This is a genomic window from Yersinia aldovae 670-83, from assembly GCF_000834395.1.
Classification (GTDB): Bacteria; Pseudomonadota; Gammaproteobacteria; order Enterobacterales; family Enterobacteriaceae; genus Yersinia; species Yersinia aldovae.
The window spans coordinates 4,379,667-4,437,337 of the sequence record NZ_CP009781.1; the positions used below are offsets into that span (position 1 = coordinate 4,379,667).

A 57,671-nucleotide genomic window follows, 5' to 3' on the forward strand; every position below is an offset into this window, starting at 1 on the left:
TCTTGCACTTTTTCTGCATTAAGCGCTTCGCGACGATGCTCTAACCAGCGCTGTTGTTCACTGTCAGTCAACGTATTTGGATAATTACGTGCGCGGAAGCGAAATAACAATGCTTCCAACCGTGGATCTTGGAAGGTCAGATCAAGTGCTGGCAGATTTTTTGGCTCAGTTTGTAAAATGATTTTCATGGTGGCGCGGTCTGCATCACTGAAAAAACCGTTATACAACTGGGCGTCCACATCATCAGAAACGGCAAAAGGCTCGGCCTCTGCAAACAGGGCAACCACTTTTTCACGCACTTGTGGATTTTGCCGTAATAATTGCAAATTTTGCAGACAACGTTGGCGATCAATGCCCAAACGCTCGGCATTTTCCGGTAACAGGGTTTTCGCAGGCGCTAGCACTGGGCATTTATTGATATGCACCAGTTTCAGGGGCACGGCGGCATCTTGGGCACCGAGTTTATCGCGACGAGTATAGAGCCGCTCACGCAGTGTATCGCTATCCAACTCTAGCAGGGGTGACATATCACCCGCCAGATCGCACATAATCACCGCATTTTTATTTTCAGGATGCCATGCCAACGGCGCAACCCAACTGGTGTTACCCCGAGCTGCACCAAACATGCCAGATACATGAACCAGAGGTGTCATATCTGCAATATCAATCAATGCGTTTATTTTGTGTTTACTGCGGTGCTGATAGAGATAATCAAACAGCCGCGGTTGTGCCTGTTTTACCCGCTTTGCCATAGCGATAGTGGCATACACATCGGACATCGCATCATGGGCGTGTAAATGCTCGACGCCATTGGCTTTGGTCAAATGCTCTAATTTGAAGCTGGGCAAGCCCTCTTCGTTTTCCGGCCAGACAATACCCTCGGGGCGCAGGGCGTAACAGGCGCGCATCACATCGAGTAAGTCCCAGCGAGAATTCCCCCCTTGCCAACTGTAGGCATAAGGGTCATAAAAATTGCGGTAGAAAATATTGCGACTAACTTCATCATCAAAACGAATATTGTTGTAACCAAGAATACAGGTACCGGGCACATTGAAAGCTTGATGGATTTGACGGGCAAACTCGGCTTCATTCACCCCATTGGCTAAGGCATGTTGCGGGGTGATGCCGGTTATCATCACGGCTTCCGGCTGCGGTAGGTAGTCATCTGCGGGGGCGCAGTAAACCACCAGCGGTTCTTCGATGATATTGAAATCCAAATCGGTACGTACCCCAGCAAACTGTGCCGGGCGGTCTAATGCAGGGCGCTGACCGAAGGTTTCATAATCGTGAATATAGAATGTTGGTGATTTATTTTTATCTGACATTATGCGGTTTAACCCTTAATTCTTATGGCCATTCTTTATAATGGGCCGCTGTTTGCGGTAAGTCGCAGTAACCCATGACATTAGCGCTAGAATATCATTTCAGGCGGGTTGGTGCGTCAGGATTTATTTTGAAATAATTATATTTTAGTCTAAATGTGCCGATCTAACTCATATTTACCTGCCGTTTACTTAGCTATTCATATAATCCGCCTACTGAATATAATAAGTAGGACTCATAGTGAAAACACTTCTGTTAACCGGCGCAACCGGCTTTCTGGGCGGAGCTGTGCTCGAAAAACTATTATTGGAAAACTCAGATTTTAATTATTTATTATTGGTTAGAGCCAATACACCGGAACAGGGATTAGCGCGTATACGCGAGAATATGGCGAAGTTTTATCTTCCTAATGGGCTGCTGAATAAAATTGATGTTAGTCATATTTTATTAGGAGATTTAGCTGAACCGAACAGTTTTATTAATGATTCGCGTATTGATGGGGTGACGCATGTTATTAATTGTGCTGCTATCGCGTCATTTGGTAATAACCCGCTAATCTGGAAAGTGAATGTTGATGGCACATTAGCCTTTGGCAAAAGAATGTCGCAGGTTGCCGGTTTACAACGATTCATCCATGTGGGAACGGCTATGTCTTGTACACCTGATGCCGATACTGTAGTGAGCGAGCAGGTATTATCCGCAGAGGATGACGCGCATTTGGTGGAATACACTAAATCTAAATCAGCCATTGAGCGCTTATTGGCGGAAGAATGCCCTGGGCTACCTTTGGTATTTGCCCGGCCATCAATTGTAGTCGGACATACCCGGCTGGGCTGCCAGCCATCCAGCAGCATCTTTTGGGTATTTCGCATGGCATTAATACTGCGCAAGTTCATGTGCTCTCTTGATGACTATATCGATGTTATTCCAGTCGATTATTGCGCAGATGCTTTAGTGTGTATTTTACTGCATCCAAACTTACCCGATAATATCTATCATATTTCTGCCGGCGAGAAGAACAGTGTTAGTTTTGCCCAGATTGATCAGGCGATGTCAACCGCTGCCCGGCAAAAGCCTGTGGGAGCTGATTATCGTCAGGTGGAGTATGGTGTTTTGGTGCAAATGCGTAATCAACTGGAAGGGATTTTCGGCCCCTGTAATGAGCGTTTAATGCTAAAAGCCATGCGCTTATATGGTGCATTTGCCATGCTGAACGTGCGGTTCAGTAATGAACGTTTACTCAGCTTGGGAATGCCACCGTCGCCACGGTTCACCGATTATATTGCTTGTTGTGTCGAGTCCAGTGTTGGCGTGTCTATTGTGCAACAGATGGCGGTTGACTTTAAATAAGCGTATTTCCCGGCTGGCAATACCTGACCGGGAATACTTATTCCCCCCATTTATTCCTGCTACTTTTGGTAACGGTTAATCCGATGCCAGCGCGTAATAACTCAGCTAGACTTAGGTTTTGGTATTTTATTGAGAGTAGGTATGTGTGCGCCTGAATAAAAAAATATCGCCATTGGATAACCTGATCTACACCCATTACCGCATTACGCACGCTTTACGTATTACGTTAGCGTTTATCTTAACATTTCTGATTATTCGCTTACTGGCTATTCCGGAAGGCACCTGGCCGTTGATCACATTAGTGGTGGTGATGGGGCCGATATCTTATTGGGGCAATGTGCTGTCCAGAGCCATGCAACGTATTGGTGGGACTGTCTTTGGTGCGATATCCGGCTTGATTGCCCTGTATCTGGAGTCTTATTCCTTAACACTTATGCTGGCCTGGTGTGGGGTTGTGATGTTCCTGTGCGGCTACCTAACGTTGGGCAAACGCCCCTACATGGCTTTGCTAATTGGCATCACTCTGGCGGTAGTGTGTGGGTCAGCGCCGGGCGATATGACCACCGCCTTGTGGCGCAGCGGCGATGTTATTTTTGGTTCATTATTGGCATTGGTCTTTACCAGTGTCTATCCACAACGCGCTTTCACCCATTGGCGTATGCAGATGAGTGATAATCTGCGGGCCATCAGCCAAATCTATGCGGCTTATTTATCGCCCAATGTTATCGAGCGCCCACGGTTAGAGCTTAAATTAAAAGCTGCACTCAGTCAGTCGGTTAAAATGCGTACTTTTATTGCGCCTGCCAGTAAAGAATCTCATATTAATAAAGACGTTTTTGAGGCAATTCAGACACTGAGCCGCAACCTGATTTGCACGCTAGAATTGCTGGTGGATGCTTATTGGTCGTCGCGGGAAAGCCATTTTATTATGCTCAATGCCAAAGGCTTGCGTAGTACTCAGTTGATGACAATCCGCACTTTGAATACATTAAGTGACAGCCTGCGCGATGGATCTCCTGCCCGTGAGCGGGAGGTGGCCGGTGAGCTGAATGAAATCTCTACTGAGTTGAAATCATTGATGTTGGCCGTGACACAAGAGCAGCAGATAGAAACGCCGATTTATGGCTATGTTTGGCTGAGTATGGAGTTAACCAAACAGCTTGAGGAATTGGATGATCTGATTAATATGACCTTAAGCAGGTAATCAGTCGGGTCTTAAGGCGGATGAAATTTCTGTCTGGCGGGTAAAGCAGGTAAGATAACGCAATGAATCTTGTCATCAGGTGCGGCAAAGCGGTATGGTGCAGGTAGCCTGGTCACCAGCAATTGAATTTGTGTAAAACTTAAGTGAAGGTGTGAAAATGGATAATGCAAGTAAGCCAACTTTCCAGGACGTTTTGGAGTTTGTGCGTATGTTCCGTCGCAAAAACAAGTTGCAGCGTGAAATCGTTGATAACGAAAAGAAAATTCGTGATAACCAAAAACGCGTTCTGTTGCTTGATAACCTGAATGAATACATTAAGCCAGGGATGAGCATCGAAGAGGTTCAGGCCATTATCGCTAACATGCGTGGTGACTATGAAGATCGTGTCGATGATTACATTATCAAAAACGCTGATCTGTCTAAAGAACGCCGTGAATTGTCGAAAAAACTGAAAGCGATGGGCGAAGTTAAGTAATATTCACCTAACGTATGGCCGCTGTCTTCAGACAGATGACAAACCCCAACAACTCGATCTTGCAAGGTGAAGACAGGTAGAAGAGTAAAGCGTCCGCGCCAGGGAAGGCGCGGCTCGAGCCCCCAGGGAAGGGTTTACGGCGTCTTTACGATCTGCCTGTTTTCACCGTACGGGCACTTTGTCATTAACCTCAAGGCTGGTATGAATCGCCAGCCTTTTCTTTTGGCTAAATTGTGTTTAGTTTGACGGTTTATTTTGCCGTAAGAAACGAAACGCTGAGATCTTCGCACCGTTGACAAAGATAAATGCCAACAGTAATGAACCCCACAGGGCCATGGTGATATAACTGCTCACACCCATGATATTCAGCCCGCTCTCCAGCATTTGTAGCAGGAACAGCGCTAACACAATGCCGACAATCTTACCAAACCCGCCATCAGGATTAACCCCACCTAACACCGTCGCCAGGATAGTGATAAGTAACAGTGATTCGCCATAGGAGGCTTTGGCCGAGTTTAACTTGGACATCATCAACAAGGCCGCGACCGCGCACAATAACGATGAAATCACATACACCCAAATCAACGTGCGGCGAGTATTAATTCCGGAGAAGAAAGTGGCTTTCTCATTGGAACCAGACAGGTATATCTGGCGGCCAAGCGGGGTCTTGGCCAAAATAAGCCAAATAACCAACGCCACCGCAGCAAACAGATAAAGTGGTACCGGAACCCCGAGAAAATAGCTGCGATCCAACGCCAGCACATAGTTAGGAAAATTAGAAATCGCCGATCCTTTGGAGATAAGCACATTCACGCCTTTGAGCAAGGTCATGATACCCAGTGTCGCCAAAATCGGGGAGACACGCACCACCGAGATAAGCACCCCATTGATAAGCCCCACCACCAAAGCGACCGAAGCTCCTGCCAGCAACATCAATACCATAGAGCTGAATGTGGGTTCCAGATGGGTACACACCCAGGCCATTACCAGTGCACTGGCATTCGCAGTAGCAATAATTGACAGGTTGATACCGCCGGTCAGCATGGTGATCGCCATCGCCAGTGTTAATACTCCGGCGACCGGGATTTGTGATGCAATAGATTGAAAGTTAGCCGTCGACCAGAACACGTAAGGAATAAACAGGCTAAACCCGATAGAAACCAACACCAGCAAAGCCAGTAACCAGTGCTCGGTATGATCACGTTGAGTAGTTTTCGACATGGTTATATCCCTACCTTATGACGTTGGCCCCAGGCGGTCACACTGATACTGATGACAATCACCAAACCGATAACCACGGTATGCCAGTACGACGAAATACCCAGTAAATTCAAACCATTTTGTAATATTGCCAACAAAATTACCCCCAGCAGAGTGCCGGTTAGGGTGCCGCGCCCGCCAACAATACTGGTGCCACCCAGCACCACGGCTGCCAGCACGGTGAGTTCATAACCGAGCAATGAGTCGGGCGCTACCGTCAAGACGGTATAGGACTGCACCACACCGGCGATGCCGGATAAAAAGCCCATATAGCCATAAACAAACAGTTGCAGCTTGAGGATACTGAATCCCATGCGGGAGGCTGCTTCCTGATTACCGCCCAATGCATAAATTTGCCGACCAATACTGGTGCGTGTCATCAGCAGAGCTGTGACAATAATAGTCGCCAGCAATGTCAATATGGGTAACGAAAGACCATAGTCATAGCCATCGGCGGCGGTGAAGGAGAGCAGCATTGGCCCATGTTCGAACCATTCCGGATAGGTATATAGCCAAACACCACGACTGAGATACAGCAGCAATCCGTAGAATATATTCAGCGTGGAAATGGTGATAATGATAGACGGCACGCGCAGGCGATTAACTAACAGCGCATTAATTAACCCCAATAATAAGCCGATACCACCGGCTAGTGCGAAAGCCACCGGGAAGTTGCCACCAAACTTCACAATTAATGTCACCATGACATATTGCGAGATAATGGTCATCGCCGGGAATGAAATATCAATACCGCCAGAAATCAATACGATAAATAAGCCACAGGCCAAGATGGTCAACATGGCATAGTTATTTATCAAGTCATAAATATTGGCGAGCGTCAGAAAATCTGGGCTGGTGAAAGCAAGATAAGTCGAAATAATCAATATGGTGAAAGCCAACATCACTTCATGGCGTTTCAGATGTTCTTTATTAAATAGACCTGTTTTACCAACATCAGGTTTATTAAGTGCATGGGGATTAGCCATTTACTACCTCCGCAATGGCTGCTTCGCTGCTGTTACCTGGCAAGAACTCCTGCACCAGCCGCCCAGACCGCATCACTAAAATACGGTGGCTATTAAAGTAGGCTTCATCAATCTCATCACAAACCATTAATACCGCAATCCCCCGCGCTGCCAGTGCGTTGATAATATTATAAATACCGGCTTTATTGGCGATATCTACCCCAACGGTTGGTGAGTCGAGAATCAATATTTGTGGGTCAGTTGCCAGCCATTTGGCAATGGCAATACGCTGCGCATTACCGCCAGATAAGGTATTGACCGGTAAATCGCTATTACCAATTTTGATAGACAGGTGCTTAACCATGTCTTCGACCAATGTATCGACTCGCTCGGTACGCATCAGGTGGAAAGTGTTTTTAAGCCGGTGTAAAACGGTGGCGCTGATATTGTCGCGAATTGATTGTTCCATGATCAGTCCGGTACTCATGCGATCTTCCGAGACATAACCCACGCCAGCGGCAATAGCATCGCGGTTGCTGGTAAAATACATCGGCTTATCATTGATACGAATGGTGCCTGACTCTGGTGCAGTTAAACCAAATAGACTGAGGCACAATTCTGTGCGGCCAGAACCCAATAAGCCGACCAGTGAGACAATTTCACCCGGATGCAATGTCAGTGAGATATCGTGATATTCGTTGCCACGGGAAAGCTCTTCCACTGCCAGCACTGGCGCAAGCGAAGCGCTATAGGGTGGCAGCACCTGAAAATCAAACTTCATACCGGTCATCAGCCAGGCCAGCCGTGCATTATCAACTTCAGCGGCAGGGTAGGTTCCGACCCAGTTACCATCTTTGAGCACGGTAATACGGTCTGAAATTTCCAACACTTCGCTTAACCGGTGGCTGACAAATACCACGCAGATATTGCGTGATTTCAGTTCATGCACCACCCGCAGCAAGCCGTTAACCTCTTGCCGGGTCAGAGATGCGGTCGGTTCATCCATCACAATTAGCCGGGCATCCTGCGCCAAGGCACGGCAGATGGCGACTAACTGTTTCTGGGCGATGGGGAGGTCTTCAACCAATTCATCCAGATTAAGATGGGCATCAATGCTCTTGATGACACGCTCGGCGGTTTCCCGCATCTGACGTTTGTTCACCCACAGATGATGGTGATAATGGTTCATGGCGATATTCTCAGCCACGGTCAAGTTGGGGAATAATGATAAATCTTGATAAATCACCTGAATCCCCAGACGGACAGATTCTATGGGAGTCAGGGTTGAATAGGTTTTGCCATCAATAGTCATCGTGGCGTCGGTGTCGGGTTGATAAACACCGGAGATAATCTTGATCAGTGTGGATTTGCCGCAACCGTTTTGCCCTGCAAGGCAATGTACCTCACCGGGTAACAGGGTCATAGCCACCTTATCCAGCGCTTTGACGCCATAAAAGGTTTTACTGATATTTTCCAGGGTAATAAATGGCTGCATAGATCCTCTGGATACAAATAGATACTACCTAAACCATAAAAAACCAGATAAGGCACTGCAGCAATGAGGCTGTAGCAATATTAATTGAAGGGGAAGCGTTCCGTTGGGGTCGTAGCGGCGTAAGCCGCCGGAGTGCCCCTAGGAGCGTTAACCCCTTCTATCTTCTAAACTTATTGGCTGGTTTTTTTATTAATTGCAGAGCCAAACTGGAGTTCGGCTCTGCAATAACTCAGTGAATCAATACAGCGAATCCACGTTATCTTTGGTAACTCGCAACACATTGTGGAACTGAATCAGGTGTTTAGCTTGATCAACTTCCGCTTTACCTACTCCTGGGATCTCCATGCCTGTTTCGATTTTCTCACCTTTCAGCACTTTATCAGCTACCGCTGTCATGGCATAACCAGCAGAACCTGGGTCATAAGTCACGCCCATGGCGATATCGCCACTTTTAACCAGCGATGCAGCCTGAGATGGGATCATCATGCCGAACACATGGACATTGTTTTTCGCCCGTTTTTCTTTCACTGCACGGCCTGCACCAATCGGGCCTTGTGAACCGAAAGCAACAATACCTTTCAAATCACTATGCGCTTTCATCAAATCCAGTGTGGTACGGCGTGAGTCATCAATGCTTTCAGCGACAGGCATACGGCTGGTCACTTCAAACATTTCCGGGTAATGCTCTTTCTGGTATTTAACAAACAAATCGGCCCACAGGTTATGTTGTGGCACGGTCAGGCTACCCACATAAATCACATAGCCGCCTTTGCCGCCCATAGCTTTTGCCATTTCTTCCACGTTGTCGGCAGCGAATTTGGCGTTATCGATGATTTCGATATCCCAGTTAGCGCTAGGCTGCCCCGGAGATTCATTGGTTAGAATCACGATGCCAGCATCGCGCGCTTTCTTGAATACCGGTTCCAGCACATCGGCATCGTTCGGCACGATACTGATGGCACTGACTTTCTTGGCGATTAAATCTTCAATGATTTTAACTTGTTGTGGGGCGTCAGTGCTGGATGGGCCGACTTGGTAGGCTTTGATCCCAAGATCTTTACCGGCGCGTTCCACCCCTTCGCCCATGCGGTTGAACCAAGGCATTCCAGCGATTTTCGAAATATTGACGACTTCGACTTCTTGCGCCAAAGCACTGCCTGAGCACACCATCATGCTAAACAGACTGGCCGCCAATAACGTTTTTACACTCAGTTTTTTCATCTCAAGCTCCCGGAGTTAATGTAGGTTGAGGCTATCGTAGTTAGGTGTTGGCGTAATATTCTGTATATACCCGTCGCCCTTCAAGATGCAGGGGTGTTGGCTGCCCTAACTCACCCCAGTTACTTAGTTATCTAAGCTCCTGGGGATTTGCGCGGTTGCCGCCTACCTGCATCTCGAAGTAACTTGGCTATGACTTAAGTTTTATTTATGTTTTTAAAAAAATGAAGATTTATCAGGAAGCAGATTTTACATCTGCACTACATTTCCTGTAGGTGGACTCTACTGCCCCAGTAGCCATTTTCCCCATATCTATAAATGCTATTTACATGGACAAAATAGCTGCTTTCCCTGTTTGTGACTGGCGTCATGATTCTGAGGGGGAGAACAAAGAGAGTTGCATAAAAATGGTAGGCGGAAGGGTAATAACAATGCTTTCTACATGGACATTATGGTTTGATGAGTTTTCATCTGGCGTGAGTTTATGATATTCCCCGCCAGTGAACTCTTTTCTCAATTCACAATAGAAAAAATACAAGTATTATCGAGGCTACCATCGGGATTAATTCTGTCACAGCAAAGCTGCGCTTCAAGCTGAAAGCCACCGCGTATAGCGACATTTCTGCTTTTTGAATGACTACCAGACATCCTGATTTCCAGACGTTTAGCGTTCAATGTTGTGAATGCGAAGGTTTTCAATTGATTGACAGCCTCAGTGGCAAAACCTTTACCTATTGACGCTGAAGTTAGCCAATAACCAATCTCATAAAAAGGGATTTTGCGTTGCGGATAAAAAGCCCCGCACAACCAACAAGTGAATCAGTGTGAGTATCGATAATTAAAAAGCGGTATTCCTCTTTATCATTTACATAGTTATCAATGGCTTCTTGCATATTGCTATAAACTATTTCCCGGGAAATTTCATCCTGCGCCCAAGGTAAATATCGGAAATGGTTTTTATCACAGGTCGTTAGGGCCAGGTAAAGTTCATCCACCCGCGCCAGGGTAGGGGGAATTAAATGGACAAAATGGGAATGACTGAGTTCACATGGGGAATAGATCAGGTTCAAAATAACAATACTCCTGTAGATATAAGAGTTTGGATTTTTTGTTCAATGGTGAGACATTTCCACATCTTAGGTAACGCACGAGCAGAAAACAATAAAATCACCCAGAGAAAAACCATAACCATAAGGTAGCAGACTTTAACTAGCGCACCCCGCCGGGCACCATAGTTAATAAGTGTTGGTTCGGGTAGTTTTGCGTGATATTGCGCTGTTGTAATTGCCAATAAAGCTGTTCCACATCATGGCGTTGACGGTCTAATAATAACCCCACCACACTGCCGCTGTGTGCCACATTCAGTCCATATAAATCCAGTTCTTCGACTAATTCCAGCAGAGCGCAGAAATCGGGTTTAACCAGTAGGTGCTGGCTGGCCTGTGCGCTAAGTGTGGTGGACTGGCCTAGCAGGGCGCAATCATGGCGCTCAGCGGCCTGCGTAAACAGTTGCCATGCTTGTTCTAACGATGGGGCGCTTGCCAGTAGGGCTGTCTGGCGATGCCGACGATGATAATCCTCGGTATTAAGGCATTGTGGGCTTTCCAGTAGCAGAATATCCACGCAGGGTTGCCAATCATAAGCAATCTGTGTGGCGGCGGTTTGATGATCAAACAGGGTCAGCCGTTGAAACAAGGTGCTGTCAGTGGGTTCAAGGCTAACACACAAGGCAGCCAGTGTGGCTTCATCCAGAGTTTCCCCCAAGTGACGTGCGGTTGCCACAGCAGTGGCGGCAATATCTGCGGTGCTGCTGGCTAACCCTTTTGCCACCGGAATGGTGGAATCAAAATTGATATGCAGGCCACGGGCCATCTCTGCTGGTTGGTCAAAATAAGCCAATACTGCCTTCAGCATTTGGCGCATCCGTGGCCGTTCGTGGCTGCCCGCCACACCGTCGGTCACTGATACCGTGCTAAACCAGTTTATCGGGCAAGAAATGAGCTTCTCCCCACCCAGTATCCAGCCCTGAATCAACTCACCACAGGAGGCGGGGCAACGGGCCTCAGCCACGGCTGAAAACCTGTTGTAACGCGGTGGCCAGTCGTTGATTGTCCGTTGCACTTTTGATGGCCACACGATAGTGGTCGCGGGTCAGTCCGGGGTAATTGGCGCAATGGCGAATCAGAATATGGTGCTGTAATAATGCCGGTTGTAGCGCTATTTCCGGCCTTAAACAGCGCAGGAAAAGATAGTTGGCGCAACCTTGCCACACCTGCAATGCGGGAATGGCGCACAATTGCTGATATAGCCAGTGCTGCTGCTGTGCCAACCATTCATGAGTGGCTTGAATATAAGGCTGGTCATCGAGAATAATCTCACCTGCCAATGCGGCGAAGGCATTGACGGTCCAGGGTTCGCGCTGCTGTTTCATCTGCTCGATACCCTTCAAATCACCGCTAAGCAAGTATCCCAACCGCAACCCCGGAATCGCGAAAAACTTGGTCAGTGAGCGCAATACATAAAGGTGCGGGAAATCAGCTAATTGTGGGATAAGTCCCGGCGCATCAGGGAGAAAATCAATAAAGGCTTCATCAACAATTAACGTAATTTGGTATTGATGACAGCAGCGTACAATAGCTTGCAGCAGGTCAGCATCTGGCATTAATCCGGTCGGGTTATTGGGGGTTGCCAGAAACAGGCAGTCAGGGCGCTGCTGTTCTAATACCGCCAGCAGCCGCTCATCGGGCTGATAGCCATCAGCGTCACTCATCTGATAATCATCAATCTGGCAACCGACCCGTTGCAGGGCGCGACGGTATTCAGCAAAACCCGGTGTCAGCAGCAGGGCAGTGCGAGGTTGCAGGTAATGCACTACGGCATAAATGAGTTCGGTTGCACCATTGCCTGCCATGATATTTTCTGGCAAACAATGGTGAGCGCGGGCCAGTGCACTGTGCAGTTGGCGATACTCAACATCAGGGTAGTGTTCCGCGCGTGCTAACTGTTCAACAATGGCGGTTTTTAGGGAGTCTGGCATTCCCAACGGATTAATATTGGCACTGAAATCAATAATGTTCTCGGCGTTTGTCCCGATTTTCAGTGCCATTTCCAGCACATTCCCGCCATGTTCGCTCATTGCCGCGTTATTCCCCTATTTAGCATGTGTGTTCAGAGTACCATACCCTTCGCCCTTGATGCTGTAGGGTTGTTCGCTACACTCACTCACCCGAATCACTTACTTGTAGTTGACCCTATATGAATAAGCTCATCGGGATGTGCTCACTTGCTGCCTACCTACAACACCAATGACTATGGGTATATCAGCGAGGGAATTGAGTTTAGCGACAACACTTCTGGCGTGAATGCCAGTATGTCGCGCAAGCGCACCACATCACCGATAACAATCAGTGCCGGGGCTGATAATCCTTGCGCCGCAACTTGATCAGCTAACGTGGTCAGAGTGCCACTGGCCACTTGCTGTTGCTGATGGCTGGCATACATCACCACCGCCGCAGGTGTGGTGGGCGCTTTGCCTCCAGCAATCAGTTGCTGACAAAGGGTGGCCAGTTGCGTCATGCCCATCAGGATAATCAATGTACCTTCCAGTTTTGCCAGTGTTGCCCAATCCTGTGGCTCATTGCCCTGACGTAGATGGCCGGTAACCACATGAAAACCGGAGGCATAATCACGATGGGTCACCGGGATACCCGCATAGGCCAATCCACCGATGGCGGAGCTGATCCCCGGTACCACTTCAAACGGAATATCCGCCAGAGCCAGTGCTTCGGCTTCTTCTCCGCCACGGCCGAAGACATAAGGGTCGCCGCCTTTTAGTCGCACCACATTCAAGCCGCGTTGAGCACAATCCACCAGAATTTCATTGATTTGCGGTTGTGGCACCAAATGATGGTTGGGTGTTTTGCCCACATTAATCATTTCACAACCGTCTGGTGCTTCAGCTAATAATTCCGCGCAGACTAACCGGTCATAGACCAGCGCTTCAGCACGACGAATGGCATGTAAGCCTTTTACTGTAATCAGTGCTGCATCCCCCGGCCCGGCACCGACTAGCCAAACTTTTCCACTTTTCATATTGCCTCTCATTGTGTGGCGAGAGCCGGTGGTACCGGCAGGTTCAGTGCCACGCGCAGAACATCACGGGCAATCATTAATTCTTCATTGGTATTGACGATGGCGATGTGTACCGGGGCATTGGTTTGTTGAATAAAGAACTGATTTTTGAGGTTTTTCTCTTTATCCAGTTCAATACCCAGAAACTCTAGCTCGCGGCATATCTGTTGGCGGGCGCTGCGCGAGTTTTCACCAATGCCGCCGGTAAAGATAAGCGCGTCAATCCCGCCCAATTGCACGATATAGCTGCCAATCACGGCGCGGATCCGCTCAGCGAACAGTTCAAGAGCTAATGCTGCACGGCGGTTGCCGTTATCGGCCGCTTGTTCCACATCACGATAATCATGAGAAATGCCGGAGATACCCAGCAAACCGGATTGGTTATTGATCAGATGGTTAATTTCAGCCGCACTTTTGCCTTCTGTTTGCTGAATAAAAGGCAGGATGGACGGATCAATATCGCCGCTACGGGTGCCCATCATTACCCCTGCCTGGGGGGTAAATCCCATCGAGGTATTGACGGACTTCCCGTGGCCGATAGCGCAAATACTGGAACCATTACCGAGATGGCAGGAGACAATACGTAGCGCTGCCAATGGCTGGCCCATACGCTCAGCACAGACCGCACTGACATATTTATGACTGGTGCCGTGGAAGCCGTAACGACGAATTCCCAATTCTTCGTAATAGCGCCACGGCAGCGGGTATAGGTATGAGGTCTGACTCAATGTTTGATGGAATGCGGTATCAAATACTGCCACGGCGCTGGCATGGGGCAGGGCAAGCTGGAACACGCGAATACCTAATGCATTCACCGGGTTATGCAGCGGCGCTAATGTACCAAGCTGTTCAATTTTATCCAGTACTTGCGGGGTAATCAGTACCGAATCGGCAAAGGTTTCACCGCCGTGGGCAACACGATGACCGACGCCAATGATTTCGTCTAATGAGTCAATAATATTGTGCTCAATCAGCGCCCTAAGCAGGTGTTCAGCGCCTTGACGGCAATCCGCGATGGGTAAGGTTTCTCGCCATTGCACATCACCGACTCGCAGGTTAAATATCGCATCATCCATCCCAATGCGTTCAATTAATCCCTGACATAACACCTGCTCGTGATGTTGGCCGGTCTGTTCATTTAACATGGAAAACAGTTGAAATTTCAACGAAGAACTGCCGGCGTTAATCGCCATAATCTTACCGGACATGCGACTCTCCACAATGTTTTAAATAAGTCATAAGGGATTCAAATAAGTCATAAGGTCAGTTAACCCCTCGCCGGTTTGCGCCGAGGTGATAAAAATATGTTGTGCGCCCGCTTGGGTCAGGCAATCCGCCGCCCAGCCCAGTTGGTCGGTGTGGCTGACGGTATCGGCTTTACTGATGATGCCAATTACCGGTTTGTTGAAAACCTGCGCCAGCATTGGCGCAAACCAGCTCTGCGTGGCATCGGCATTTTGTACCAACCCCACCACATCGGCTTCACAAGCACTGGCTAATAACGCACTGTATAAACAGCGGTTTTCCAGATATTCACCCGGCGTATCTATGGCATTGTCCTGCCAGATAATGGACTGGGTTTTCTGGTAATTCAGCGCCTCGCCGCGTAAGCGCTGAATCAGCGAGGTTTTGCCGCACTGACTGGGGCCAATCAACATGATGCGTTGCATGGCATCAGGTCCGGGTCATCGGGCAGGCAGTGAATTTCATCATGTCGCCCAAGGTGTGAATCACCTGTTTCAATGCGTATTCCACCGCGGAAACATCGCCGGTAAACACCACGGCACCGGTAAATCGGTCAATAAAACCAATCTCGACTGCGCCGGATTTGGTGGCGATATCACTGGCAATAATCGAGGCTTCACTGGGGGTAATGGTCAAAATGCCAATGGCGCTGCTGACATCGTTTAGCCCCAGTTTTTTATAAAGCGCCTTGTTAGGGTTAGCGATCAGGTGCGCCAGGGTTATCTGTTTACCGGGAACATATTCCTGGATCACGCGCTCGGGGGTGCTATTTGCTTCCATCATGCCTCCTGAACTAACTGACGCCACAGCGCCTCATGGGGCCGTGGGATAACTGAGCTGTATATCAATAATCCCTTTTCACCGGCACACTGGCTGGCGACCTCGACGGCAGTTTGCACATCGGCAATGTCACCGCTAAGCACCTGATAACATTTGCCACCGATACCAAAAGCCATATGAATACGTACCAGAGTGACATTGGCGGCTTTCACTGCACGGTCGGCGGCGGTAATGCAGGCCACAACACTCCAGGTCTCCACCACACCTGCCGCCTGACGGTTTTCCACCGGGTTCAGGCCGCTGATGGCGGGTAATACTGATGGATGAAGATTGGGCAAAACGATGCTGTCGACCAATAAGTGACCGCTGTGCCGTTCACCATTTTGTACCGACTGAGTCACCGCCCCGATATCACCTCCCACCATCAGCAAATACTTGCCGGGGCACAGGGTTTTGCTGACCAACAGGTCGACGTTGGCACTTTTTAGCATCAGGTCGCAGACTTCCATCCCTTTGGCAATACTGCTTAATTCAACAATTCCAATGGCTTGTGACATGCCGATTCCTCTTTAAAAAACACGGTCAGCCGCGACTTATCGTGATAGCACTGCCATCGATGGCGGTAACCACGCCGCTGATACTGGCGTGCAGTGGTGCACCCAAGACGTTATGCGGGATTTGCCCAATTAATTGGCCCTGTTCTATCCGCTCCCCCACTGCGACGATGGCCTCTGCGGCAGCACCGATATGCTGGCGTAATGGCAATATCACCTGTTGCGGCTGATACGGCTCCTCACTAAACGGTGCAGCCCGATACCAGTCGGTTAAGTCCAGGCGGGCGATCAGCCGTGCTGTTGGCACCATGCGGTATTTCGCCATCGGGTCAGCTTCGCGCAGCTCCCCTTGATAGCGGGCACCCTGCGCACGTAACTGAGTTTTCAGCAGGCGGTTAATGCGCATCGGCGAGATATCCACCGGGCAGGCATAGCTTTCACACAGACTGCATTCCGAGCAGGTCAGGGCGCTGAGCAAAATATCTGGCGTGGCGACTTGCTGGTAGATAATCGCCCGTACCAACAGGTGCGGCGGTAATTCATGGCCGATAAGGTGGCGCGGGCAGAGTTCGGTACACATACGGCACTGTTCGCAGACGGTGCGAGCGATGGCAAGCACATCCTTATCACTGCGGGCACGGCGGGTCATCAGCAAATGATCAGCAGGCAATACCAGCAGGCCGCCAGTGGTTTTGGTGACCGGCTGATCAAGGTCATGCAGGGCATGGCCCATCATCGGGCCACCATTAATATAAGCTGGGTTATTAATGGTCGCGCCACCCGCCAAAGCCAACACTTCCCGCAGTGACGTGCCCAGTGGCACCGTCAAGGTCAATGGCCGAGCTACGGCACCATTCACTGTGAGGGTTCGGCGGGTGACCGGCCACTGCTGTTCAACGGCGCGGGCCACGTTGAGCAGGGTTTGCACGTTATTCACCACCACCCCAATGCTGATCGGCAGTGCCGCAGGTGGAACCCGGCGGCCGGTTGCCAACCAGATGGTGATCACTTCATCTCCGGCGGGGTAAACATCGGGTAAAATATGCAACCGAATCTGCGGTGGCAGCAGTGGTGTCAGCGCTGCGATGGCCTCCTCATATTTAGCTTTCAGCGCAATGATGCCTTCGCATGCGCCGGTGGCTTTCATGCCATACAGTACGCCGCGCATCAGCCGCGCCGCCTGACGTGGGATCAATTGCTGATCCACTTTCAACATCGGTTCACACTCAGCGGCATTGACCAGGAAAATCTCGGCCTGTGCCTGTAACTTCACCGCTGTGGGGAACCCGGCACCACCGGCTCCGACCACACCGGCGTCACGTACCCGCTGTTGGATAGTCGCTGCATCACAGGGTGTCAGTTCGCCATAAGCGGGCGGCGAGTGCAGCACGTTGGCCTCAGGCATCTGCATGTCACTCATAAAGCGCCTCGATAATCCCACGGATATCCTGGTCGCTAGCTGGGCGCGGGTTGGTGCGCAATGTGATGTCGGCAAGGGCTGCTGCAATCATGTCGGGGAGATGTTGCTGCAATTGGCGCTCATTAACTTTCATTGCCGCCAACGGCTGAGGTAGCCCGCACTGGCGTTTTAGCAGCTCAATGTGGTGAACCAGCTGATTGACCGCACCGCGATCGTCACCATTGGCCGGGCTGAAATGGCACAGCTTCGCCAGCCGTGCATAGCGCTTACGCGCTCGCGCATCTGCGGCGTTAAAGCGAATTACCGGCACCAGCAACAGGGCATTCGCTAAGCCGTGAGCAATGTGGAATTGCCCCCCCAATTGGTGGGCGATGGCATGATTGATACCCAGTCCCGCCTGACTGAATGCTATGCCGGCCAGCGTCGAGGCGTTGTGCATTTTGCCGCGGGTTATCAGGCAGTCACCTTTACGGCAGGCGGTTGCCAAATGGCGAAATACCAGTTGCACCGCTTTTTCTGCCAGTGCATCGGTAAAATCACTGGCGCGCGGTGATACATAGGCTTCCAGCGCATGAGTCAACACGTCCAATCCGGTATTGGCGGTAATGACGGGGGGCACGCTCGCCACCAGTGTGGCATCCAAAATGGCGATATCAGGATAAATCTCATCGTCAAAGATGGGATATTTAATGCTTTTCTCTGGATCACTTATCACACAAGCACTGGTGACCTCAGAGCCAGTGCCGCTGGTGGTCGGGATGGCGATACAGATTTCTATCTCCAGCCCTTGTTTACGGCTAAACCAGACAATGGCTTTGGCGGCATCCAGTGCCGAACCACCGCCAAAACCGATCACTATGTCGGGACGCAGCGCTTGCATCTGCTCAATCCCCTTCACCACGGTGGCGATATTCGGATCCGGCGTGATATCGCTGAACAGGGTAATTTGGTTGTCGGCGGGCAAAGCTTGTCTCAGTTTATCCAGCAGCGGAGAGGTGGCTAAAAAGCCATCGCAAACTATCCAGATTTTGCGCTGATGAAAGCGTTGCAGCACCTTGAGGCTGCCTTCCCCGCTATAAATGCGTGTTTGCAGGAAAAAAGTTTTCATACATCCTCGCTCAGCGAATAGAGAAACCATTAGTCAGTACACAGCGGCGTTGACGTGCAAAGGTACGCGCCGAGGTAGTACCCTCACCCGTCGGGGTGGCAATAGTAAAGGTGGTAAAGCCTTCACCGCCGACACCTATCCCGGCATAGGACGGGCCATTTTTGACAAAAATGGAGGTTTGCAACAAACGTGCAGCCAGATTCAAGCGCGAGACATTTTGCGAGTGCATGGTTGCGGTATGATGCAGGCCGCCCTCGACGTGCAATGCCAATGTCAGGGCCGCATCAAAATCCTTTACCCGCACCACCGGTAACAGCGGCATCAATTGTTCGGTGGTGACCAGTGGATCGTCACCAGCCACTTCGACCAATAACAGACGCGGGGCTTTAGCCGGGCAGGTGATGCCGGCGGCTTTCAGCAGTTCAACCGGGCTTTTACCCACCAGATTTTTATTGGCATGGCCCTGCGGCGTCAGGCAGGCGTTGCGTAAGCTGTCGACCTGTTGCGGATTGCTTATCAGTAATGCATCGAAGGCCTGCATCTGTTGCAATAAACGGTCGGCAACACTTTCCACCACGATCAGGCTTTTCTCGGCAATGCACGGCAGGTTGTAGTCAAATGAAGCGCCCGCCACGATATCCTGCGCCGCTTTGACTAACTCAGCGGTTTCATCCACCAGACAAGGTGGGTTACCGGCACCGGCACCAATCACTTTCTTGCCGCTTTTCATGCCCATCGCCACAATGGCCGGGCCACCAGTAATAGCCAGCAAGGCAATTTTGTCGTGTGCCATCATCTGTTGGGTGGCTTCGAAACTCGGTTCTTTTACTGTCACCACCAGATTGCGAATGCCGCAACTGTTGAAAATGATCTCTTCAATTTGGGCGATGAGATCCAATGACACGGCTTTAGCACCAGGGTGGGGGCTGAAATAGACGGCATTACCCGCTGCCAACATACTGATGCTGTTATTAATAATGGTTTCGGTCGGGTTAGTGCTGGGGGCGACTGAACCAATAACGCCGAAGGGTGAATACTCGAATAACACCATGCCGCCATCACCGGTCAGGGCGGTGGTAGACAGGTCTTCAATACCCGGTGTGTTTTCCAGTGCAGCTTTATTTTTCAGGAATTTATCTTCTTTATTACCCATGCCGGTTTCACTGGCACCGCGCTCGGACAGAGAGATAAGTTGTGGCTTTAATTGCTCACGGATAGCGCGGATAATGGCGCTGCGAGTTTTCATCGGGCTTTGCTGATAGCGCAAAAATGCGCTGTGAGCAGCATTAATGGCTTCATCCACGCTGGCAAAAATGGCGCTGGAGGCAGGGGCCGTGACCGGCGTCAGTTGCTCGGTGAGGATAGTGCGAATCAGCGATTCAAGGTCATTGGTATTCATTATTCATTCCTCAGATGTAAAGCCGATATGGCCGCTTCTGCTATGTGCATATCTTGTTCGACGCTACCGCCGCTTATCCCTAAACCTCCTACCAATTGGCCGTCACGCCACAGTGGGTAGCCCCCGCCAAAACTCACCACTTTGCCGCCAGTGCTGGCTTCTAGTTGGAACAGGCTGGCACCCGGTTGAATGGCTGCACTGAGTTGGTGGGTAGCGGTTTTCATGGCGACAGCGGTCCAGGCCTTTTTCGGTGCCAGCTCGCTGCTGACCAGCAAAGTATCGGGCATGCGGTAGGTCATAATCATGTTGCCGTGGCGGTCGGCCAGTGCCACAACTACGGAAATTTGTAATTTCATGGCGGCTGCAACCGCTAACTTAACCAGCTGGTGAACATCAGAAAATCCGAGTCCAGCGCTCGCGGGCTGAGTGGTCGCAACGGGTTTCTCAGTGGTTGCGGCTAAATAGCGCGCTACCACGGTTTGTACTGTTTGTTGCAATGTCTGGCGCTGGTCTTCATCGCGGGCCAGGGCATACAAGCAGTCCGATAGCCGGTTGAGATACTGCAATAACACCGGACGCACCGGCACTTGCTCGGCCAGTTCGATTAACCGCCGTTCGCAGCGCCGCGCCAAGGTGCGGGCAAAATGTAAGCGGCTCCCTGCTTCAGTGTTACCGGGCAGGATAAAACCGTGCACCGGTGGCAGTTGTGCCATGCAGCGGTCCACCGCGTGTTCCAGCGCTTGGATATCTTTTTCGCTAATACTTTTTCGCCCGCTGGGTGGGGTTTCGATACCCTCACTGGCCAGTTCAGCGCTGAAATAAAACAATTGATGTTGTACGGCATCGAGTAACTGAAGGTTTTCTTCACCTTGTGTCACGCGGGCACACAGGCTGAGTGCCGCATTCAGTTCATCCAAGGTGCCGTAGGTTTCCACCCGAGGATGACTTTTTTTGACGCGTTGACCGGTGAACAGGGCGGTAGTGCCCGCATCACCTGTTTTGGTATAGATGCTCATAAAATCACCGCTTAATCAGTAAGAGCATTCATCGACGATGGCGACAATCGCCAGGTCGATGGCATCATTCGGTTCGGCAAAAACGCGCCGGGCACTGGAACCCCCGGACAGCAGCACCAGTTCACCTTGACCTGCGCCAACAGAGTCGACCGCCACTTCATCCGGCGTGTTGCTATCCGGAGGCAGCGAGCCATCACCGGCGACACGGCGCACCAACAGTAGTTTCTTACCGATCAGCGTCGGCGACTTTTGTGTTGAAACCACCGAACCTACCACTCGGGCCAGTTGCATGATTTACTCCTGCCTTAACAGTTGAATGTGACGGGCTGACAGTGTTTCCTGCGCCAGCGGTGTAACCAACGTGGAGCTGGCAATCAGCAACCAGCCGGGGTCAAGTGTGGCAATATCGCGATAACTCAACACCTTGCCTGCATGTAGCCGTACCGCCAGACCTTGGTTGTCACTGAAAGTTAGCGGCAACGGGCGCAGTGCCGTCATGGGCAGGGCGGGTAACAGTTGACGGTGCAGGCTGATATGCACTTTCATGCCCCACGACCAGGCCTCGTTCAAGGCCACCACCGCTGGACAGTTGGTATCGAACTGCGCCAACTGATGGATAAACGCCAAATCCGGCAACATTAAATGCAGCGTGGCATGGTGCAGGAATACCGATGTATCCAGCCCGGCGCGTAGCTGAGGCAATAGCAGGGTGTGAACCCGGCGTTCGCGCTCAGCCAACCGCGTGACAATCTGGCTGACCAGTTGTTCGGTTTGCGCCTGAGTCAGATTCATGGCTGCGTTGTCCGTGCAGGGGGGAGCAAAGTTGCAAAAGCTGCCGGGTCATCGGCTCCGGCGGCATTGGCCTCGTCGGTATCAATGTGCATTTCCAGTTTCATTTGGGGTGAAACGCGGATAGCAACATCATCCATGATCAACCGGCGGCCACTGCCGTGGATGGCCACTTGCACCCGGTCACCGTGTTTGACCCGATAGATAAGGGCATCCAGTGGCGACATATGGATATGGCGCAATGCCACAATCACACCCTTTGGCAATTCCAGCTCGCCATAGGGGCTGACCAGCCGGATAGCCGGCGTGTCGTCCAGATTGCCCGACATCCGCAGAGGGGCATTGATACCCAGTGTGCGGGCGTCGGTACGAGAGATCTCAACCTGACTGTCGCTGCGCAGTGGCCCCAGAATACGGACATTCTTCAAGCTGCCTTTCGGCCCGACCAAGGTCACCGTCTGAGCAGCGGCGAACTGGCCTGGCTGGAGCAGGGCTTTTTTCTCAATCAGCGGCTGATCGGGGAACAATTGTTGGTAATCCTGCACCGAAAGGTGCAGGTGTCGATTGGAAACCCCAAGCGGGATCGGACGAAGACGCATTTCGTCGAGGATCTTACTGACAACGGGTTCCAGTAACGCTTTTTCCATCAGACTTTTCCTCGTTTACCCAAGTGAATACAGCGAAAGCGAGGCTCACCTTTATGGCGTCGGCAAGCCGGGTCGAGGCAGAGATTGCAGCTCGCACGAGGAGCTGGCGGGGCCTCACTTTCTGCACTTTGTCTTGTGACATCCAAATCCATTATTGCCACACCCAAGGCAATTTCTGGTTCATCGTCGGTGGCGCTATCGGCAGGTCGTGGGGCTTGTGCTTCATCGCACTCGTCGATGGTGGGGCTTTCTGTCATAACCCTTTCGGCGACAACCTGTTGCGTAGGTTCGCTTAAGGTGGTGGTTTCAGTGGCGACTGGCTCAATGTGTGGCGCTTGCCAATACGCCATTAGGGGATCTGCCGGACGGGCCAGCACCGCACTTGAGACCAGCCCTTGATGCAGTTGGGCAAAGGCGGCTCCGGTACTGATTGCCGCCTGAACGGAAGCCACATCACCGGTCAGACGGATTAACATCCAGCCGGAGCCGTTGGTTTTTTCTATTCCAATCAGGGTGACGGATGCCGCTTTTGCCATGACATCCGCTGCACCAATCGCCAGCGCCAGACCGCTAACTTCAAGTAAACCCAGTGACGTTTTCACGCGGTGCTCCTCTTCTTACCCTTAGGCAGAGGTCGGTAAAATGGCTTCTACATCGCTGTGTGGGCGTGGGATCACATGGCAAGATTTCACTTCACCCACTGCGCTGGCCGCCGCAGAACCGGCATCAACCGCCGCTTTAACTGCGCCGACATCGCCGCGAACCATGACAGTCACCAAGCCGGAGCCGATTTTTTCGTATCCCACGAGCTGTACGTTGGCAGACTTGACCATGGCATCAGCCGCTTCGATGGCAGCGACCAGCCCTTTGGTTTCGATGAGTCCCAGTGCGTTGTTCATAGATATGAGTTCCTTGTTAATTTGAGTGTGATTATTTAAACGGTAAACCTTTGACTAATCGGGCGGCGTTGTTGCCTAGCCGCCGTAACGGGTCTTCGTCTTGTGCCAGTGGCTGCCGGAACAGCGGGCTGGCGGGGGGTAAATGACGAAAATGCACGATAACTTCGTCGGCAGAACATGCCAGCCCTACCAATAGTGGTGAGCGGGTCGCCGCCTGCCAGGCGCGGAGAATGGCATCCGTGTCATCGTCTTGCTGCCACTGCCAGGGAATGCCTTCTTCCTCAATCCCTAGTAACACTTGGTGCCAGACCGCCTCGGGTGTTGGCGAGGTCAGGCTGATAACAATTGCGGGTGCATCTTGGGTAAAGTTCATGTGTGATTCTCCCGTTGCCAGGATAGAATCAATCCGGTGGCAACCGCATTACGCGGGCCTTCGCTGGCGCGGATATTGCCGCGACCGGCCACCAGCTTGTAGTGAGAAAGGGCGTCGGTGACCAATTGCGGGATTTCGAAGTCCAGCGACGAGCCGCCAACCAGCACCACGAAGGGGATATCGCGGATATTGCCGGTCGGACTGACTTGACGTAGCGCGCGAAGCGCATTGGTGACAAACACCCGCTCTTTAGCGCTGCGGCGGATATTGCGTACTTTTTCCAGTGCGTAATCTCCCGGCAGTGGCACCAACCCTTCCGGTTTAACCACCACTAATCGGGCAAAAACTTCGGGTGGTAGCGGTTGTGGGAAGAACTGAACGCTGCCGTCTTCGTGGCGCAGGTGGAACAGACTTTCCACTTTTGCCAAGGGATATTTTTTGATGTCTTCGGCCAAATAGCGGTCTTGGAGATCCAGCTCAGAGGCGATTATCATCGTGACCATATCGCCAGCACCCGCCAGATGGGTGGCAACAATTTGACCTTGCGCATTGATGATTGAGGCATCGGTAGATCCTGCCCCTAAATCGAGGATGGCGAGTGGCCGTCGCGTCCCTGGTGTGGTCAGCGCGCCGAGTATCGCCGCTTCGGCTTCCGCCCCCCCGACCTGTACATCAATATTCAGTGTCTTTTCGATTTCACTGGCGATATGTGCCATTTGTAAGCGGTCAGATTTCACCATAGAGGCAATACCCACCGCCTGTTCGAGCGAGAATTCACCCGCCAGACCACCAATGACGTTGACCGGCACCGCAGTATCAACTGCCAGCAAATCCTGAATGAAGATCTCATTGGTCGGTTTGTTGGTCAGTTCCGCCATAGTTTGACGAACGTGTTCGAGCATGCCGCCGATATTAGTGCCCGCCTCGCCACTGACATTATCCAGATGTCGGAAGCTGTTGACGGCGGTCATGATGGCTTCAGCACCGGTTGCGACATCCACCCGTACTGTGCGGCCATTAGCAAATAGCTCCAGATGCCCAGCGGGAATGGCGCGGGCTTTAACATCACCCTCCGGGGTTTTCACCACCACTGCGGAGCGCGTACCAATCAAAGCCCGCGCCACCGGAACGATGTTTTTGGTTTCTTCAGCACTCAATCCGAACACCGTGGCAATGCCATAAGGGTTAGAGAGGGTTTCAATCACCTGACCCGGCATAGCGACTTCAACCGCCGCCAACATCCCCATTGGGATACGGTCAATATGCAGCACCTCATCCACGATGGGCAGGGTGTGTGTGAGACGGTTGCTGACCAGTACACCATCATCCCGTTGCAGGATAATCGCGGTAATGCGGTATCCAGCGTTGTTAGCAGCATTGACCACGGCCGCCACATCGGCAAAATCAACCGCAGAGGGCACCACCAGAATATAAGGCTGGTTAGGGTCTCGCGTGACCAACTCATCAATCGTGATGGTCAGCCCAACGCCTAACCCCAGTCCACCGGGTGTTTTAGGGTTGTGACCGATCATGGTGGATTCAGTGATAATGGTTTCAGTTATGGTTTCCATCGCCACATCACCAATGACCGGGGTCGCCTCGTTGATGCGGATAAGATTGATATCGCTTAGTGCGATACCGGCCTTTTCCACCAACATATTCAGCGCCTTAGTGATGCCAAAAATGTTGCGTTGCGTCCCTTTGATACCCGTGGTTTCGGTTAGGGTACTGGTAACAAAGTGCAACTGACCATCAGCCGCACATTGTGCCAATGCGACTTCTGTTGATGAGTTACCGATGTCAATGCCTGCTATATACCGCATATCCGTTCCTAAGATGGCTGACCATTGATTAATCCATACTGCTGACATATCCCGAGGCTTCGATCTGGAGCAGAGAGGATAGGCAGAAGAGTAAAGCGTCCGCGCCAGGACGGCGCGGCTCGAGCCCCCAAGGAAGGGTTTACGGCGTCTTTACGATCTGCCTGTTCTCTCTGCCATGGGCACATTGTTATAACCCTCTGAGAAATTGATTAATCGTCGCCTTTTAGCTTTTTGCGCTGGACATACAAAACGGCGGCTTCGCGCACGAAGGCGGCGCAGATAGTCGCTTTGTAGGTTTTTTCCAGATCATCGGCGATGGCATTCAGCTCTTCTTTACTCGAGCGGAATGGGCGCAAGGCGTTATAGATATCCAGTACCTTGTCATCCGGCACAGCGGTCAGTTCCGCTGCGCGTTCGAAGTTCATTGCCAGCAGCGGGCGGCCAGCGTCTTTGGCAATGGATGCCTGAATACGCAGGATTTCTGGGGTAATACGTAAATCTTGTGAGGTGACAGTGCCGTTTAAAACGTTCGCCAGCGTCAGATCATCCAGTGTTTTATTGGTGGCGGTTTTCACCCAGTCAGGGTGTTTATTCGCCAATGGATAATCAGAGACTTTGGCATCACTGCGCGAGCTGGCCGCTGGAGCACAAGCGGCAGTTGGCGTTTGGCCTTGCAAGCTGTTCATCTTGCTCAGCACATCGCGAACCATGGATTCAATAGCTTCGGAATTCATTGTGTTTTCCTTTGTTAAAGCGCCACCCGGAGTTCCTGAGGATTCTTGCCGGTCACCACATATTTGGTTTCTTTAATGTGCAGAATCGCCGATTTGGCCTGATATTTTGGCCGTGCCATTTGGTCATTCAGGGTCGGAACCGGTTGTGGTGATTCCCGTTTGGCATAACGCGCGGCGTTTTTACCAATTTGGCGATAAGTTTCCAGCGTCAGCAGCGGGGCCTGCGGGAACAACTCCAGATTGGACAGCGGCGGTAAGCCTTGCTGATGAATCACCGTAGTGCCTTTGGATTGAATACCGATAGAGATACCGGATCCACTCAGGCGGTTACCCTCGACGGCAACAAAAGCCACATCGGAGGATTTAAAGCAGCGGATAACCCGCGCTTTTATCCCTTCCTCTTCGATACCAGCAATCAGTTCGCGCAAAATATTCTTGTGCGGAATGCCAACGATATTGGCTGTTTGCGACAAGCCAAATGCCGGGCCGACCGCAATAATCACTTCATCTTGATGGGTACCGGGGCGGGCTTCACCCACTTCAGTGAGAAAATCTCCTGACGCCACAGCAGCCGTTGCCGTAGGTTGGGTATCTTGCTTAAAGGAGACGGTATTGTTATCTCCCTGCATTTCCTGCAATACGCCTTCAATAATTTGGCGTAACAGTTTTTCGTTAATATCCACCATCTCGTGAACCCCTTAGCCAAGCTCATTCGGATCAAGCGCGTTTGGAATATTTTTAATTTCTTCCCAACGTGCACCTTCCAGCCGGTAACCGGTAGCTGGCCCCGCGTAGTCATTGACGTCATTCACCGCTGACAGCACCTGGTTATTACCTTTGATGATTGCCGAGGTATGCAGGTAGTCGCCGGCGATTTTGGCTTTCTGGATGTTGAGCATGTCCTGCGCCACATCTTCAAAGCCGCCTTGCGCCAAGGCTTTCACCACTTCCAGACCGGTGCGATTTTTGCTGATAATTTCCTGAGCGAACTTGATGTCTTCAACGATGTTGCGTTCCGGCATATCTTTCGAGCCGTGGGCGTAGGTCGCCGCAATCACTTCTTCGTCGGTAATTGGCGGTAAACCCATCCCGGCGAATACCGCTTGCAGAGCGCGCGCAGCTTTATTGCGGATAGCCACGACGTCGGCTTCCAACACCGGACGCAGGCCGCCATCGACTTTCAGGTCACGCTGCAACACGTTGTAATCGTCAAAGTCTTCGGCATCTTCGTTGGAACCGGCAAACATGTTGTCGTAGTTCGGCACCGCAGAGAAACCTGAGGAGATAAAGTCAGTACCCGGCAGGAACTGCATCAGCAGGCGAGCGGTACGGCGCATATCCGAGTGGGTAAAGGTTTGGTCGTTACTGGATGCACATTCCAAATCCAGCGCTGAGCAAATCAGGTTTTCGGCCAAAATGGCGCGAATACCCGATGGCACCGCAGACGGCACGCCGACACAACTGACGGAGCCGTTTTGCAGCCCCTGAACCCCGGCGGCTTTGGTGATATAAATACAGCGCGCTTCGAGATACAGCATGGATTTGCCTTCGGCATAGCCCATTTGTACTTCGGAGCCAGAACCGGAGGTGAAGCGCATTTTCAAACCGCGTGATGCATAAGACGAAGCGAGAAAACCTTTTGACCACGGAGTGTCATCACCGTCGGTAAACACCGGTTCAGTGCCATAAACCGAGATGGTTTCGGCATAACAGGTGTGGCCCAGCATCCCCAGTTTCAGTTCAGTGGCTTCTTCCAGAGAACATTGAGTCAGCACCCCTGGACGGCCAACTTGCGAACCGACCAACAGTGCAATGGCGTTGAATGGCGCATAACGGGCCACCGCCACCGTAGTTTCTTGCTCATCGAAACCACGGAATGCGCCTTCCGCCGCATCGGCGGCAATTTGCACCGGGTTATCTTTCACGTTGGTGACGTGAGCTTGTTGTGATGGTGTCCGACGAGCGCGCATTTTCTGCATCGACATCATCATTTCCACCACGTTCATGTGCGACACCACCTCGACGATTTTGGCTGGTGTCATGGCGGTCGTCAGCGGAACAATGGTGCGGCGTGACACATTTGGATCACACAACATATTGGCCAGCTTGATGGAATCCATCTTCATCACTTCTTCCGCATGGGCCAGATTGATACCGTAGCGGGCGATAAAGTGGTCGATCAGGTCGAAACTGCTTTGTGGTTTACCGTCGAGTTCAGTCACCACACCATTAACAATCTTGATGGAAGGTTTTGGATCATTCGGGCTTTCCATGGCAATAAAGCCTTCCTCGATCCACTCTTTGACAAAGCCGTCCTGATTAACCGGGCGTTTCGCCAACGCTTCAAATCTTTTCGATTTCATGAAACAGCCTCACTGTGGCGTCAGATATAAGAAGGGCGGTCGTTTTTCGGTTCAGCACCTAAAGTTGCTAATACCGTTTTGCCGATCTCACGAGCAGAAATCACTGCCTGACGGACTGCGCCAGAATCGCCGGAGATAACCAGAATCACTTCGTTACTAAAGCTGGTACCGTGGGCTGGGGAGCTGTAAGCCACCACATCAACATTGGCTGATTTCACTGCGGTATCCGCCATTAGCACCCCAATCGACGCCGGTGCGCCGACAATCACGCCGCAAGAACGGCCCAACGGTGCGCCGAATGCTTTTTCCAGTGCATGGCTGGCACGCGCGCTGTATTGCAATTCGATATGACCGGCTTCATTGGCGTAAACATCCCCAAATGTGCGGTCTAACTCTTTCAGCGCCACTTCAACCGCACGTTTCACGTCGGAAACATCATCACCACCGAAGATGATCAGCGAGCCATGACCGGCACCGCCTTTGGTATCGCGTGGTAATTCAATGCTGACCACTTCGGTATTGGTGGCTTTTACTGCTTCATCGGCGGCCATAATGTGCGGGCCAGCACCGGTGCGAGCGCCCAAAATACCAATGGAGCGATAGCGTTTTTCCAGCTTCATTGCGTCCAACAGGGCGCTGTCGACGTTGGCGATCACCAGTCCGACCGTGTCACCGATCGCGGTTCCAACAAATTCCGTTAAACTGCAAGTTTTCTCAGCCATAGCCGTATCTCGTTGTTTATAGGATGGTTGTTTATAGGATGATTGTGCATGGGATGGTTGTGCAGAAGACGCCGGAGCGTGTTCACTGACTTTTGCTATCACCTGCGCCATGATTTGGTCGACCAGGTCATTGCTTTTCATTAGCTATTTCCCTTTGGCAAGTTTCCCTTGGGAAGAAAGGCCTCAACATCGGTATGTGGCCGTGGGATCACATGGGTTGATTTCACTTCACCTACGTTGGCAGCCGCGATAGCGCCTGCATCAGTCGCCGCCTTAACCGCTCCCACATCACCACGGACGATGACAGTGACCAGACCGGAGCCAATTTTTTCATAGCCTACCAACGTCACATTGGCCGATTTCACCATGGTGTCAGCAGCCTCGATGGCCGCAACTAACCCTTTGGTTTCCACCATTCCTAGTGCTTCTTGTTGCATAAGTACCTCGACAAATAGCATGTTCAAAAATAATGTTGTTATATTCAGTAATAACGTTGTCAGGTTCGTGCTGAGATTGAATATACAAACAAGCAATGAAAAAGAATGGCTGTATTGAATTTACTGGCGGGAATGGTTAGTGACGAAATAACAAATTATTGTCATGACTTAACTTAACTGATTATTTTATAAGTCTATTTATTAATGGTTAGGTGATAATAATTGGTTTTTGCATATTCATAATTACAATTAAGTCAGTGACAATTCCTATTTTATTTGGTAATAGCGCATGCGAATATAAAGATGGAGGCTGGCTCACATTAAAATAGAAATTGCGAGCTTGCTAACAATAATAGAAAGAATAAATGACAAGAAATTCACATTATTGAATTAGACGATAAGTTGCTTATTTGCCGGGTTTTGAGGGGGTTCTGGGCCAGGTAATAGCAATAATTTGCTATAGGAACTCTATTTTTTGTTTAATTAATGGCTAATCACGACAACACTTTCATTTTCCGTCTCTTTATAGTGATCAGGTCAAGGGCCGTGCAATACCATACCCGTCATACTTCGAGCTGCATATGCGTTGGCTGCTTTCGTTCACCCCAGTCACTTACTTGTGTAAGCTCCTGGGGATTTACTCAATTGCCGCCTTCCTGCAACTCGAATTATTTAGGGTATATAACGTATTAATTTAACCGCAAGCAGGGTAACCCTATGAACGACTCGCTTAAAGCTCAGTGTGTGGCAGAATTTCTTGGCACCGGGCTGTTTTTGTTTTTTGGTATTAGTTGCCTGGCGGCGATGAAAGTGGCCGGTGCCAGTTTTGGTTTGTGGGAAATCTGTATTGTGTGGGGGCTGGGGATTTCACTGGCGGTTTATCTGACCGCGGGTATTTCCGGTGCTCACCTCAATCCCGCGATTACCATTGCTTTATGGCTGTTTGCCTGTTTCCCCGCACGCAAAGTCATTCCCTACAGCGTTGCACAGATTGCCGGTGCTTTTGGTGGTGCGGCGCTGTCTTATATGCTGTATCACAACTTATTTACTGATTTTGAAACCGCCCATCAGATAGTACGTGGCAGTCTGGAAAGTCTGCAACTGGCCAGTATTTTCAGTACCTTCCCCTCACCGGCTATCAGTGTATGGCAAGCCGCATTTGTTGAAATCATTATTACCTCCATTTTGATGGGGCTGATTATGGCGTTGACGGATGATGGTAATGGGGTACCGCGTGGTGCATTAGGGCCGCTATTGATTGGTATCCTGGTGGCGGTGATAGGGGCTTCAACCGGGCCATTAACCGGTTTTGCCATGAACCCCGCGCGTGATTTTGGCCCCAAATTATTTACCTTCTTTGCCGGCTGGGGAAAAATCTCAATGACTGGCGGGCGTGATATCCCTTATTTCATTATCCCGATTGTCGCCCCTATTATTGGTGCTTGCCTCGGTGCGGCGGTTTATCGCTTCTTCATTGGCAAAAACCTGCCTTGCAATACGTGTAAATTAGAGGATGAGAAAGCCAGTTTATAAATCAACGTAAGTTTCCTCATCTTGAATCTATGAACCGGGATGAGGAAATTTCGTGATCTATTCTGGTTAATGGACTGATTATAGTCCCCTGTTGATTATGACTCTGGTAAGGTGAATTGTTATTTTCCTTCATTTTACCAGAGGCTAAACCTTCACAGGGAAATAGGTTTTCCACTTGCTGATAGGAATGTAAATATAACAAATTAGTAACACATGGTTTATTACAGGGATGATTGATAGCAACAAACGAAACTTAATAACAATAAATTAAAATTAACTGAGAGGTTTTATCATGATTTCTGCCAGTTCTCTTAACTCAGAGCTCATAAATAAAATCGCGCAGGATTTTGCTCAGGCCACAGGGCTGGCCGTGGTGGTAGTGAATATTCACGGCGAAGAGATTTCTGATCTTTTTAACTTTACGCCATTTTGTCAGTTGATGCGCCAGGACCCGGTGAACCATCTCCGTTGCCGAATGAGTGATCGTTGCGGGGGTCTTGAAGCTTCAAAGTCCAATGAGCCTTGTATTTATCGCTGCCACGCTGGGTTAACTGATTTCTCTATTCCGCTGGTTATTGCCGGTCATTTAGTGGGTTTTGTGTTATGCGGCCAGGTGCGGTTGCACTCAGATGTTTATCTGATTGATATACTTAATGTCGATAATCACTGGCAGCAGAATCCGGCACTGATGGATGAGTTCCAAAATGTGCCTGTTATGGATTTTTCACGGGTGATTGCATCGGCAGATTTATTGAAGTTGATTGTTGAGAATTGCCTCAAAAAACATCTCAATTTTGTGGTGATCAACGACAACATGGGTAGCAAAGAACCGGGCAGAATACGACCGGTTCCCCCCCATGACAGCAAAATGAAGAAAGCACTGCGTTATATTGATACACATTTATCGGAAGAACTACGGCTGGAAGAAGTGGCGGCTAAGGTGTATCTCAGCCCGTACTACTTCAGCAAATTGTTTAAAAAGTATCAGGGCATCGGATTTAATGCCTGGGTCAATCAGCAGCGGATGGCCAATGCCAGAGAGATGTTACAACACAGCGATTGGAGCATTGCCAGCATTGCCAAAAATCTGGGTTTTTCCCAGACCAGCTATTTCTGCAAAGTGTTCCGTCAGACCTACAACGTGACGCCGCAGGTATTTCGCTCACTTTCTTCTGAACGCAGAGAAATGGAATGACAGTTATTGTTCTAATATCAATTGGTCATGCTGTTCATTCAAGTTTGTCTATTTGAATATCCAGTGTGATATTAAAAATACAAAATAAATAATGGCAATTTTTTGCTATTTTTTTAAACGATATTTTTTCATTTAACTTGTTGTTTTTCAGTGGTTATTTTGCATTTTTATGGCAATTATTTGTTGTGGAGATACAAAAAAATCACTCGCAAAAAATGAAATTAACCATTTTTTATGAACAGAAGAGCGTATATTAATTTCAAGAAAGTCTACCAGGCTACTAATTAATAAACGCTCTGTTATAACAGTGTAAATAAAGAGATAAATTAAATAACGAAATAAGAAATTAAATAACAGAATCTACTGTACTTAAATACTGAAACAGGTATGTCGTGGATAACACGATTGGGAAGGGGGTGTAAATCCCCCGCAGCCCCCGCTGCTGTGATGCTGACGAACCCGCTGAGACCACTGATCCATAGGATTGGGAAGGTAGCGGGGGAGAGTGACGCTAAGCCAGAAGACCAGCCAAATCAGTAAAGAGTTTCAACTCCTTCGGTGGGAAGCGGGTTGTCATCAGATGCGCGCAGCGGTGACGTTGCGCAAATGCACCTTTTTGACACTGCATATCCCGCTTGAAATGGCGGGATTTTTTTATGCAATGCTCAGGTAAACAAGCATTTATCATCGCAGGAACCGGCAGCGGCTGTGGTAAAACCACTGTGACGCTGGGTATTTTGCGGGCGCTGATGGCGCGTGGATTGTCGGTGCAGCCGTTCAAAGTTGGGCCGGACTATCTGGATACTGGCTGGCATACCGCCGTCAGTGGTGTGACGTCACGTAATCTTGATGCTTTTATGTTGCCGCCCGCCACCCTTAATGGGTTGTATAACCAGCATATGCGCCATGCCGATGTAGCGGTGATTGAAGGTGTCATGGGGTTGTATGACGGCTACGGTACTGACCCCGATTATTGCAGCAGTGCAGCGATGGCCAAGCAATTAGGCTGCCCGGTTATCTTGCTGGTGGATGGTAAAGCGGTTTCGACATCCGTTGCCGCAACCGTGCTGGGCTTTAGCCAATTTGACCCCAAGCTGACGATTGCCGGGGTGATTGTTAACCGCGTCAATTCAGAAAATCACTATCAACTTATTCGCCATGCTATCGAACGTTATTGCGGCATTCCGGTTTTGGGCCGTTTGCCGGTCATGGACGATGTTGCCTTGCCATCACGCCATTTGGGGCTGATCCCGGCACAAGAGCGAGGCGGTACACTATCCAAACAGCCTGATAACTCGCCACGCTGGCAACAATTGGCCCAGCAGGTTGAAGCCTTTATCGATCTGGACCGCTTGTTGACCCTGACTTCAAGCACCCAACGCCCTGTTGGAACCCCACCCGCATTGCCTTCTCAAGCTTTGGCCGACGGGCTGATATTGGCCTTAGCCGAAGATGAAGCTTTTAATTTTTACTACCCCGATAACCTTGATTTGCTGGAGCAAGCTGGCGTGCGCATCCAGCGTTTCAGCCCACTGCATGACCGCCATCTGCCGGCTTGTCAGATGATTTATCTGGGCGGAGGGTATCCGGAGATCCACAGCCGCGCATTAGCAGAGAATACCGCGATGCATACGGCGTTACAGCAAGCCCACCGGCAGCAAATTCCGATGTATGCCGAATGTGGCGGCTTGATGTATTTGGGGGATGCTCTGACGGATGAAAGCGGACAGCGCCATCGGATGGTGGGCGTTTTGGCCGGAGAAAGCCGGATGGGAAAACGCCTGACTCGCTTTGGTTACTGTCAGGCAGAGGCCCGCAGCGACACATTACTAGCCGCGTCTGGCGAAATTCTACGCGGTCATGAGTTCCATTACTCCGATTTTACCAGCCCACTGACACCCGTTTTTGATAGCAGTAAATGGCGCGATGGTGAAGTTATTCAGCGCTGGCACAGTGGCTATCAAGTGCAACGGACTCAGGCCAGTTATCTGCATATTCACTTTGCTCAGCGCCCCGGATTATTGGATGGCTGGCTGACTGCTGCCCGGAGTGTGCTATGACCCTGAGCGCATGGTTTGTTGCTTTCCTGTTGGACCATTGGCTCGGCGACCCGCCACGTTGGCCGCATCCGGTGCGCTGGATGGGTAATCTGATCACGCGGTTGCAGAGAGCCATTCGCGGCGTGTGTCATAGCGAGCGGGCACTCAAATGGGGTGGTGCGGTGCTGTGGTTACTGGTGGTGGGGATCACCTGGCTCGTCAGCTGGGGGTTTTTATGGCTGATGACAGAGATTAATCCGTGGCTCGGCTGGTTAGCACAAGTGTGGATGATTTACACCTTACTGGCCGGACGCTGCCTGAGTGACGCGGCATTAGCGGTTTTTGATGCGCTACAACACGGAACCCTGGCGCAAAGTCGCGAAAAGCTGTCATGGATTGTTGGGCGTGATACTTCGCAATTGGAGAAACCACAAATCACCCGTGCGGTGGTAGAGACCGTGGCCGAGAACAGTGTCGATGGCGTGATTGCTCCGCTATTTTTCCTGACGCTGGGGGGCGCGCCGCTGGCAATGGCTTATAAAGCGGTAAATACCCTTGATTCGATGGTGGGATATAAAACGCCGAAATATCGTGCAATTGGCTATGTCTCTGCCCGTATGGATGATGTCGCCAATTGGCTTCCTGCACGCCTCAGTTGGCTGTTACTCAGTATCGCAGCCTGGTTGATTCAGGCTGATTACCGTCAGGCGTTGCGCATTGGTTGGCGCGACCGTTATCAACACTCCAGCCCGAACTGCGCCTGGTCGGAAGGCACGGTGGCGGGAGCGCTGGGCATCCGCTTGGGTGGCCCGAATGATTACTTTGGTGAGCGGGTGGAGAAGCCGTGGATCGGCGATGAGCGGCGTGAAATCGCTCTGAGTGATATTCCACGCAGTATTCATTTGATGATGATGGCGTCGCTATTGGCCCTGTTATTGTTCGCTCTGACCCATCTGCTGTTGGTCGGTATTTAACAAGGATAACCCCATGAACTATATAAAAAACCCGCAGGAAATCGAGAAAAATAGCTTCGTTATCATTGGCGATATTATCGCCGCTGAGCGGCCAGAGACTCGGTTTGCCAGTGCGATGCATGAAGCGGTTGTCAAGCGGGTTATCCACACCACAGCGGATTTTGACTGGCTGGATATTCTGCATTTCTCGCCGGATGTGCTGACCCGTATTGCTGAGGGTTTACGTCGAGGATGCACGCTGTATACCGACACGACGATGGCGATGTCGGGCATTAACAAAACACTGTTAAAGCAGATGGGATGCGAGTGTCGCTGCTATATCAGTGATCCGCGCGTGGTAGAGAGTGCGCCGGTACAGGGAATTACCCGCTCGATGGCCGCGGTAGATGTAGCTTTGGCGGAGCCGGGCGAAAAACTGTTTGTGTTCGGCAATGCACCGACGGCGTTATTCCGTTTGTTAGAACGGCAAGCGTCCCCGGTGGCGGTCATCGGCGTGCCGGTGGGGTTTGTTGGTGCGGCGGAATCCAAAGATGCGTTGGTGGCAAGTGGTTTGCCATGTATTGCCGCGCTGGGGCGCAAAGGGGGCAGTAACGTGGCGGCAGCCATTATCAACGCCATCCTCTATCAGTTACGGGGGGCGCTATGAGCGACGGTCTGGCCAGTGATAGCCCTATAAATGATGATATTGCGCTGCAAAACCAGCAATTAGACAGCATTTGGCACAACGGCAAGCAATACCGTAAAGGCTATACCACCGGTTCCTGTGCCACGGCGGCGGCCAAAGTGGCGGCGCTGATGGTGTTGCGTCAGCAAGTGATTGATCAAATTTCTATTGTGACGCCTTCCGGCATCACCTTGTGTCTGAATGTTGAGCAGCCGTTGATTGAAGGTCAGCAAGCCACCGCCGCAATCCGCAAAGATGGCGGCGATGATGTTGATGCTACCCACGGCATGCTGATTTTTGCCCGCGTGACCCTCACCGAACAGACCGACATTATTCTGCGAGGCGGCGAAGGCGTGGGAACTGTTACCCGCAAAGGAATTGGCTTGCCGGTCGGCAGCAGCGCTATTAACCGCACTCCGCGCCAAACCATCGAAGCCGCAGTGCGTGAAGTCATCGGCCCATTGCGTGGCGCAGAAGTCGAAATCTTCGCACCAGAAGGCGAGGAGCGAGCGAAGAAAACCTACAACGGGCGGCTAGGGATTCTGGGCGGGATTTCCATCATCGGTACCACCGGTATTGTGACGCCGATGTCAGAAGAGAGCTGGAAACGTTCATTGGCGCTGGAGCTGGAAATGAAGCGGGCAGCAGGTGTTGATCGCGTCATTTTGGTGCCGGGTAATCACGGCGAACGCTTTGTTCGCGACCACCTAGGGCTGGATAGCCAGCGGGTGGTCACCATGAGTAATTTTGTCGGCTATATGCTGCAAGAAACCGTGCGCTTGGGGTTCCGCCGCGTTTTATTAGTGGGGCATCCGGGCAAATTGGTCAAAGTGGCCGCCGGTATCTTCCATACCCACAGCCATATTGCTGATGGACGTATGGAGACGCTGGTGGCGCATTTGGCCTTAATGGGTGCACCCCATGCGCTATTACTTGAAGTTAATCAGTGTGATACCACGGAAGCGGCAATGGAGCTAATTGCCGAGCAGGGTTGGCAGGGGGTGTATTCGCGTATCTGCGAGCGTATCTGCGAGCGTATCGCTGAGATGATGCGTTTCTCGGTTAATCCACCACAGTGCGACGCTATTTTATTCTCTTTTGATAATCAGGTGCTGGGTAGCAACCGGCCACTGGATGAGATTGTGGAGGCGTTACGATGATTACGGTGGTGGGGATTGGCCCTGGTGATGTTGATTATCTGACACCCGCAGCTCGACGGGCTATCGAACGCGCCGAAGTTCTGGTTGGCGGTAAGCGCCATCTGGCGACATTGAGCTGCGATAGTAAAGAGTCGCGCTTGTTAGATGCTGATCTATTAGGGCTATTGGCGTGGCTGGATAGCCATAAGCATCGCGCCATTGTGGTGCTGGCCTCGGGAGATCCTTTGCTGTATGGCATCGGCAAATTGCTGGCAGCAAACTTCAGCGCTGAGGAGTTGCATATCGTTCCCGGCATTAGCGCGATTCAATATTTGTGCGCCAAAGCTGCACTGGATATGAACGACCTCTTTCTTACCAGCAGTCATGGTCGTGAACCCGATTTTGACTGGATCTTCCAGCACGACAAAGTGGCGATGGTGACCGACGGCATGATTGGCCCAAGAGCTATTGCTGATGCGCTACAGCAACGTGGTCTGTCTCGTACCTTGATTATTGGTGAAAACCTCTCGCAACCCAACGAACGAATTTATCGCCTGCCAGCAGCGCAAGTGGCGGCCCGCTATGACATGAATGTGGTGGTGATCCTCAATGAAAGATGAGCTGTTCCTACGTGGGCAAAAAGTCCCGATGACCAAAGAAGTGGTGCGAGTATTGGCACTGGAACGGCTGAGTTTGTCAGATGCGACTCACTTGATTGATGTGGGGGCGGGTACTGGCAGTGTGGCCTTGGAAGCGGCTTTGCGTTTTCCTGATTTACGGGTGACGGCGATTGAACGGAATCCGGTAGCACTTGAGTTGATTAATGAAAATCGCCAGCGGCTAGGGTGTCGCAAGGTAGACATTATTGCCGGAGTCGCTCCTTTACCTTTATCCGATAAAGCCGATGCCATTTTTATTGGTGGCAGTGGCGGTCATCTGACCGACCTTATCGACTGGTCACTGATGATGTTAAATCCCGGTGGCCGCCTGGTATTGACCTTTATTTTGCTCAATAACCTCAATGAAGCATTAAGCCATTTACAGACCTGCGTTGTTAGCGAGCTGGATTGTGTGCAATTGCAACTCTCCACTCTGACCCCTCTGGGTAGCGGGCACTATTTTAAACCGAATAATCCTACTTATCTTATTTCCTGCCACAAGGAGGCGAGCCATGTCTGAGCATTCTAATGCCGTATCAGCATCTGTTACTCACTCACCTGTTACACCAACATGGGATACGCAAAAAGTCTGGTTTGTGGGTGCCGGGCCGGGTGACAAAGAGCTGATCACGCTAAAAGGCTACCGCTTGCTGCAACAGGCACAGGTGGTTATCTATGCCGGATCACTTATCAATACTGAGCTGTTGGAATATTGCTCTGCCGAGGCTGAATGTCACGACAGCGCGGGATTAAATTTGGCACAAATCATCACGCTGATGGTGGAGGGTGTGCGTGCGGGCAAGCTGGTGGTGCGGTTGCAAACCGGTGATCTCTCTTTGTATGGCTCTATTCGTGAACAGGGCGAAGTCTTGGGTGAACACGGCATCGGCTTTGTGTCAGTACCCGGTGTCAGTGCTTTCTTGGGCGCAGCGGCACAACTGGGGGTGGAATACACCGTGCCAGAAGTGGCGCAAAGCTTAATTATCACCCGTATCGAGGGGCGCACGCCGATGCCGCCACTGGAACAACTGGAAGCTTTTGCCGCTCATCAAACTTCAATGGCTATTTTCTTGTCGGTACAGGAAATGGACCGAGTGGCCGATCGCTTAATCGCCGGTGGTTATCCCGCGCATACGCCAGTGGCAGTGGTATACAAAGCGACTTGGGCTGAAAGCCGTACAGTTCGCGGCACACTGGCGGATATCGCCGAGTTGGTTCGCGCGGCAGCCATTCATAAAACTGCTCTGATTTTGGTGGGGGCATTCCTCGGTGATGAATACCACTATTCCAAACTCTATGACGCGGGGTTTAGCCATGAATATCGTCAAGCCTGAATCAATCGCGGTATTTTGCCTGACACCCGGTGGTGTGCGGCTGGCGCGACGCTTGCAAACCCACTTGCCACTGACCTGTTTTACCAGTGACAAGTTGCTGGAATCGGGCTTTTTGCCCTTCAACGGCAGTTTTGGCAATACGATCCGTGAGGCATTTAAACAGTATTCAGCACTGGTGGTCGTCGGGGCGATTGGCCTAACGGTGCGGGTTATCGCGCCGCTGGTAAACGACAAAATGACCGACCCTGCGGTGGTGGTGATTGATGAGCGCGGGCAACACGTCATCAGTTTGCTGTCGGGGCATGTGGGAGGGGCGAATACCCTAACCCGTTATCTTGCTGGCATTTTGGGGGCTGACCCGGTGATAACCACCGCCACCGATGTTAACGAGATGGCGGCGCTGGACACACTGGCAACCCAGTTGGATGCCGAAATGCAAGATTTCCGCCACGCGGTCAAAGTGGTCAATCAAATGTTGGTCAGTAACCAGAAAGTCGGGCTGTGGTGGGACACGCCGCTGTTGGCGGAACGTGAGCGCTGCGACACGCGGGGGTTCGTGCCGGTTGATTGTTTGGATCAACTTAGATTGGATCAACTTAGTTTGGAGCAACGCCCCCCATTAGACGCCTTAGTGTGCATCACGTTGCGCGACACTCTGCCGCTGCCTGCTGATCAACTGGCGACGTTGCCCGTTTATAAGCTGGTGCCGCGCCGGGTAGTGGCGGGAATTGGTTGCCGCCGTGCCACCTCGCTGCAAACGCTGGTTGAATTGCTGCAACAGCAAATGGCCGAAAATCATTTTGACATCATGGCATTGCGAGCGATTGGCAGCGTCACTATCAAAAAAGATGAACCGGCGCTGCACCAATTGGCTCAATGCTGGCGAGTCCCGTTCGAACTGTTCAGCGTCGGCGAACTGAGCCGCCATGAACAACGTTTCCCTGCTTCTGATTTTGTCCGCCAAACGGTGGGTGTCGGTAGCGTTTCACAACCGGTCGCCTGGCTGATGAGCGACGGTAAATTGGTTGGCAATACTCTGCGTCAGCAGGGCGTCACCATCACTCTGGGAGTATCGCATTAATGTTAACCGTAATTGGCATTGGGCCAGGCAGTGAATCAATGATGACGCAGGACGCTATCGCCGCTATTCGCGAAGCAGAAATTATTGTCGGTTACAAAACCTATACCCATCTGGTCAAATCCATGACCCTGGATAAACAGGTGATCAAAACTGGCATGTGTAAAGAGATTGAGCGCTGTCAGGCGGCGATTGACCTGGCACTGGCCGGTCATAACGTGGCGCTTATCAGCAGTGGCGATGCCGGTATTTACGGCATGGCGGGCTTGGTGTTAGAGCTGGTCACGCAGCAACAATTGGAACTGGAAGTGCGGCTGGTAGCCGGTATCACCGCCAGTATCGCGGCGGCCTCACTGCTCGGCGCACCGCTGATGCATGACTTTTGTCATATCAGCCTGAGTGATTTGATGACGCCGTGGGAAGTGATTGAGAAACGCATTATCGCGGCGGCACAAGCCGATTTTGTTATCTGCTTCTATAACCCGCGCAGCCGTGGCCGCGAAGGGCATTTAGCACGGGCGTTCGAGCTGATGCAGCCGTGGAAGAAAGCCGCAACGCCAGTGGGTGTGGTGAAGGCGGCAGGGCGTAAAAAACAGGAGAAATGGCTAACCACAATAGGCGAAATGGATTTTGAACCGGTGGATATGACCAGCTTGGTGATTGTTGGCAATCAGGCCACTTATTGCCGCAATGGACTGATGATCACGCCACGGGGCTATTTATTATAAAGGGACATTCATTATGACGGACTATTCATTATGACCCATGACCATCCGCCGATTCATATATTTGGCGGCACCAGTGATGCCCGGCTAATTTGCCAACGGCTGGACGAGTTTGGCGAGCGCTACAGCCTGTCGGTCGCGACCGATGCGGGCAAACAACTGGCGGGCGATATTGGCGGCGAGGTATTGGTCGGGCGGATGGATGCAGCGCAAATGGCCGATTTTCTTATCACCAGACAGGTGCAGTGGGTAGTTGATGCTTCGCACCCCTACGCCGACCTGCTCAGTGACAATGTGGCCACCGCTTGCGGGCAATCAAATGTGGTACTGACACGTTATCAGCGCCCGAGTGAAATTGACGCTATTCATCATCCGCAGCTCTACAAAGTAGACAGTGCAGCGGCAGCGTGCGCCGTGGCGCAAGGTTTAGGGCCGCGAGTGCTGTTGACCACCGGCAGCAAGCAGTTGGCGGAGTATCAACAGCGGCTGAGCGGTAAAACCTTGTTAGCGCGCGTGCTGCCAACGGCTGAAGTGCTGAGCCAATGTGAGGCTCTGGGGTTGGGGGTAGACAATATTATCGCGCTGCGTGGGCCATTCAGCGCGCAATTCAATCATGCGCTGTATGCGTTTTGCCAGCCAGATGTGGTTATCACCAAGGAGTCTGGCGCACAAGGTGGCTACCAGGAAAAAGTGGCTCCCTGTCTGGCACTGAATATTCCCTGCATTGTGGTGCGCCGTCCGGCCGCCGTGGTGTTGGGCAGTCTTGGGCAACAAGTGACTTCATTGGATGAATTTACCCGACATCTGATGCACTGGCAGCAATCTGGCCCACTGGCAAGAACAACGAGGACAACAAAATGAAAAAAGCATTGTTGGTGATCAGTTTCGGCACCAGTTATGAACACACCCGCCAAAAGAATATTGAAACTTGTGAGCAACAGCTATCGGCGGCTTATCGCGATCGCGATGTGTTCCGCGCCTTTACCTCAGAAATGATCATTCGCAAGCTACGTAAACGCGATGGTTTGTTGATCAATAACCCGCGAGAAGCGCTGAAACACCTGGCTGAACAGGGGTATCAAGATGTGGCTATTCAATCACTGCATGTCATTAATGGCGATGAATACGAAAAAATCGCTACTGAAGTGCGCGGTTTTAGCGACTGTTTTCATCATCTGGTATTGGGCACACCCCTGTTAAGCAGCTTTGCCGATTACCAGCAATTATTAGTGGCACTGCAAGCACAAATGCCTCCGTTGGCGGCGGATGAGCGGGTGGTATTTATGGGCCACGGGGCCAGTCACTTCGCCTTTTCTGCTTATGCCTGCCTTGACCATTTAATGACTTCTCTCAACTTCCCTGCTTTGGTGGGGGCGGTGGAAAGTTATCCGGAAATCGGCCACATCATTAGCCGCTTACAGCAGCAGGGGGTGCGCAAAGTGCATCTGATGCCATTGATGCTGGTGGCCGGTGATCACGCCATCAATGACATGGCTTCTGAAGAGCCGGATTCATGGCGCTCACAACTGGAAGCTGCGGGTATCAGTGCGCAATCATGGCTGCAAGGATTGGGAGAGAATCCATTGATTCGCCAGATGTTTGTTCAGCATCTGGCGAGTGCATTGCAGCAAAAACAGCAGGAGGCAGCGTAATGAGCGGCAGACTTTATGCATTGGGTGTTGGCCCCGGAGCCAGCGATTTAATCACCGTGCGGGCGGCACGGCTGATAGCCAGACTGGATGTGTTGTATGCCCCGGCAGGGCGTAAAGGCGGTGACAGTCTGGCGTTGTCAATTGTGCGCGAATATTTATCACCTAACACCGAAATCCGCACCTGCCATTTCCCGATGAGCGCCGATGACAGCGAAAAGCAGGCGGTGTGGGATGAGGTGGCACAACAACTGCAAGCGGAAGTTGCGCAGGGCCGTCAGGTGGGTTTTATCACCCTCGGCGACGCTATGTTATTTAGCACATGGGTATTTTTGCTAGAACGTATTGGTCGGCCAGATTGGTTGGAAATTGTCCCCGGAGTCACTTCTTTTGCCGCCATTGCCTCACGAGCCGCATTGCCCTTGGCGATGGAGCAACAATCGCTGGCGGTTATGTCTTGCACTGCCCCAGAAGCCGAGCTGGAACGCGCTTTGCGCCATCACGACTGCGTAGTGCTGATGAAAGTATATGGCCGCTTTGCACAAATTCAGGCGCTATTGGGCCGGTTAAATCTGTTTCCGCATGCGCTGTTGATGTCGGAAGCTTCATTACCCGGCGAGGTGTGCTGGCGTCAGTTGGATACCCTTGCCGCTGACCAGCCATTGCCCTATTTCTCGACCATTTTAGTCAATAAACAGCAACGAGTTATTTAAAAACAGATGGTTATCTAGTTTTCACTTAGATGCTCAACGTTATTGGAGTTACTCATGGAAATGGAAAGACAGTTAAAAAAACTTTCGCTTAGCGGAGTTGCGATGGCAATCCTGCTAACGATTGCCCCGAATGATGTTTTTGCCATGCACATTATGGAAGGTTTTTTACCGCCGATGTGGGCGCTGGCTTGGTGGATACTGTTCCTGCCGTGTTTGTTTATGGGGCTGGTTCGTTTGAAACAGATTGTCGCTGAAGACAGCAATCAAAAAGTCCTGTTAGCGCTATGCGGCGCCTTTATTTTCGTGCTATCGGCACTGAAAATCCCCTCGGTGACCGGCAGTTGTTCGCATCCGACCGGCGTCGGGCTGGCGGTTATTCTGTTTGGGCCGGTAGTGGTGGCGGTGTTGGGGGCCATTGTGTTGTTGTTCCAGGCGTTATTACTGGCGCACGGCGGCCTGACAACCTTGGGTGCTAACGGCATGTCAATGGCGGTGATTGGGCCAGTTGTGGGTTATCTGGTGTGGAAGTTGGCCTGTAAAGCGGGATTGCGCCGCGACGTTGGGGTATTTCTTTGCGCCATGCTCGCAGATTTAACCACTTACTTTGTCACCTCGGTACAGCTTGGTCTGGCTTTCCCTGACCCGCAATTTGGTGTCAGCGGTTCGATTATCAAGTTTATGGGAGTGTTCTGCATTACCCAGATCCCGATAGCCATCGCTGAAGGCTTGCTGACAGTGATGATTTACGACCAGTTAACCAAACGTCAGTTAATCCACGCAGGGACTCACTAACATGAAAAAGACGCTTATTTTGCTGGCGATGGTGATCGCTCTGGTCATAATGCCGTTCTTTATTAATCACGGTGGTGAATATGGTGGCTCAGATGGTGAAGCCGAAACGCTGATTCAGACTACCGCACCTCACTATCAGCCGTGGTTCACGCCGTTATATGAACCCGCCAGTGGTGAAATTGAAAGCCTGCTGTTTACCCTGCAAGGTTCCATTGGGGCGGCGGTGATTTTCTATATCTTGGGCTATTACCGGGGGAAACGCGGTGAGCATGCTGGGGATTGATAAACTAAGTTATCAAAGCCGCTGGCGACAGGCCGATCCAATGGGAAAATTGGTGCTATATGCCGTTTTCCTGTTGGCCGCCATGCTTAGCCCGCCGATGTATCAGGCGCTGCTCTTGGTGTTTATCGCCGCCCTGACATGTTACCTATTGCGGGTGGGGCCACGCCGTTACTTACGCTGGCTGGCAATACCGCTCTCTTTCCTATTGGTGGGGTTGGTCACGATTGTGATATCACTCTCGCGCCAACCGGAGAGCCTGTGGTGGGGGATGCAGATAGGGCATTGGTGGTTGGGGCTTGATAAAGTCGGATTAACCACCGCCAATCAAACGCTATGGCGCAGTTTGGCGGCATTGGCGGCCACTTTTTGGTTTGTGCTGAATACGCCATTCCCGCAGCTTATCCAAATATTGAAGCGCTGCCATGCCCCCCGATTGCTGACCGAGCAAATCCTGCTGACCTGGCGTTTTATTTTTATTTTGATTGAGGAGGCCGCCGCGATCCATCAGGCGCAGTCTCTGCGATTTGGTTATATCTCATTGCGTACCGGCTACCATTCGCTGGCAATGTTGGTCGGTATGCTATTTACCCGCGTGATGATTCGCTATCAGCAAATGGTCATCTCGCTGGATATGAAACTCTATCAGGGCGATTTCCACCTGTAAGGCAGGATGTAATGTTAGCCACCAGGCAGTTAGGTTTCAGCTATCAGGAAGAGCAGGTATTGCGCGACTTGACACTGGATTTCAGTCAGCATGCGGTCACCGGTGTCTTGGGGGCTAATGGTTGTGGCAAATCCACCTTATTTATGAACTTGACCGGTATTTTGCAACCGCAACAGGGCGCGGTGTTGTGGCAAGGTGAGCCGCTCAGTTATAAGAAAGCCAACTTACGTGAATTGCGTCAGCGTGTCACCACGGTATTTCAAGATCCGGAACAGCAGATTTTTTATACCGATATTGATAGTGATATTGCCTTCAGCCTGCGCAATTTGGGGATGCCCGAAGAGATTATTGCGCAGCGGGTTGACCGGGCGTTGACTTTGGTAGATGCGCAAGGATTTCGCCATAAATCTATCCAGCACTTGAGTCATGGGCAGAAAAAACGGGTGGCCATTGCCGGTGCGCTGGTGATGGAGGCAGAGTATCTGCTACTGGATGAACCCACAGCCGGATTGGACCCGGCCGGTCGGCAGCATATGATTACTATCATTGAACGTATTGTCGCAGAGGGAAAACGCGTTATTCTCTCCAGCCATGATATCGATCTAATTTATAAGGTTTGTGATTACCTTTATGTCTTATCGCACGGCCACCTGATGATTGCCGGTGAAACAACCGAAGTGTTCCTACAACAAGAAAAATTGCAAGCCGCCGGGCTGGTTCAGCCGTGGTTGGTCAAAATGCACAGTGAGCTGGGTTTGCCGCTGTGCAAAACGGAAGAACAACTCTTCGCGCTGATGCGTCAACGCGAAATGGAGGAGGCGCGATGAGTCGGCCAGTGATGAATTTATCAATCATGGTGCAGGGCACGGCATCTGACGTGGGTAAAAGTGTGTTAGTGGCCGGGCTGTGCCGCATCTTTATGCAAGATGGCTATCGCTGTGCGCCGTTTAAATCGCAGAATATGGCACTCAATTCGGGCATTACTCCGCAGGGGGAAGAGATGGGCCGGGCGCAGATTTTTCAGGCCGAAGCGGCCGACATTGCCCCAGATGTTCGCATGAATCCAGTACTGCTCAAACCCACCAGTGACCGTAAGGCGCAGGTGGTTTTAATGGGCAAAGTTGCCTGCAATATGGATGCGGTGGAATATCATCAGTATAAACCGCAATTGCAGCAACAAATCAGCGAGGTTTACCACAGTTTGGCTCGCGAATATGACGTCATGGTGCTGGAAGGTGCGGGCAGCCCGGCGGAAATTAATCTGCGTGACCGCGATATCGTCAATATGGGCATGGCTGAAATGGCAGACGCGCCGGTATTGCTGGTGGCGGATATTGACAGAGGCGGCGTGTTTGCCTCTATCTATGGCACTCTGGCACTGCTGCATCCCCATGAAAAAGCCCGCGTCAAAGGGGTGATAATCAATAAATTTCGTGGCGATATCGCACTGCTGACCCCTGGCCTGGAACAGATTGAAGCCCTGACCCATGTCCCCGTGCTGGGGGTGATGCCGTGGCTGGATATTGATTTAGAAGATGAAGATGGTGTCGCTCTGCAAAATGGCAAATATCAGGATATGGCAGAAAAGGCACTGGATATTGCGGTGATCCGCTTACCTCATATCGCTAACTTTACTGATTTTAATGCGCTGGCCGCGCAACCGGATGTGCGCCTGCGCTATGTATCGCAGTTGTCGGCGTTGGGTCAGCCGGATTTGATTATTTTGCCGGGCAGCAAGAATACGCTGGGTGATTTGCAATGGCTGCACCACTGCGGGCTGGCGTCAGCGTTACTGAAGCTACATCAACGTAATGTACCGGTGATAGGCATTTGCGGTGGTTATCAAATGCTGGGAAAACGCATTATTGATGGCGTTGAGTCGGGCCTTGAACAGATGGATGGCTTGGGGTTGCTGGATGTGGAAACCGAGTTCGCGCCAGATAAAGTCACCACGCGCGTTAGCGGTTATTGTCAGATTGGCCTGCCGGGCATATTGAAAAACTGTGGTGATCACCCGCTTGAAGGTTATGAGATCCATATGGGTGTCTCCCATTTGGGCTGTGATGCCATACCTTTTGCACAGCTAACGTTACGTAACGGACAAGCCGAGCAGTGGGTGGATGGCGCGGTGAATGGCGATGGTAGCGTATTGGGCAGCTATATCCACGGGCTATTTGACAGCCACCACTTTACCCGCGCGCTATTAGATAGCCTGCGTCAACGCAAAGGGCTGTCTGCTTTTGATGGCGTGACAGTGAATTATGCTGAACATAAACAGCAACAGTTCGATATTCTGGCATCACAGATGCGCGAGCATATTGATATTGATAGGATTTTCAAACTAATGAAACAGCATCAACAGGAGCGCGCACAGTGATTTTGATTACCGGAGGGGCGCGCAGTGGCAAGAGTTCATTGGCCGAACGTTTGGCGGCACAAGCGGCCGAACGGGTATTTTACATTGCGACCTCAGTGGTAACAGATGCGGAAATGGCAGCGCGGGTGGCATTACACCGTGCCAGCCGCCCGGCGCATTGGCGTACCTGGGAAGGCTATCGTGATCTCGGCGTGGTGCTGGAAAAGCACGTCGAACCCGGCGAAGCCGTTATGTTGGAATGCATTACCACACTGATGACCAATTTGCTGTTTGAACTGGCGGGGGATACGCCACCGGAACAGATGGATTTTACCGCGCTTGAAGCGGGTATTTCGCAGCAAATTACCGCGTTGTTGGCGGCTTGCGCTCGCAGCAGTGCGCCTATTTATCTGGTGACCAATGAGCTGGGCATGGGGATCGTACCGGAAAATCGTCTGGCGCGGCATTTTCGTGATATTGCCGGACGAGTCAATCAGCGATTGGCAGCAGCGGCTGATGAGGTGTTTTTAGTGGTTTCAGGCATTGAGGTTAAGATTAAATGAGCCTGCGTCTATTTCTCGCAACATTGCAGTTTATGACCCGCATTCCGGTGCCAGAGCGCTGGACGCAAGGACTGGCAATGGATAACTACGAGCGCGGTATTATCGGTTTTCCGTTTATCGGCCTGATTGTTGGGGTGATCGGTGGGGTGATTTTCACTCTGCTGGCTCCGTGGTGCGGTGTGCCATTGGCGGCGTTGGGATATGTCCTGGCGTTGGCACTGGTTACCGGTGCTTTTCATCTCGATGGGCTGGCAGATACCTGTGATGGGGTGTTTTCTGCCCGCAAGCGCGAGCAAATGCTGGAAATCATGCGCGACAGCCGCCTCGGTACCAACGGTGGTTTGGCGCTGATATTTATCGTGGTGGCGAAAGTGCTGGTGGTCAGTGAGTTGGCGCTGCGTGATGCACCGATGCTACTGATACTCACCGCCGCTTCAGTGGCCGGGCGCACGGTAATTGTGCTGTTGATGTATCGCCAACGCTATGCGCGCGAAGGTAATGGATTAGGCAACATTTACATCGGTAAAGTGACGGGGAAACAAACACTTGTCACCTTGGCCGGTGGCGCGATATTAACCCTGTTACTGGGTCAGGGCGCAGCGTTGTTGGCGTTGGTGATTAGCATGGTGGTGGTGGCATTATTGGCAATCTACCTGCGCCGCCGTCTGGGTGGACAAACCGGTGACACGCTGGGAGCTGCGGCCGAAGTGGGTGAGTTGATATTCCTACTGGCGTTGCTGTAACACGACCTGTTTTCGAACACTTTTGATGAGCCATTCTATGCGACTTTTTCTGGTGCGCCACGGGCAAACCGAAGCCAATTTGCGCGGTGTTTTTTGCGGCTTGACCGACTTGGCGTTAACGCCACTCGGCGTCGAACAGGCCGGTGATGTTGCCGGTTGGCTGGCAGAGGTGGCGTTTGCTGATGGTGTCAGTAGCCAGTTGCTACGTGCGCGGCATACTGCCGATATCGTGCTGGCGGGGCATCCCCTCAATGCGGGCATTAATGACCAATTAAATGAAATGAATTTTGGTGAGTGGGAAATGCGCCATCACCATGATTTACAGCGTGAAGACCCTGATGCATGGGCCGCATGGGTGGCAGACTGGCAACAGGCCAGCCCCACTGGCGGGGAGTCTTTTATACAGTTTTCAGACCGAGTCGAAAGCGTGGTTCAGTCACTGCTTTCAACCCACAGTCACCAAACCAACCGTCACGCAATAAACAATCACGATAACAATCAACTGCTGGTTGCCCATCAGGGAGTATTAAGCCTGATGCTGGCGCGTTTACTGGCGATGCCAGCCGCCGCCATGTGGCATTTTCATTTTGAGCAGGGGGCATACAGCGTGTTGGAGATCCATGATGGGTTTGTCACGTTGCATGCGTTCAACAGCCGGGCTGCCTGGCAGCCTGCACCACGAGGTTAAATAGATGCAAACACTTTCATCAATTCTGCGTACCATTGCTCCGCTGGATAACAAAGCGATGGCCCGAGCTAAAACACGGCTGGATGGTTTGCTAAAACCGCAGGGCAGTCTGGGGCGTTTGGAGCAGTTGGCGGTTCAATTGGCGGGAATGCGCGGTTTATATGGTCATCAGGTTGATCGCAAACAAATCATTGTAATGGCGGCTGACCACGGTGTTTACGACGAAGGCGTGGCTATCTCACCTCGCGTTGTAACGATGGTTCAGGCACTGAATATGGTCAGGGGGGTGACCGGTGTTTGTGTGTTGGCAGCCAACGCCGGTACTGAAGTCAAGATAGTGGATGTGGGTATCGACTGCGATACGCTGCCCGGTGTGATAGATATGAAAGTGGCGCGCGGCAGCGGCAATATCGCTCGCGGTGCAGCCATGACTCGTCAACAAGCCGAAGATTTACTGGTTGCCAGCGCGATGTTGACATTACAGCAGGCGGCGGGTGGCGTGAAAGTGTTTGGCGTCGGTGAGTTGGGTATGGCGAATACCACTCCCGCAGCGGCGATGGTCAGTGTATTTACCGACAGCGACCCTGAGTTGGCAGTGGGGATCGGGGCTAATTTCCCCAGCGAGCAATTACATCATAAAGTGGCCGTAGTGCGGCGCGCAATTGAAACTAATCAGCCAGATGCCAGCGATGGCATTGATGTGTTGGCGAAAGTCGGTGGTTTTGATCTGGTGGGTATGACTGGAGTGATGTTAGGCGCTGCCGCTGCGGGTTTACCGGTGGTGTTGGATGGTTTTCTCTCCTATGCTTCTGCGTTGGCTGCTTGCCGTATCGAACCCAAGGTGCATGATTACCTGATTCCATCTCATCTATCAGCAGAAAAAGGCGCGGTTATCGCACTGAACCATTTGCAGCTGGAACCCTATTTGCAAATGGGTATGCGATTAGGCGAGGGCAGCGGTGCAGCACTTGCCATGCACTTAGTGGATGCGGCCTGTGCAATGTATAACAATATGGGATCATTGGCCGAAAGCAATATTGAGTTACCAGCCCCCCTTCGTCCTTAAAATTGCAGGGGTGTTAGCGACGTTCACTAACCCGAATCACTTACTTGAGTAAGTTCATCGGGATTCATTCTCTTGCTGCCTACCTGCAATTCCAATGACTTTGGGTGTTTATCTTCGTCCTTGAAATTGCAGGGTGTTAGCTACATCTACTGAGATTGAACAGAAAATCATTCGGATGTTCAGCTTTATATTGGATCAGGTGCTGCGTTGCTATTAGCTATATATGCCTGTTCACTGCCAAGTTGCCCAACTTCAAATGTTAAAAAAACGTTCGTGGGTTAATCTGTTAGGCCTTGATGCATTTGTATTGTTTAAGCAAAAGAAGATGGCTATTCTTTTCTTGTTTGCCATGTTACCAGGTGCTTCATTGCAAATCAGCCACACTTCCAGCAGTCCGTTCCTGCATGATTTTGTAAAAAATCCCTTTTATCAAGATAGCCTGGTGGTCCAATATCCGTCGATACTATTATCGATGGCGCAAATTGCCGAAGTCTTTTTCATTCTAACTATTCCATTCTTCATGTCTCGTTTTGGCATTAAGCGCGTAATGATGATCAGTATGATCGTCTGGACTTTACGCTTCGCGCTATTCGTCTATGGCGATTCATCTGCAAACGGTATTATTTTATTACTGCTATCAATGGTTATTTATGACTGTGCCTTTGATTTCTTTAATATTTCTGATGCAATTTATGTCGAAAAAAAAGTAAACCCTAATATTAGGGGCAGTGCTCAAGGGCTGTTCATGACGATGGTAAATGGTGTTGGTGTATACGCTGGTGGGCATATTGTCGACTATTTTACTCTGTTTAGTGTAAAAAACTGGAATAGTATTTTGTTCTCATTTTCTGCTTACACACTTATTTTGTTGATGATTTTCGTGTTTGTTTTTCAATATAAACATGATTCTAGTGAGTTGGAAAATCGTCAGCTATCACATTGATTATAATGTTGATAATTTTTAGATTGCCAGACTTTGTTGATATTTTTTATTTCCATAGCTTTAATCTGGCAGGGGGGCATATCGGCTTTGCTGTGGCTGCTTTTTTTGCATTATTCAGGATTTAACTCTTTCACATTAAAACCTACCTTTCGTAGACGTTATATCAATTCACTTTAATTGCCATTTTATCGATAATATTTTGATTATATGGGGGAAGTTGATTGGTATCACCGATCGATATGATATTTCTGAACTGCCAAAACGATTATCTTTGGGCTTTATTGCGATATATAATAGCCGAGGATTATTAACACAATAATTTTATGTTATTTCTACTGTTCATGATTGGATAGGTCGTTTGAGTCTTTGTTTATCGCTGAGGCTAATTGAAGGGCCATACTTGTCCTTACACGCGACATAAACGTAATTATAATGATGCTACCTTAATGCTTTCGCCGGTCATACTGGCAGTAGTATCGATTTCGGTGTCTGGCGTTTCTTGTAAGTAGTACCTATCTTACGGATAAAACTGTTTTTTTTAGAGAGCATTAGACTATTTTACTTCGTGTAGGTGGTGGTGAGTCATGGGGTGACTTAAGTTATTTTTATATATATGTAAGAAAATTCCGACAAGGTTGATGGTTCTATTCCCATATACTTTTACTCTTCAGTGTTGTTTAATTGCGATCTGGAATTTTCAGTGACAGAGGTCAATATTTGGTAATTTAGTTTTCGAAGATGGGCGGTTTATACTATTAATAAAATTGTGGCTATCAAATTTATAGCTCTCTATAGCTATGTGTTTTTTCCTCAACTATCGAAGTTTGATTGGAATTAGTTCTATCACTCGGGTTTTAGCTTTTTACTTATCACATTACTGAAATAATTTTCCAGTGAACGAGTGATAATCGCAAAGGTAAAATCCTACTGATTACTATTGTAATGCTCATTTCTATTAAAAATTCACTCAGGCAACACTGACTGAAAATAGTGAGTAAAATAAGGAATGTATAATATGTTAAGTGTAGCGATTACAACCCGGAACGCTTTCTATGAGTTAGGATTACTCTCTCTACTCAGAAAAGTCTTCAATAAAGAGGGTGATGAGGATTACTTATTTATCCGACCTTATGAATCGAAAGCTGCACATAAAGCCAATGTGATATTTAAAGATTTCATGGTGATCATCAACATATATCAAGATAGTGAGTTTATCGCGAAAAATATCAATAGTAGTAATAAACCGATGATGACTGTTAACATTCCCTTTAACAGTAATCAACTCGATATTTATGACATTATATCTAAAATCAAGAAGATTTTGACTATTGCGCGACTAAATCACGGCAGCATGATGAACAGCGATGTATTCAGGCGGTTAGGACTGAAGAATTACATTCAATTATCATATACAGAAAGTAGGGTTGTAGAGTTGACAGGACAAGGACATAGTATCCCTGATATTTCAAAAATACTTGAACGCTCTGAAAAGACAGTATTGACGCATCGGCGCAATGCGATTAGGAAACTGGGTGTACTAAATAGGTTGGAGTTTTATAACTATGCTTCACATATGAAGAACTATAGCAATAAAGATGCTGTTTTTATTTGTATTTAATCAATAGTATATTCCTACCAAGGTATATCTAATAATACCTCCTCGGTAAAACGTATTCTAGCACCTCACTCCAGATGATATTTCACGTCATGCTATATTGAATAATATAGCATGACGTGTCTTTTCATAATATTAAGTAACAGATACTACTTTTGGGTTAAAACTGTTGATGATTTGCACGTAATGTTTACGCTGATGTTCTGTAAACTCGCCGCCACTGGTAGTCAAAGTAAAAATGAGCACTACACGGCTATCGGGATTTGATATCGCGTGATGTGGTAATAACACAATGGACTGTACCTGGCGGGTTCTTTCGCCATCTTGCAAAAAATTATTTGCTACTTGCACTACGGGTAATTTCGCTGGGCCAAGCTCATGTTTGAGCAATTTCCCTTCAATTTGAAAACCAGGTAATTTATTGCGTAATGCTTCCATCTCTTTTTCACAGAAAGCTTCAGGTGTTTGCTCTTCATCCAATAAAGCGCGGTTAATGATAATGTTATATTCGTGGTTATTGGGATCTCTGAACATTAAAATATTCACTGACTGATCCAGCACTGGAGCAGTTGTCAGAAAGGTGCCCTCATAAATCGAATAAGTTGTAGATATAGCATTCATAGGATTTTAAGCTCCAGCATTCTTGTCTTGTTTTGGTAACAACAGCACTTCAACGCGTCTGTTTTGGTCTTGCCCAATTTTTGTATCATTAGACGCGACCGGCTCTAATGAACCCATTCCCCGAATAATAAAATTTTCACTTGAAAGCGAACTATTTTTGATTAGCCAGTCACGAACCACTAATGCGCGCTGTTCGGAAATAGTCATATTGAAAGAATCACTACCGGTATTGTCCGAATGGCCGACAATCAAAATTTTACTGCCTTGATTATGTTCTAGCAGTTGTAACAGGGAATGTAGTATCTCGTTAGTTTGCGCATTCGGTTTTAGTTTTGTGCTATTTGAGTCAAATAGCGGAGCCATTTGAGCTGAACTAAACGCCGGAATACTTTTATAAACCTCAACGCGATGGTTTATTTGGCTCAATAACGCTGCACATTGAGACAGCCCCCAGTGCGTGATATCAAATGTATTAGCACATGCTGACAATCCTTCCCCCTTAGCGGTTAACTTTGTAATGTTGTCAGCAAGGTTTTGAATAGATAAATTATTTATATTATCGAAAGGTGCGATCTGCTGGGTAAATTGCTTATAGCGAACTTTCTCATGTGAGAATGAATGCACCATGTGTACGGCCAATAATATGGTGGCAAAACCCAGACTCCATAACCATTTTGGGTTGTGCGGCGGTACTATTACCGCTGGTTTCACCGCTGGCGCTATCTGCGGTTTTTGCCAATTAATCACTTCCGGGAAGGGGGGGAGTGATAATGCCGAGGCTAGACCGGGTAAGATACCCAATGTTTTTTCCAGCCATACCGACCAGGCACCATGCTTGATAAACCCTTTGCCGTTGTCGGATAAAATCACATCAGTTAATTGTAATGACGTGTGAGAAAAGAGGTTTTGTAAGGCATTTGTCACGCCAGATTCGTTTAACCAGATAAACAGATTGTGCGCCATTGCATGGCGTTGAGAAGAGAACGCCGTACTGTTGGTATCCTGCAACTCCAGTTTTTGGATCAATGTTTGAAACGCTGCTGTAATATCGACCTCTTTTTTATTGGCGAGATTAATATTCCCAGTCCAATATGCGTTATCAGAGTTATGGCTAAGACGCTCCTCACTCAATTGAATATAGATAGCAAATACGCATGAGAGTGGCGTTGTCAGTGATAGTGCAGAAAAACTATTTTGCCATTTAGTGAGCTGTGAAATAATAATTGATGTATTTTCATACACATCCGGCAAGAAAGGGAAAAAAGCCAATACCTGCGCGGAGGGATGATGCATCGTAATATGCTTGAGCCGTTTTTGTAATGTCTCCGGATCAGGAATTAAGATCCAGATAGCATGGCTGGAAAAACGCGTGTTATCGGCAGCGCCAGGGTTACTAAACCACTTAGCAGCATAGGGACCGAGGATTAAAATAACGGTATTACCTTGATCCGCGACCTGTGCAACTACCGGTTGAGGGGGTTGTTGTGGTTCAGGTTGGGGTTGTTCCGGTTTAAGGGCGTAATGCCACCCTACGGTGAGCACCAATAGCAGCAGGAACGTAATGAAAATAACGTTATTCCATAACGTAGCACCCTGAAAATTAATACTTGCTATTAATATGCCACCGGCTGCCAGCCATAAAAATAATAGCGACTTATTTAATTTAACCTTAAACATTTAAGACAGATCACCTAAATAGCGAGAGCACCAGAACCAGAGTGCGGAGAGTGTTAACGCGATAGCGCAGAGTGGCAAAGCTAAAGCGCGCCAGGTTCGGTGTTGTTCCAATATCTTGTCAATTTTAGGCGGCTCCTCGTTATTGTCCGCTTCCTCGATCTCTGGCTCAATATCATCGTCAACTAAAATGATATTGGGTGGTAACAACTTATGGCCATAACGCGCGAGTAATTGCTGTGATTTCACATCACGGGTTGGCAAATTGCGCGACAGGACAAGAATCTTGAGTGCATATTGGCAGACAGTTTCGTCGTCGCTGTTTAATAACGCTTCCAGGCTCACGCTATCAGTGGGTGAGGGGGCGCTGTAACCGTAGAAATAATCTAATAATAAGTAACCATCCCAACTCAATCCCTTATCTTTAATGGCATGTTCAGTGCGTTTATCCAGATAATGGCAAAGCTGATGACATAAACGGTCGACCTCGATTGGTGGATGTTTTTCTGATTTTAGCGCGAGGCCGAACGCCTCAATCTGCGCGATCAGCTTTAATTGAAAGCCGGATAGTGACGGAATAATGCCATCGAAAGATAATAAGGTATCGACGCTTAAAATCTGTTTAAAGATATCTTCGCTTTTCACCAGGTTTTCTCCACAACATCACCCCAACCCTGTAGGCTGATATAAGGACATATCCTGACTGAGCGGGGGTTTGAATCCGTTTCGGTATTAAAGGCCAGTTTCAACTCAAAGGTTGAGTCATCGATTTTGGTAATGATTTTCTTCATATTGCTCATATCAACTTGTTCTGCCATTACTTGTGCATTTTGTGCGTTATAAACGCCAATGTGCCACCACTCCACATCTTCACGGGTGAAATCCACTTCGTGCTTTTCTATTTTTAGCGTTTTTTTATTCACGACAATCAGGGATTCTAACCACCGTTCATGAGCGGTGGGGAGGTCAGTGAAATAGCTCACTTTACTTGCCCCAGCGACATCTGGATGTGCAGCGCGTTTTTTAAAATTGATACCAAGACGGTATTCAAACTCTTGTAAAGAGCGTTGTGTACCTAGCGTATAACTGCCAAGTTCAACTTCACCTTGTTCGGTACCCAGCAGAGTGCGAACCCGGCTTTTAGCGATTTTATCCCGCTCCCACCAGGCAAGTTTCACCGCACCAGATTCCTTGGCCTCATTATTATGATCGGACCAAACCTTACTGTGTTTGCTACGGGTATAGAAATGCCAGAGCAGAATTTTATGTGGAGCATATGTATCGTAGCCATGCGTAAAGGCACGGGCAGCCATCGCGATTTCTTCACCCATAAAGAAAATATCAGGATCGTTTGGTACTTCACGGACAAAACTGCCATCGCTAAATACAAAGCCGGCGGCTAAATATCCGCAACGCACTGGCGCACTTTCGGTAAAAGGCATGGACATCATTTGCACCATACCTTCCGGCGTAAAAGCGCTAAAAATTAGGCGACTGACATAGTCTTTTCTGTCCTCGTTCTCGCCGGGTTCATAACCCGGAGGATAACTGGATAATATTGGTTTAGGACTTTTGTCGCGCAGGCTGTTTAACATAGTGACCATTTCATGATCCCAGTGCTGAATGAATCGGCAATGAGAGTCTATTTGCAAGAAATAGGTTTCGTCTTGAAATAGCCCTTCAGCCATATGCCTGGCCCAGCAAGCACCTTTGCTTTCATAATAATGCACACTTAAAATCCATATGCGCGCGTGGTTATATTCCAACTGATGCAATGGATAGCCAAGATGGGTTTTACTTTCGATCAACCGCATACCCTGATTTGTGAAAGTATTAATTTCATTATCATCTTGCCAAAAAACGGCAATATTGAGATTTTCAGGGTTCTTAGCGGTATTTATCATGTCATGCAGCGTCGGGATTAATTCTGGATCCCGATAGCTTGCGATGCTCACAAAAATAGAAGATAAAGACTGCATATATAATCCGTCTAAATTAACAGTGTTTCTGTAATGGGTTAATTAACCTGCAAAATAATTTCTGCGGCCGCCGTAAAGTTACCGTTAGCGGGTTTCGCTGTGGCTGAGGCGGACTCAAGAGTTGCCTTCCACTTGAATTCTGCGGGTGTGGCACTGGCAATATTGACCTTTTGCTCGCGGTCACTGCCATTGAGTGCCAGCAATTTCCCGGTGCTGTCGCTAATTTTTATGCGCATCCGATCATCGTGGCCA

63 protein-coding genes and 1 riboswitch (2 of these 64 cut by a window edge) are annotated in these 57,671 nt (G+C 50.0%); of the genes, 28 read left to right on the plus strand and 35 right to left on the minus strand.

What is annotated here, in order from left to right:
* Positions 1-1,325, minus strand: partial view of an exodeoxyribonuclease I gene (gene sbcB / locus AT01_RS19715; RefSeq protein ID WP_042548365.1) — the 5' portion only. 106 nt of this gene lie to the left of the window's left edge; only the first 1,325 of its 1,431 coding nucleotides appear in the window; the start codon lies at positions 1,323-1,325; its stop codon lies off the left edge, out of view.
* A gap of 238 nt (positions 1,326-1,563) precedes the next feature.
* On the opposite strand from sbcB, the gene AT01_RS19720 reads away from it, so the two are divergent.
* The 3 genes from AT01_RS19720 (at position 1,564) to tmaR (ending at position 4,352) form a co-directional block, all read left to right on the plus strand.
* A complete protein-coding gene (locus tag AT01_RS19720; protein ID WP_042548366.1) occupies positions 1,564-2,673 on the plus strand; it encodes an SDR family oxidoreductase in 1,110 nt (369 codons plus the stop codon).
* A 145-nt stretch (positions 2,674-2,818) separates the two neighbouring features.
* Entirely contained in the window at positions 2,819-3,877 is a 1,059-nt protein-coding gene (locus AT01_RS19725; RefSeq protein ID WP_042548367.1) for an FUSC family protein, read from the plus strand.
* 157 nt (positions 3,878-4,034) lie between these two features.
* On the plus strand, positions 4,035-4,352 hold the full coding sequence (gene tmaR / locus AT01_RS19730; RefSeq protein WP_042548368.1) for a PTS system regulator TmaR: 318 nt from the start codon (positions 4,035-4,037) through the stop codon (positions 4,350-4,352).
* Between the two features lie 237 nt (positions 4,353-4,589).
* Here the strand turns inward: tmaR and AT01_RS19735 are convergent, their stop codons facing one another.
* The 29 genes from AT01_RS19735 to pduA form a co-directional block, all read right to left on the minus strand.
* A complete protein-coding gene (locus AT01_RS19735; RefSeq protein ID WP_042548369.1) occupies positions 4,590-5,573 on the minus strand; it encodes an ABC transporter permease in 984 nt (327 codons plus the stop codon).
* Positions 5,574-5,575: 2 nt separating this feature from the next.
* Positions 5,576-6,514: an ABC transporter permease gene (locus tag AT01_RS19740; protein ID WP_042548730.1), complete on the minus strand. Its 939-nt coding sequence runs from the start codon at positions 6,512-6,514 to the stop codon at positions 5,576-5,578.
* 76 nt (positions 6,515-6,590) lie between these two features.
* Positions 6,591-8,072 carry a sugar ABC transporter ATP-binding protein gene (locus AT01_RS19745; RefSeq protein ID WP_019081001.1) on the minus strand — a complete coding sequence of 494 codons (1,482 nt, stop codon included), beginning with the start codon at positions 8,070-8,072 and terminating at the stop codon, positions 6,591-6,593.
* Between the two features lie 237 nt (positions 8,073-8,309).
* The gene (locus tag AT01_RS19750) at positions 8,310-9,245 is read right to left on the minus strand and encodes an autoinducer 2 ABC transporter substrate-binding protein (protein ID WP_231583135.1); all 936 of its coding nucleotides are present in this window, start codon (positions 9,243-9,245) and stop codon (positions 8,310-8,312) included.
* Positions 9,246-9,803: 558 nt separating this feature from the next.
* Complete coding sequence (locus AT01_RS22625) at positions 9,804-10,097, minus strand: GNAT family N-acetyltransferase (RefSeq protein ID WP_082039663.1); 294 nt, start codon at positions 10,095-10,097, stop codon at positions 9,804-9,806.
* On the minus strand, positions 10,037-10,360 hold the full coding sequence (locus AT01_RS22010) for a hypothetical protein (protein WP_144404960.1): 324 nt from the start codon (positions 10,358-10,360) through the stop codon (positions 10,037-10,039). Before AT01_RS22010 ends, AT01_RS22625 begins: the two co-directional genes overlap by 61 nt.
* Positions 10,361-10,499: 139 nt before the next feature.
* On the minus strand, positions 10,500-11,360 hold the full coding sequence (locus tag AT01_RS19760) for a GHMP family kinase ATP-binding protein (RefSeq protein WP_042548371.1): 861 nt from the start codon (positions 11,358-11,360) through the stop codon (positions 10,500-10,502).
* Positions 11,353-12,426: a threonine-phosphate decarboxylase CobD gene (cobD, locus tag AT01_RS19765; protein WP_042548372.1), complete on the minus strand. Its 1,074-nt coding sequence runs from the start codon at positions 12,424-12,426 to the stop codon at positions 11,353-11,355. The genes AT01_RS19760 and cobD overlap by 8 nt, the downstream gene beginning before the upstream one ends.
* A gap of 173 nt (positions 12,427-12,599) precedes the next feature.
* Positions 12,600-13,382 (minus strand): uroporphyrinogen-III C-methyltransferase, encoded by a 783-nt coding sequence (cobA, locus tag AT01_RS19770; protein ID WP_042548373.1) that lies wholly within the window; start codon positions 13,380-13,382, stop codon positions 12,600-12,602.
* 8 nt (positions 13,383-13,390) lie between these two features.
* The gene (locus tag AT01_RS19775; RefSeq protein ID WP_042548374.1) at positions 13,391-14,629 is read right to left on the minus strand and encodes an acetate/propionate family kinase; all 1,239 of its coding nucleotides are present in this window, start codon (positions 14,627-14,629) and stop codon (positions 13,391-13,393) included.
* Between the two features lie 27 nt (positions 14,630-14,656).
* Positions 14,657-15,091 (minus strand): EutP/PduV family microcompartment system protein, encoded by a 435-nt coding sequence (locus AT01_RS19780; protein ID WP_004699368.1) that lies wholly within the window; start codon positions 15,089-15,091, stop codon positions 14,657-14,659.
* Between the two features lie 4 nt (positions 15,092-15,095).
* Entirely contained in the window at positions 15,096-15,446 is a 351-nt protein-coding gene (gene pduU, locus AT01_RS19785; protein ID WP_005157716.1) for a propanediol utilization microcompartment protein PduU, read from the minus strand.
* Entirely contained in the window at positions 15,446-16,003 is a 558-nt protein-coding gene (locus AT01_RS19790) for a BMC domain-containing protein (RefSeq protein WP_004699367.1), read from the minus strand. The genes pduU and AT01_RS19790 overlap by 1 nt, the downstream gene beginning before the upstream one ends.
* Positions 16,004-16,028: 25 nt before the next feature.
* Entirely contained in the window at positions 16,029-17,420 is a 1,392-nt protein-coding gene (locus tag AT01_RS19795) for a 4Fe-4S dicluster domain-containing protein (protein ID WP_042548375.1), read from the minus strand.
* Complete coding sequence (locus AT01_RS19800) at positions 17,413-18,528, minus strand: 1-propanol dehydrogenase PduQ (RefSeq protein ID WP_042548376.1); 1,116 nt, start codon at positions 18,526-18,528, stop codon at positions 17,413-17,415. Before AT01_RS19800 ends, AT01_RS19795 begins: the two co-directional genes overlap by 8 nt.
* Positions 18,529-18,538: 10 nt before the next feature.
* Positions 18,539-19,927: an aldehyde dehydrogenase family protein gene (locus AT01_RS19805; protein WP_042548377.1), complete on the minus strand. Its 1,389-nt coding sequence runs from the start codon at positions 19,925-19,927 to the stop codon at positions 18,539-18,541.
* Complete coding sequence (locus AT01_RS19810) at positions 19,927-20,943, minus strand: cob(I)yrinic acid a,c-diamide adenosyltransferase (protein ID WP_042548378.1); 1,017 nt, start codon at positions 20,941-20,943, stop codon at positions 19,927-19,929. Before AT01_RS19810 ends, AT01_RS19805 begins: the two co-directional genes overlap by 1 nt.
* A 15-nt stretch (positions 20,944-20,958) precedes the next feature.
* A complete protein-coding gene (locus AT01_RS19815) occupies positions 20,959-21,234 on the minus strand; it encodes a EutN/CcmL family microcompartment protein (RefSeq protein ID WP_004699362.1) in 276 nt (91 codons plus the stop codon).
* 3 nt (positions 21,235-21,237) lie between these two features.
* Positions 21,238-21,735 carry a microcompartment protein PduM gene (pduM, locus tag AT01_RS19820; protein ID WP_042548379.1) on the minus strand — a complete coding sequence of 166 codons (498 nt, stop codon included), beginning with the start codon at positions 21,733-21,735 and terminating at the stop codon, positions 21,238-21,240.
* On the minus strand, positions 21,732-22,379 hold the full coding sequence (locus AT01_RS19825) for a phosphate propanoyltransferase (protein WP_042548380.1): 648 nt from the start codon (positions 22,377-22,379) through the stop codon (positions 21,732-21,734). Before AT01_RS19825 ends, pduM begins: the two co-directional genes overlap by 4 nt.
* Complete coding sequence (locus AT01_RS19830) at positions 22,379-22,981, minus strand: BMC domain-containing protein (protein WP_042548381.1); 603 nt, start codon at positions 22,979-22,981, stop codon at positions 22,379-22,381. Before AT01_RS19830 ends, AT01_RS19825 begins: the two co-directional genes overlap by 1 nt.
* Positions 22,982-23,002: 21 nt before the next feature.
* On the minus strand, positions 23,003-23,278 hold the full coding sequence (pduJ, locus tag AT01_RS19835) for a propanediol utilization microcompartment protein PduJ (RefSeq protein WP_004388818.1): 276 nt from the start codon (positions 23,276-23,278) through the stop codon (positions 23,003-23,005).
* Positions 23,279-23,309: 31 nt separating this feature from the next.
* Positions 23,310-23,651, minus strand: coding sequence for a glycerol dehydratase reactivase beta/small subunit family protein (locus AT01_RS19840; RefSeq protein WP_019080989.1), 342 nt, complete (start codon positions 23,649-23,651; stop codon positions 23,310-23,312).
* Positions 23,648-25,474: a diol dehydratase reactivase subunit alpha gene (locus tag AT01_RS19845; protein WP_042548382.1), complete on the minus strand. Its 1,827-nt coding sequence runs from the start codon at positions 25,472-25,474 to the stop codon at positions 23,648-23,650. Before AT01_RS19845 ends, AT01_RS19840 begins: the two co-directional genes overlap by 4 nt.
* 209 nt (positions 25,475-25,683) lie before the next feature.
* On the minus strand, positions 25,684-26,208 hold the full coding sequence (gene pduE / locus AT01_RS19850) for a propanediol dehydratase small subunit PduE (RefSeq protein WP_042548383.1): 525 nt from the start codon (positions 26,206-26,208) through the stop codon (positions 25,684-25,686).
* 14 nt (positions 26,209-26,222) lie between these two features.
* A complete protein-coding gene (locus AT01_RS19855; protein ID WP_162484254.1) occupies positions 26,223-26,891 on the minus strand; it encodes a propanediol/glycerol family dehydratase medium subunit in 669 nt (222 codons plus the stop codon).
* 15 nt (positions 26,892-26,906) lie between these two features.
* Positions 26,907-28,571 carry a propanediol dehydratase large subunit PduC gene (gene pduC / locus AT01_RS19860; RefSeq protein ID WP_004699355.1) on the minus strand — a complete coding sequence of 555 codons (1,665 nt, stop codon included), beginning with the start codon at positions 28,569-28,571 and terminating at the stop codon, positions 26,907-26,909.
* A 20-nt stretch (positions 28,572-28,591) separates the two neighbouring features.
* Entirely contained in the window at positions 28,592-29,434 is an 843-nt protein-coding gene (pduB, locus tag AT01_RS19865; protein WP_042548385.1) for a propanediol utilization microcompartment protein PduB, read from the minus strand.
* Positions 29,434-29,730 (minus strand): propanediol utilization microcompartment protein PduA, encoded by a 297-nt coding sequence (pduA, locus tag AT01_RS19870; RefSeq protein WP_005157689.1) that lies wholly within the window; start codon positions 29,728-29,730, stop codon positions 29,434-29,436. The genes pduB and pduA overlap by 1 nt, the downstream gene beginning before the upstream one ends.
* Before the next feature lie 717 nt (positions 29,731-30,447).
* Between pduA and pduF the strand changes: the two genes are divergently transcribed.
* The 25 genes from pduF to AT01_RS19995 all read left to right on the plus strand — a co-directional run bounded on the left by pduF (position 30,448) and on the right by AT01_RS19995 (position 53,148).
* Entirely contained in the window at positions 30,448-31,263 is an 816-nt protein-coding gene (gene pduF / locus AT01_RS19875; RefSeq protein ID WP_042548386.1) for a propanediol diffusion facilitator PduF, read from the plus strand.
* A gap of 292 nt (positions 31,264-31,555) precedes the next feature.
* The gene (pocR, locus tag AT01_RS19880) at positions 31,556-32,458 is read left to right on the plus strand and encodes a transcriptional regulator PocR (protein ID WP_042548387.1); all 903 of its coding nucleotides are present in this window, start codon (positions 31,556-31,558) and stop codon (positions 32,456-32,458) included.
* A gap of 366 nt (positions 32,459-32,824) precedes the next feature.
* Positions 32,825-33,005: riboswitch (cobalamin riboswitch) on the plus strand.
* Between the two features lie 109 nt (positions 33,006-33,114).
* Positions 33,115-34,518, plus strand: a complete 1,404-nt coding sequence (locus tag AT01_RS19885) for a cobyrinate a,c-diamide synthase (RefSeq protein ID WP_042548388.1) — start codon at positions 33,115-33,117, stop codon at positions 34,516-34,518.
* Entirely contained in the window at positions 34,515-35,471 is a 957-nt protein-coding gene (gene cbiB / locus AT01_RS19890) for an adenosylcobinamide-phosphate synthase CbiB (protein WP_042548389.1), read from the plus strand. The genes AT01_RS19885 and cbiB overlap by 4 nt, the downstream gene beginning before the upstream one ends.
* Positions 35,472-35,484: 13 nt before the next feature.
* Positions 35,485-36,117, plus strand: a complete 633-nt coding sequence (locus AT01_RS19895) for a cobalt-precorrin-8 methylmutase (RefSeq protein WP_019080982.1) — start codon at positions 35,485-35,487, stop codon at positions 36,115-36,117.
* Entirely contained in the window at positions 36,114-37,295 is a 1,182-nt protein-coding gene (gene cbiD, locus AT01_RS19900) for a cobalt-precorrin-5B (C(1))-methyltransferase CbiD (protein WP_042548390.1), read from the plus strand. The genes AT01_RS19895 and cbiD overlap by 4 nt, the downstream gene beginning before the upstream one ends.
* The gene (locus AT01_RS19905; protein WP_042548391.1) at positions 37,292-37,894 is read left to right on the plus strand and encodes a cobalt-precorrin-7 (C(5))-methyltransferase; all 603 of its coding nucleotides are present in this window, start codon (positions 37,292-37,294) and stop codon (positions 37,892-37,894) included. The genes cbiD and AT01_RS19905 overlap by 4 nt, the downstream gene beginning before the upstream one ends.
* A complete protein-coding gene (locus tag AT01_RS19910) occupies positions 37,884-38,453 on the plus strand; it encodes a decarboxylating cobalt-precorrin-6B (C(15))-methyltransferase (RefSeq protein WP_042548392.1) in 570 nt (189 codons plus the stop codon). The genes AT01_RS19905 and AT01_RS19910 overlap by 11 nt, the downstream gene beginning before the upstream one ends.
* Positions 38,446-39,267: a cobalt-precorrin-4 methyltransferase gene (locus tag AT01_RS19915; RefSeq protein ID WP_042548393.1), complete on the plus strand. Its 822-nt coding sequence runs from the start codon at positions 38,446-38,448 to the stop codon at positions 39,265-39,267. The genes AT01_RS19910 and AT01_RS19915 overlap by 8 nt, the downstream gene beginning before the upstream one ends.
* The gene (gene cbiG / locus AT01_RS19920) at positions 39,248-40,348 is read left to right on the plus strand and encodes a cobalt-precorrin 5A hydrolase (protein WP_042548394.1); all 1,101 of its coding nucleotides are present in this window, start codon (positions 39,248-39,250) and stop codon (positions 40,346-40,348) included. The genes AT01_RS19915 and cbiG overlap by 20 nt, the downstream gene beginning before the upstream one ends.
* Complete coding sequence (locus AT01_RS19925; protein ID WP_042548395.1) at positions 40,348-41,073, plus strand: precorrin-3B C(17)-methyltransferase; 726 nt, start codon at positions 40,348-40,350, stop codon at positions 41,071-41,073. Before cbiG ends, AT01_RS19925 begins: the two co-directional genes overlap by 1 nt.
* A 30-nt stretch (positions 41,074-41,103) precedes the next feature.
* The gene (locus AT01_RS19930) at positions 41,104-41,931 is read left to right on the plus strand and encodes a cobalt-precorrin-6A reductase (RefSeq protein ID WP_042548396.1); all 828 of its coding nucleotides are present in this window, start codon (positions 41,104-41,106) and stop codon (positions 41,929-41,931) included.
* Positions 41,928-42,722: a sirohydrochlorin cobaltochelatase gene (cbiK, locus tag AT01_RS19935; protein ID WP_042548397.1), complete on the plus strand. Its 795-nt coding sequence runs from the start codon at positions 41,928-41,930 to the stop codon at positions 42,720-42,722. The genes AT01_RS19930 and cbiK overlap by 4 nt, the downstream gene beginning before the upstream one ends.
* Complete coding sequence (locus AT01_RS19940; protein ID WP_042548398.1) at positions 42,722-43,432, plus strand: cobalt-factor II C(20)-methyltransferase; 711 nt, start codon at positions 42,722-42,724, stop codon at positions 43,430-43,432. Before cbiK ends, AT01_RS19940 begins: the two co-directional genes overlap by 1 nt.
* A gap of 54 nt (positions 43,433-43,486) precedes the next feature.
* Positions 43,487-44,224, plus strand: a complete 738-nt coding sequence (gene cbiM, locus AT01_RS19945) for a cobalt ECF transporter S component CbiM (protein WP_042548399.1) — start codon at positions 43,487-43,489, stop codon at positions 44,222-44,224.
* Position 44,225: 1 nt separating this feature from the next.
* Complete coding sequence (locus AT01_RS19950; RefSeq protein WP_004699340.1) at positions 44,226-44,507, plus strand: energy-coupling factor ABC transporter substrate-binding protein; 282 nt, start codon at positions 44,226-44,228, stop codon at positions 44,505-44,507.
* Entirely contained in the window at positions 44,494-45,171 is a 678-nt protein-coding gene (locus AT01_RS19955; protein ID WP_042548400.1) for an energy-coupling factor ABC transporter transmembrane protein, read from the plus strand. Before AT01_RS19950 ends, AT01_RS19955 begins: the two co-directional genes overlap by 14 nt.
* A gap of 11 nt (positions 45,172-45,182) precedes the next feature.
* Complete coding sequence (locus AT01_RS19960) at positions 45,183-45,998, plus strand: ATP-binding cassette domain-containing protein (protein ID WP_042548401.1); 816 nt, start codon at positions 45,183-45,185, stop codon at positions 45,996-45,998.
* An 11-nt stretch (positions 45,999-46,009) separates the two neighbouring features.
* Positions 46,010-47,548 (plus strand): cobyric acid synthase, encoded by a 1,539-nt coding sequence (locus AT01_RS19965; protein WP_042548731.1) that lies wholly within the window; start codon positions 46,010-46,012, stop codon positions 47,546-47,548.
* Positions 47,545-48,090, plus strand: coding sequence for a bifunctional adenosylcobinamide kinase/adenosylcobinamide-phosphate guanylyltransferase (cobU, locus tag AT01_RS19970; protein ID WP_042548402.1), 546 nt, complete (start codon positions 47,545-47,547; stop codon positions 48,088-48,090). The genes AT01_RS19965 and cobU overlap by 4 nt, the downstream gene beginning before the upstream one ends.
* Positions 48,087-48,833 carry an adenosylcobinamide-GDP ribazoletransferase gene (cobS, locus tag AT01_RS19975; RefSeq protein ID WP_042548403.1) on the plus strand — a complete coding sequence of 249 codons (747 nt, stop codon included), beginning with the start codon at positions 48,087-48,089 and terminating at the stop codon, positions 48,831-48,833. Before cobU ends, cobS begins: the two co-directional genes overlap by 4 nt.
* 37 nt (positions 48,834-48,870) lie before the next feature.
* Positions 48,871-49,521, plus strand: a complete 651-nt coding sequence (locus AT01_RS19980) for an adenosylcobalamin/alpha-ribazole phosphatase (protein WP_042548404.1) — start codon at positions 48,871-48,873, stop codon at positions 49,519-49,521.
* A gap of 4 nt (positions 49,522-49,525) precedes the next feature.
* Positions 49,526-50,587, plus strand: a complete 1,062-nt coding sequence (cobT, locus tag AT01_RS19985) for a nicotinate-nucleotide--dimethylbenzimidazole phosphoribosyltransferase (protein WP_042548405.1) — start codon at positions 49,526-49,528, stop codon at positions 50,585-50,587.
* A 325-nt stretch (positions 50,588-50,912) separates the two neighbouring features.
* Positions 50,913-51,530 (plus strand): MFS transporter, encoded by a 618-nt coding sequence (locus AT01_RS19990; protein WP_235427200.1) that lies wholly within the window; start codon positions 50,913-50,915, stop codon positions 51,528-51,530.
* Positions 51,531-52,545: 1,015 nt separating this feature from the next.
* A complete protein-coding gene (locus AT01_RS19995; protein ID WP_004699325.1) occupies positions 52,546-53,148 on the plus strand; it encodes a helix-turn-helix transcriptional regulator in 603 nt (200 codons plus the stop codon).
* Between the two features lie 132 nt (positions 53,149-53,280).
* Here the strand turns inward: AT01_RS19995 and AT01_RS20000 are convergent, their stop codons facing one another.
* The 5 genes in view from AT01_RS20000 to AT01_RS20020 are tightly spaced (at most 38 nt apart) and all read right to left on the minus strand, a layout consistent with a single transcriptional unit that may run on beyond the window.
* Positions 53,281-53,766: a DcrB-related protein gene (locus AT01_RS20000; RefSeq protein WP_042548406.1), complete on the minus strand. Its 486-nt coding sequence runs from the start codon at positions 53,764-53,766 to the stop codon at positions 53,281-53,283.
* Positions 53,767-53,772: 6 nt separating this feature from the next.
* Positions 53,773-55,443 carry an OmpA family protein gene (locus tag AT01_RS20005; protein WP_042548407.1) on the minus strand — a complete coding sequence of 557 codons (1,671 nt, stop codon included), beginning with the start codon at positions 55,441-55,443 and terminating at the stop codon, positions 53,773-53,775.
* Positions 55,444-56,085, minus strand: a complete 642-nt coding sequence (locus tag AT01_RS20010) for a hypothetical protein (protein ID WP_042548408.1) — start codon at positions 56,083-56,085, stop codon at positions 55,444-55,446.
* Positions 56,082-57,419 (minus strand): GlcNAc-transferase family protein, encoded by a 1,338-nt coding sequence (locus tag AT01_RS20015; protein ID WP_042548409.1) that lies wholly within the window; start codon positions 57,417-57,419, stop codon positions 56,082-56,084. Before AT01_RS20015 ends, AT01_RS20010 begins: the two co-directional genes overlap by 4 nt.
* 38 nt (positions 57,420-57,457) lie before the next feature.
* On the minus strand, positions 57,458-57,671 hold the 3' portion of the coding sequence (locus AT01_RS20020; protein ID WP_042548410.1) for a fimbrial protein. It continues 791 nt past the right edge of the window; 214 of the gene's 1,005 nt are visible here — the last part of the coding sequence; its start codon lies beyond the right edge, outside the window; the stop codon is at positions 57,458-57,460.

Bases quoted from the DNA above. Each gene is read 5' to 3' on its own strand.
- AT01_RS19950 (WP_004699340.1), top strand. From the start codon at position 44,226: ATGAAAAAGACGCTTATTTTGCTGGCGATGGTGATCGCTCTGGTCATA.
- AT01_RS20005 (WP_042548407.1), bottom strand. From the start codon at position 55,443: ATGTTTAAGGTTAAATTAAATAAGTCGCTATTATTTTTATGGCTGGCA.
- cbiK (WP_042548397.1), top strand. From the start codon at position 41,928: ATGAAAAAAGCATTGTTGGTGATCAGTTTCGGCACCAGTTATGAACAC.
- AT01_RS19780 (WP_004699368.1), bottom strand. From the start codon at position 15,091: ATGCAACGCATCATGTTGATTGGCCCCAGTCAGTGCGGCAAAACCTCG.
- pduM (WP_042548379.1), bottom strand. From the start codon at position 21,735: ATGAATCTGACTCAGGCGCAAACCGAACAACTGGTCAGCCAGATTGTC.
- AT01_RS19845 (WP_042548382.1), bottom strand. From the start codon at position 25,474: ATGCGGTATATAGCAGGCATTGACATCGGTAACTCATCAACAGAAGTC.
- AT01_RS20000 (WP_042548406.1), bottom strand. From the start codon at position 53,766: ATGAATGCTATATCTACAACTTATTCGATTTATGAGGGCACCTTTCTG.
- cobS (WP_042548403.1), top strand. From the start codon at position 48,087: ATGAGCCTGCGTCTATTTCTCGCAACATTGCAGTTTATGACCCGCATT.
- cobT (WP_042548405.1), top strand. From the start codon at position 49,526: ATGCAAACACTTTCATCAATTCTGCGTACCATTGCTCCGCTGGATAAC.
- AT01_RS19805 (WP_042548377.1), bottom strand. From the start codon at position 19,927: ATGAATACCAATGACCTTGAATCGCTGATTCGCACTATCCTCACCGAG.
- pduU (WP_005157716.1), bottom strand. From the start codon at position 15,446: ATGGAAGCAAATAGCACCCCCGAGCGCGTGATCCAGGAATATGTTCCC.
- AT01_RS19905 (WP_042548391.1), top strand. From the start codon at position 37,292: ATGATTACGGTGGTGGGGATTGGCCCTGGTGATGTTGATTATCTGACA.
- cbiG (WP_042548394.1), top strand. From the start codon at position 39,248: ATGAATATCGTCAAGCCTGAATCAATCGCGGTATTTTGCCTGACACCC.
- AT01_RS19955 (WP_042548400.1), top strand. From the start codon at position 44,494: ATGCTGGGGATTGATAAACTAAGTTATCAAAGCCGCTGGCGACAGGCC.
- pduF (WP_042548386.1), top strand. From the start codon at position 30,448: ATGAACGACTCGCTTAAAGCTCAGTGTGTGGCAGAATTTCTTGGCACC.
- cbiM (WP_042548399.1), top strand. From the start codon at position 43,487: ATGGAAATGGAAAGACAGTTAAAAAAACTTTCGCTTAGCGGAGTTGCG.
- AT01_RS19915 (WP_042548393.1), top strand. From the start codon at position 38,446: ATGTCTGAGCATTCTAATGCCGTATCAGCATCTGTTACTCACTCACCT.
- pduE (WP_042548383.1), bottom strand. From the start codon at position 26,208: ATGAATTCCGAAGCTATTGAATCCATGGTTCGCGATGTGCTGAGCAAG.
- AT01_RS19980 (WP_042548404.1), top strand. From the start codon at position 48,871: ATGCGACTTTTTCTGGTGCGCCACGGGCAAACCGAAGCCAATTTGCGC.
- AT01_RS19925 (WP_042548395.1), top strand. From the start codon at position 40,348: ATGTTAACCGTAATTGGCATTGGGCCAGGCAGTGAATCAATGATGACG.
- AT01_RS19940 (WP_042548398.1), top strand. From the start codon at position 42,722: ATGAGCGGCAGACTTTATGCATTGGGTGTTGGCCCCGGAGCCAGCGAT.
- AT01_RS19825 (WP_042548380.1), bottom strand. From the start codon at position 22,379: ATGGAAAAAGCGTTACTGGAACCCGTTGTCAGTAAGATCCTCGACGAA.
- pduC (WP_004699355.1), bottom strand. From the start codon at position 28,571: ATGAAATCGAAAAGATTTGAAGCGTTGGCGAAACGCCCGGTTAATCAG.
- AT01_RS19990 (WP_235427200.1), top strand. From the start codon at position 50,913: ATGGCTATTCTTTTCTTGTTTGCCATGTTACCAGGTGCTTCATTGCAA.
- pduB (WP_042548385.1), bottom strand. From the start codon at position 29,434: ATGAAAAGCAATGACCTGGTCGACCAAATCATGGCGCAGGTGATAGCA.
- cbiB (WP_042548389.1), top strand. From the start codon at position 34,515: ATGACCCTGAGCGCATGGTTTGTTGCTTTCCTGTTGGACCATTGGCTC.
- pduJ (WP_004388818.1), bottom strand. From the start codon at position 23,278: ATGAACAACGCACTGGGACTCATCGAAACCAAAGGGCTGGTCGCTGCC.
- cobD (WP_042548372.1), bottom strand. From the start codon at position 12,426: ATGAGCGAACATGGCGGGAATGTGCTGGAAATGGCACTGAAAATCGGG.
- pocR (WP_042548387.1), top strand. From the start codon at position 31,556: ATGATTTCTGCCAGTTCTCTTAACTCAGAGCTCATAAATAAAATCGCG.
- AT01_RS19795 (WP_042548375.1), bottom strand. From the start codon at position 17,420: ATGAGTGACATGCAGATGCCTGAGGCCAACGTGCTGCACTCGCCGCCC.
- cbiD (WP_042548390.1), top strand. From the start codon at position 36,114: ATGAGCGACGGTCTGGCCAGTGATAGCCCTATAAATGATGATATTGCG.
- AT01_RS19810 (WP_042548378.1), bottom strand. From the start codon at position 20,943: ATGAGCATCTATACCAAAACAGGTGATGCGGGCACTACCGCCCTGTTC.
- AT01_RS19800 (WP_042548376.1), bottom strand. From the start codon at position 18,528: ATGAAAACTTTTTTCCTGCAAACACGCATTTATAGCGGGGAAGGCAGC.
- AT01_RS19910 (WP_042548392.1), top strand. From the start codon at position 37,884: ATGAAAGATGAGCTGTTCCTACGTGGGCAAAAAGTCCCGATGACCAAA.
- AT01_RS19840 (WP_019080989.1), bottom strand. From the start codon at position 23,651: ATGAACTTTACCCAAGATGCACCCGCAATTGTTATCAGCCTGACCTCG.
- AT01_RS19960 (WP_042548401.1), top strand. From the start codon at position 45,183: ATGTTAGCCACCAGGCAGTTAGGTTTCAGCTATCAGGAAGAGCAGGTA.
- pduA (WP_005157689.1), bottom strand. From the start codon at position 29,730: ATGCAACAAGAAGCACTAGGAATGGTGGAAACCAAAGGGTTAGTTGCG.
- AT01_RS19790 (WP_004699367.1), bottom strand. From the start codon at position 16,003: ATGTCACAAGCCATTGGAATTGTTGAATTAAGCAGTATTGCCAAAGGG.
- AT01_RS19995 (WP_004699325.1), top strand. From the start codon at position 52,546: ATGTTAAGTGTAGCGATTACAACCCGGAACGCTTTCTATGAGTTAGGA.
- AT01_RS19775 (WP_042548374.1), bottom strand. From the start codon at position 14,629: ATGTCCGGTAAGATTATGGCGATTAACGCCGGCAGTTCTTCGTTGAAA.
- AT01_RS19740 (WP_042548730.1), bottom strand. From the start codon at position 6,514: ATGTTGGCTTTCACCATATTGATTATTTCGACTTATCTTGCTTTCACC.
- cobA (WP_042548373.1), bottom strand. From the start codon at position 13,382: ATGAAAAGTGGAAAAGTTTGGCTAGTCGGTGCCGGGCCGGGGGATGCA.
- AT01_RS19815 (WP_004699362.1), bottom strand. From the start codon at position 21,234: ATGCAACTGGCCCGAGTGGTAGGTTCGGTGGTTTCAACACAAAAGTCG.
- AT01_RS19745 (WP_019081001.1), bottom strand. From the start codon at position 8,072: ATGCAGCCATTTATTACCCTGGAAAATATCAGTAAAACCTTTTATGGC.
- AT01_RS19895 (WP_019080982.1), top strand. From the start codon at position 35,485: ATGAACTATATAAAAAACCCGCAGGAAATCGAGAAAAATAGCTTCGTT.
- AT01_RS20015 (WP_042548409.1), bottom strand. From the start codon at position 57,419: ATGCAGTCTTTATCTTCTATTTTTGTGAGCATCGCAAGCTATCGGGAT.
- AT01_RS19965 (WP_042548731.1), top strand. From the start codon at position 46,010: ATGAATTTATCAATCATGGTGCAGGGCACGGCATCTGACGTGGGTAAA.
- AT01_RS19750 (WP_231583135.1), bottom strand. From the start codon at position 9,245: ATGATGGTGTGCTCAGGCAGTGCTTTGGCGCAAGAAGTCGAAGTCGTC.
- tmaR (WP_042548368.1), top strand. From the start codon at position 4,035: ATGGATAATGCAAGTAAGCCAACTTTCCAGGACGTTTTGGAGTTTGTG.
- AT01_RS19735 (WP_042548369.1), bottom strand. From the start codon at position 5,573: ATGTCGAAAACTACTCAACGTGATCATACCGAGCACTGGTTACTGGCT.
- AT01_RS19930 (WP_042548396.1), top strand. From the start codon at position 41,104: ATGACCCATGACCATCCGCCGATTCATATATTTGGCGGCACCAGTGAT.
- AT01_RS19885 (WP_042548388.1), top strand. From the start codon at position 33,115: ATGCAATGCTCAGGTAAACAAGCATTTATCATCGCAGGAACCGGCAGC.